The organism is Roseovarius sp. PS-C2 (assembly GCF_018862045.1).
Lineage (GTDB): Bacteria > Pseudomonadota > Alphaproteobacteria > Rhodobacterales > Rhodobacteraceae > Roseovarius.
Genome location: NZ_JAHKSQ010000016.1, coordinates 1 through 40621, shown reverse-complemented (window position 1 = coordinate 40621; position 40621 = coordinate 1). Strand labels below are relative to the sequence as shown.

Here is a 40621-nt window from a genome sequence, read left to right as displayed (position 1 = left end):
TGGTAGGCCCGGAGGGTCCGTTATGACAGTGCAATTTCAATGGGTTAAGTCAAAGTGGGGAGGGCCAAAACCTATCAAATCCCATAGAACATAACGGGAAACTTTCCCACCTTTCAGTCGAACTGTTCAGGCTGGCATATTCCAAGAGCGCGGCCAGATTCTTATGGATGAATGCGCTTCAGCGGCTGATGCATTTTGGGCGGCATTGTTGTTGGAAGGCAGCCGTAGCCCTTGTGAGGATAAAGGGCATGCTGAAGATACACAAAACATGCCCGCGTATAACGGAAATATTGCTCCTGTAATTCTAGAAGCTCCTCGGTAAGGAAGCGATGATTTGATGGCCCCTTGAACAATTTACGAGATTGTTCTTCCATGTTCCTGAAAGTTAATCCTTCTGGATGTGTTCCCCAATTGCAGTGCGCATATTGGTTTCTGACGCTCTTGCACCACCTAATAGCGCCAAGGGCTTCACCATACTGCGCCTCCAACTCGATTGCTTCAAATTCAGGTCGAAGGATAGCATCCGCCAAATCAATCCTGGTCCCTTCATTTTTCAGCCCATAGAACATTGTCATAATTGATTTGCGGGTCTTTTCGGACATTGCGACTCGCAGGCAATCGCACAGTTCCCATTCTATTTCGCCGTAACCGGCGAGCATCTGAGCTACCAGCATTGCTTGCCTCGGATATTCATCAAATGGTGCTACGATGCGGGGAGGAGATGGTTTTTTCATAGGTGTGCCGTGCTTTGATGACGAATGGCGAAATGTCCTAAAACTAAGACACGATAGCATTTTTTCGCGCAAGTGGATGATCGCCATGAAAGTCTCTTAGATCAACCGCGCCACACCTTGGCGATCTCGGCCTCGGCCGCGCGCAGGCCGCCGGTGGCGAGTTGCTTGCGCTTGGCGGTCTGGATGTAGACTCGAGCCTCGTCTGCGCTTTCATCGCCAAGAACGGACATGATCACATCCTCGGACGTGCCGAGCTCGGCCAGCAGGGTGGGAACGCATTTACGCAGGCCGTGCGCCGTGAGGCCGTCTGGCAGTTCCGGCACGTCGCGCACGAAAGCAGAGAAGCGCATCGATGCCGATTTCTCGGAGTATGGCGCTCCGCGCTCGGACTGCCACCAGATCATTTCCTTGTATCGGTCGCCCAGCTCGTCGCGCAGGATTCCGAGAATGGGGATCTCGACCAGGTTGCCGGTCTTGCGGTGGCGCACCGTCAGGTATCCGTCACGCACATCCTTGATGCCCATAGTGCGGATGTCGGAGATCCGCTGCACGGTGAACAGAAGCAGGGCGAGGGCGATCCGGGCGCGGTGCCCCTGCGGATAGTGGTCCTTGAACTTCAGGACGTGATCGAGCGTCCATGCCTTGTGACCCGGTGTCTTGCCGCTCGGCAGGCGCACGCTGGCCGCAGGGTTGGCGCGGGCCAATCCGACTGTCTCATCGCAGGCCCAAGAGAAAGCGCTGCGCATAGCCTTGACGAAGTTGCGGGCCGCGAACCTCCTGTCACCGAAGCCATCGCGCACTTGGGCGAGTGCAGCTGGTGTCAGGTCAGCAACCGGCGTCGGCCCGTAGACACGGCAGAATCGCCTGTAGAAGTTCGCGCGCTGTGTCCGGGTATTCTCTGCCAGCTGAGCGAATGTGGCGCTGGCCTGATACTGGCGCAGGAGCCATTCGACAGATCCGCTGTCGACGCGCTCGGCCCCTTTGTTCGGCTTGTCGTGTCCAGCGTCCCATTTGCTGAATAACTCGTCGTATTCCTTGCGGAATTCCGGGGTTCCCTCGGCTGTGCGCAGGCGTGTCTTGCTCCATCCCGGCGGGCTGAAATACCAGCGGCGATTGCCGTGGCGATCTGTGTCGGAATAGAGGTATTTGCGACGGGCGGTCATATGGGCGTGCTGAAATCCGGTGTCACGGTATCGCGGTCCAGCATTGCCTGTTCGAGGTCATCGCGCAACCAGAACCGGCCACCAGTGGCTTTCTGCCCCTTTGGGAGTTCACCTGCGTCGACCGCGCGAAGGAAGGAATTCAACGACATTCCACAGTAATAGGCGGCGATCTTCGCCTTCATCCTGAACGGAGGAAAGGGATATGTGCCGCCGTCTGGCATGTCAGGTTTCAGTTTCGCGCTTGGTCTGGCCGGGTTCGGCTGGCATCACGCGCCAAGCGCCATCACCACCAGCCCTGCGGATAAAGCATGTCGGGCACAGAACGCCGCCAGGATCGTCTGTCGCATCAGCCCCGCCCATGACGCTGTTCCACAGATCATTCGGCGCGAACCAGTTTACGTTCTCGCAACAACACTCCTGGCAGCGCGTATCACCCAGCTGCTCGGCACCCTGCTGTGGGCTTCCAGCCCGCTCTGCCATCCGCTGGCGCATCAGTCCCGGCTGGGCCGGAAACGCTTCCTGTGCGGCCTCCAGCTGCGCGGTCACCAGTGCGAGTTCGTTTTCGGCCTTCTCGGCCCGCTCAAGCGCGATGCGCAGGCGTTCGGCTTGGTATTTCTCGGCGCTGTCGTAGATGTCGGCGTCGACATACTTGTGAAATTCACGGTCACGTTCCTTGTCGCCTTCCCACCTTGGCACTGTCGCATGCTCCGAGAGAACCGCGTGAGCTTGTCCGTTGTGATGCTGATCGAGTGCAGCCAGCCAGATTTCGCGCGGCCATTCGATTTCGTCGGTCATTGGCTGTCTCCCTTATCGGGGAATCGACCAAGCCCGGCCTTGTCCAACGTGCCGTTCGCGACGTGCCGCGAGATGGTGCATCGAGTAACCCCCAGAGCGCGCGCAGCTGCCGCGTATGAGGGATAGTCCACATCACGGATGGTGACCGGTTTGGATTGCGTTTCGCTGAACCAGGTGCGCATCAGTTCTCTCCCCGTGTCTGTAGCGCCGCTCTAAGATCGGCCGCGAGCGTTACGTTCGTTGCATTCGACGCGAGCCGGGAACGGATCAGGCGATCCACTACGTCTGCCATTCGACGCAGCCCGCCAGCCTCCAATTCTTCTGCCACCTTGGCCGCATCCCTGACGATCTGGCGGGTCTTGCTGCTCTTGATGTTGTCGAAATTGTATTGGCGCTTGGGATTGGTCATGCCGCGGTCTCCTGTTCGAGGGCATATCCACCCCATTGTTCGGCTGCGGCCTGCATCATTCCGGGGAATGAGCGGTTGCGCAGGCGGGTCCGTTCCGGGCCGGGCGGCAGGCGGTGGACGCGGTTCCAGCGTTTCCATTCGTCGCTTCCGCGCTCGGGCTCAGGCAGGCGGTTGGTTTCTGTCAACTCGGGCAGGCCCTGCAGATACCAGCCGGTGTTCTTGTATTCCGGCTCTCCGAACCAGAACGGCTGAACCATCTGCGGAGTTGGCAGGCCGTCTGGCATCCTGTCGCGGGCGAGGTCGTTCATTTCAGGGTTCTCGATGGCCACGCGCTCAATCGGCGCTGTCCAGCAGGTGGTGAATACGCTCACGCCTTCCTCGAACTCGGCTTTCATGCTGTCCCATGTGCGTCCGTTGGGCAGTCGCTTGGGCGGGGTCCACTTGCCTGGGCCGCTCATCCAGCGCCGCCCGGAGCGACACAAGCGAGTGCAGGGCGGGTGCATCACTGCCAGCAAGTCCCATCCTTCTGTCAGGATGCCGTCGCGCACGTCGCACACGATATGCCGGTTGCTGCCATCCTCGGCCGGCAGAAGATCGCAGGACCACACGTCATGCCCGAGCGCCAGAAACGCCCGCCGGGCGATGCCGCTGGTCTCACAGGCTATCAGGACGCGCAGCGGGCGTGTCATGCCCGATCCTCCAGAAAACGAACCAGAGCGCCATGAAGCTGATCAATGTCGGCGTCGGAATCTTCGCGGAAGACGCTGTCCTGTCTCGCCTCGATCAGCAGGCGCAGGCTGTCCGCCATGATAGTGAGGGTGTCGCCCGATCCGATGTTTCCCATCGGGGAAATCTTACCGTCACGAACGTCCTCGATCATGTCCGTCGTGGCGGCGGATGCTTGGCTCGCAGCGGCCAGTAGCTTGTTCATTCGTTCACTCAAAGCTTGATCCTCCCTGCAATCACCTGGTCCAGCCACTCGGGCTGACCATCTGCCGGGGTTTCGACCTGCGAATTTGCGGCGTTGATCGCGGCAATGCAGGCCTTGGCGTAGGGGAGCATGGTTTCATCCATCGAGCGCGGCTGGGGTGGAGTGTGGTCATTCACCGGGCCGATGTCGGATCGGCAGCAGGTTTCCACCATGCAGCAAAGATCTGAGCGCATCACGGGCAGGGCCAGTTTCAGGGCTTCTTTGGTCTCGCGCGCTTTCTTTTCTTGGTGTCTGGACCGTATGTCGTGACAGCAGGCGGGCGAGTAGTCCGGCGCGTCATCCTCATGGATATATGTCATGCCATCTTGGTTTGGGCTGTCCATATTGGGAAAATGCACAGCAACCTCGGCCAAGGTATAACGCCCGGCTTCCTCTTTGATGCCAGTGTATCCGTGTGCATTTGGCCTGTAGTATAGGTTTCGCTTTACGATCAGATACTGGTCAGACCGTGCGTCCGAAGCACACGCCACGCACTGCCCGCCGTCGCAATCGTTATGCAATCTGGTGTCAGTCACGCGCTTTCCTTCCGTGTCAGGGCCTCGATCCATTTCCGGGCATCTGCGCGCGCCGCCTGGTCATCGCTCAGGGCGAGAACCACGCCAGCGGCTTCGAACAGTTCCAGATCAGTGTGGTCCGCCGGGCTGGCAAGACGGCTGCGCGCCTCGCTCAGTCCCGGCGGGCCGAGGTCCGGTCCGTGAGTGATGTTGGCCGGATTGTTCATGACGTGGTTCCTTTGTCGGTCATGCCACCACCTGCAAGATGAAGGCGCTCACAGCCAAAAGCGTTGTGATCAAGAGCCATGCGCCGAACCGGTCGCGCGCGTCTTTCTCGACCATCAGGCCAAAAACAGCGGCAGAGCACAGAGATAGAAACACCAAGACCGCGGCAGTCGCATGAATGATGATGGTGGAGGTCATCTGCCACTCCTTTCCATTTCGCGGATGATCCGCGCGCCGTTGTAGAGAATTTCGGGTGAGCACCCCCAGCCACGGGCGAGGGCATCGCCGCCCCTGATCAGATCGTTTGCGGCGGTGCGTGGGTCGGTCACGAGATCCAGAGCCTCGATCACGCGGTGCGTATCCGGGCAGGCCAGCTTGGCGATGAGAAGGCGCAATCTGTCGATCATGACGCAAGCTCCCCCTCGTATTTCTCAATTCCGGCGTCGGTGACGTAGAAATGCTTGCCACAAAGATCGATCGAAGCTGTGATCGAGCCTTCGTCCATCAGCTGATCGAGCGCTTTTTGTATCCGGGCTTGAGACCATCCGTAGGGATCAACCGAAGGGCGACCGCCCATCTGATAGAAGACGCTGTGGGTGCTCATCATACCGATGCCAGACGGCACCCAATTGCGGATGCGCCGAAACAGGACAGCGCCGTCGAACATGTCTGGGGTTCCGCTCATTTCACCAATCCCGCGATCAGCTTCACCCAGACCAGCAGGCCGGGCAGGGCGAACAGGACCAGCCAAAACGCCAGCGGGGTCTTGCGCCCGTTGGTCAGCCAGCTGTCGAACCAGCTCAGGAAGCGTTGGAAAATACCGGGGGCGTCGAGCAGATCGCCCCCGGTCAGTGCGCCGGGGTCAGGTTTCACAGTCCCGGCGTGTTCGGTGAGTGAGTGGCGGGTCATGTCTCAGCACCCCGTCGAAAAGCAGTGGCCGGGGTTGGCCGTTTCCAGCGCGACACGGTGGGCGACATGGGCGGTGAGCGTGGCGGTCATGGCCACGACACCGGCGACGATCACCGCCAGCAGGAGCCAATGCACCAGGGGCCGGGGCGGCGGGCGCATCTGCCGTTCGTATTGTTCTGCGAGGTATTCGTGCATCGGTGCCTCCATCGGGTGCGATGGGGGCGACAATCGTACATAATAAGTGTACCGTCAACAATAAATGTACATTAAATATTTACCGCCAAAGATTCGATCCCGCCTTCTGATCGGTGCCGGTTGGTACAATGTGTATCGCGAAAAGTGGTGCCTGATGTCATTCGTATGAGGATTTTCAGTATTGTTTGCCGGTCCTTCAAGGCCTTATCGGGATATCCCCAGATCGCATCGCTTATCAACATTGACGCGCTGCGTTCCCGGCGCTTACGCTTGGGGAACACACCCGGAACATTTGAGACCACCCCATGTCATCTAAGATTATGTTTGCTATCGGAGGATTGTTGCGTCGCGTAGGGATCGACCTCAATCTGGCATTTGATCCGATGTATTTTCTATCTCGGAAAGTTTCTCGAAAAGTCGATCCTGTATGTCTCCAGGAAGCTGAGCATAATCGCCACAAACCATGAAATTTAGATCAATCCGGTGCTGTCTGTAGAGGTAAATCATCAGGTTGCGGCTTGGGTATGACATTGCGCTTTCAGCATTATTGATGGCCGCTTTGGTGACCTTCACGGCCTTGCCGAGATCGGCCTGGCTGAGGCCAATAGATTTGCGCGCTGCGGTAAGCCGGATGCCTGCAGCCTCTTTGGACGTATCTCCCGTCCGCGCCAGCTTGGTTTTGTCCTCGTAAGTCATGTCTGAATTATCTGCATGGGTACAGAAAATGTGAACGGACATAGATTCTGAGTATTGCGGGTACATAATATATGTACTAACGTGCCGGCATGATGACCGTATCCGACATTTGCACGGCAATTGGCCGCAAGGAAATTGAGCGCGCTCTCGATGTTTCGAAAGCGGCGATCAGCAATGCCGTGGCGAACGGAAAGTTTCCGCCCGGCTGGTTCGACGTGATCGAGGCCGAATGCGCGAGGCGTGGCATTCCATGCGACCGGAACCTGTTTGCGTTCAAGAGGGCATCCGAAGCCTCGGAGGATGCCGCCTGATGTCGAGTGCTGTCCCATATCGTTACGCTGCCAGCACGCGCGCATATCCGCAAAGCAATGGAGTTGCCCACCATGGCTGATCTGACCGCAGACAAGGTATTGCAGGCCCTGAGCAGGCTCGGCCAGAAGGTCGCGAAGGCGGCCAAGGTTCAAGAGCGCCATCGGGCCGATACCAGCCCTGACATTCCCGGAGTGATCATCGCGGGAACCGTGCACATGACCGAACCGGATGAGGCCGAGCGCATCGCAGAGGCGAGGATCAAGGAACTGACGGAAGGTGTGCCCGCGTCGATAGGCCGGGTGATCGGCTTTGAAGATGTGATCACTGCACAGGATGCCCGCGCCCTTCAATTTCGTCAGCCCCATCAAGCAGCATTTTTGCGAGGCGGCGTGCCGCGCTCGGGGTCATTCGGAATTGGTGCTGCTCTTCAGGCGGGATTTCGGCGCCTATCGTCGTGGCTTCGCCGCCTGCTTCGTAAAGGCGAAGAACAATGAGATCGGCGTCGGGAAAACTCATAAGGCAGGCCTTGGCGCTGTTGATCAGCGTGCTCACGGGTTGGTTCGGCTGTCGATACAGAAACCCGTCAGGCCCTACAGTTGCGGATTTTTCGGTCATGCGCGGTTTCCTTTCCGTGGGTCGCGTGTGGATGGTGGCGGGCGATCTGTTAGCGTCCGCCACCGACATGATCTGTGCGGCTTCCCCGCGCGTCAAGCAAGGGGGCCTGCTGAATGGCTGATCCGCGTGCGAACATCCATGCGCTGATGCGCGGTCTGGTGGCCCGGTATTTCCCGTCCCAGCAAAGCGCGGCCAAGGAAATGGCCGATTTCTGGCACCCGACAGGCAATGCCGGTGACGATTACGACACCGCCGATCTGTCGCGCAAGATGAACGGATCCCGCCAGTGGACAGTGAATGACGTGATCGCGTTGCAGTCGATCGCCGGAAGCACCCGCGTGACGGATGCCATGGCCGAGGGGCGTAAGGCAGGTAAGCCTCAGCGTGACCCGCTGACCGCGCTCCAGCACGCCCGTGCCCTGGTGCACGAAAACGGCGAGGGGGTCGAGGCACTGATGGCCCTGCATGATGGCGGATCGCGTGCCGATGCCCGCGCCGAGCTGGTCGACATCGTGGAAACCGCAAAGCGGGCCATCGACGATCTGGACCATTGCGACATGCTGGCGCTGCGCGCCTCCGATCAGAAGGGGCTGAACTGATGCTGCAACGTGTCTCGCCCACCGTGCGCCGCGCCAAGCTGCGCGTCCTGCCAGAGGATTGGACCGCAGCGGATGACAACAAGCTGCGCGACACCAAGGGCAAATACGCCAAGATCGCGGCCCTGTCGGACAAGATGCAGATCGCCGAGTCCGCACTGATCACCCGCTGGCACCGGCTGCGCTCGGAATCCGTGAAGTCCAAAGCGCCGAAGAAGCAGTCGGTCGACAAGGCGGATATGAAGCCGGTGCCGGGTTATGACACCGGCCTAGATGCCGCCAAGGCTGTCTTGAAGCGTCCGCAGCATGTCCAGCTGGCCGATGCGATCCTGTCCCGTCCGGGGTGTTCCCCGTCTGATCTGGGCGCGCTGCTCGGTGTCAAAGAACAATATGCAGCGCGCTATGTCAGCGAAATGCGCGAACGCCTAATGCGTGTGGGCTGGACGATCAGCACCTACAGCAAGGGCCAGGGCTACAAGTTCGAGCGCAAGGCATGACGGTGTTCGGCGCTCATATCCCGGCGCGGCCCTCGGCTGCATCCAACCTGATCCGCTTGGCGCGTGGCGGTTATCGCGCGCCTGTTCGTAGGACGGTCACTGCCGACCGATCCGCCTCAACACCTTGTCCCGGCGGTGCCATCGCGGCCCGCCGGGCCTTTTTGCCGTTTTGCTCAGGCGGGCTGCCTTTGGATCGCCTGTCCCCTCCCCAAGGCTGGTTACGCAACCCAGGCCAAGGTGTGGCCCGTCTGAGTCAAGCGGCGATTGGAGGCCACCAATGACCCCCACCAGACAAGACGATATTCGCCTTTTGAACATCCTGCACATGAAGGACGTGGAAGGCATGACATGCGCCGCCATCGGTGAGTGCATGGGAGGCTCGAAGTCCAGCATCATCGGGGCCGTGAACCGCGTCAACAAGGACGCCGACAAGCACGGCTGCAAGTGCCGCAAGAAGGCCAACCGGGACGGTGGCATGAAGCCGAAATGGTGGGCATCATGAGCGCGCATTCCGTCAAGACCCGCCGCCGCCACCCGAATCCCACGACCTACACCCGCGAGGCTTTCGAGGTGGCCCACGTCACGTTCGAGGTCGCGAACCATCCTGAGAACGGCGTGACCTTCGCGCTTATTGCTGGCGAGGCCGAGACCGCCAAGGATCGCCGCCCGCTGTTCACCGGTTTCGTGACGCCGGACATGGCCGCGCAACTGCGCGCTCTGGCGGATCGGATCGATGAGGTGGCGCCATGCTGAACCGCCTCGAAATCCTTGAACGCGCGGCCCAGATGACCACCGGTGATCGTGACACGGTCCACGGCTCGGCGGAAAAGAATTTCGAGCGGGTGGCGGCGCTGTGGTCTGCCTATCTCGACATCGAGCTGAGCGCGCATGACGTGGCTGTTCTGCAGGCGCTGTTCAAGATCGCGCGCATCAAGGGCAACCCGCAACACGGTGACAACTGGATCGATATGAGTGGCTATGGCGCGCTCGGCGGTGAGATCGCGGGGGCCAAGCCATGAGCCGATGCCCGCTGACCGCATTCTCGACCGAGACCTATCTTGCGACCCGCAACGCCCGGCTTGGCCGCCTGACCATGAGCATGAAGCTTAAGCTCGCCTGTGTCGCCGTGGCCTTGCCCGAGGGGCATATGCCGGCACGCGAGGCGGTGGCGCAGTTCATCGACGGGGTCGACGCGGATCCGGCGTTTCATGCCGATCAGCTGGATCGGTTCATGGGCTGCTGGTCGATGGAGACGTTCATGTCAGACGATCCGGGCTTCGATATGACGACGGTTGAGCCCGAGTTCGACTGGCAAGGCCGGAGGGATTGCGGTCATGGATAAACGGACCCGCCTTGCCAGCCAGGCGCTGGTCGCGATCAGTGCGCATGTGGCGATGGCCATGCCTTCCGGCCGTGATCTGCAGATGTGGCGGCAGGAATTGCGCGATCTGCTTCCTGACTGTGAGGGCTGCCCGGAGCGCATGGTGCCGGTCAAGGCCTCGGCCGAGTGGCTTGTCGCTGCCAGCGGTGCCACCGAAATCGCCAACGCCCTCGCGCGGTTGCAGCGCGAAGTTAAGGTTTACTACGCCCTGACGGCAGGGCATCGCATCGAAATCTGGCGCGAGTGCAAGCGGGAGGTCGCGGCATGACGCAGGATGAATGGGGGCCTTGGATTGAGCATGTCGGGCGTGGGTGTCCGGTCCCTGTCGGGGAATATGTCTGCATCGAATGCTGCGTGGGATACAAGTTTCCATCAGGCACGAGGCGCTACGAATTCCGCGTGAATGAAAAGGCCCTTTCATGGCGGCATTGGGGGAAAATTCTCCGCTACCGCATCCGCAAACCTCGCGGCCTGACTATCCTCCAACGTATCGCAGAGCAGCCCGAAAGGGAGCGGATAGAGGCATGACCGTGCGCGAGGATCCCCGACTGGCAGAGGCCAAGCTGATCCCGGCTCAGGAAATGGTCGACAGGCTCGGCATTGTCGGGCTGCGTCGTGCCGGGCAGGAGCTGTCCGGGCCGTGCCCGCATTGCGGTGGCCGGGATCGATTCAACATCAACACGCGCACGGGGGCCTTCCTGTGCCGCCAGTGCGATATGCGCGGGGGTGACGTTGTTAAGTTGGTTCAGGAAGTTCTGGGCCTCGGCTTCCTCGATGCCCTGTCATGGATCTGCGGTGAGCGCCCGGCCCAGATGGACGCGAAGCAGATGGAAGAGCGCCGCCGCCGCGCTGCAAAAGCCGAAGAAAAGCGCCAGCGTGAAGCCGCGCGGTATCGTGAACAGGCGATCCGTGACGCGCGCCGGATCTGGGCCGCTGCACAGCCTGCCGAGGGAACGCTTGTGCGCGACTACCTGGCGGCGCGGGGGATCACGCCAGAGCTGATGCCGGTCATGCCGCTGGCGCTGCGGTTCATTCCGAGCCACGGATACCTGAAAAAGATGGATGGCGAGACGGCTGTGCGCCATCGAGGCCCGGCCATGATCGCCGGTGTTCTGTCGCCTCGGGGCGAGATTGCTGCCGTTCACCAGACGTGGATCGATCCGAACCCGCCCCATGGCAAGGCCAAGATCGTGGTCGGGGAGGAAACGCTGCCCGCAAAGATGGTGCGCGGATCCAAGAAGGGCGGCGCGATCCGCCTGTCTGGCGATCTGGGCCAGTTTCACACGCTGGTGGTGGCCGAGGGGATCGAGACCACGCTTTCTGCTGAAGTCGCGACGGGCGCAGATGGCGTGGCGTTCTGGGCCGGTGTTGATCTGGGCAACATGGCCGGGCGCATGGAGCGGGTTCAGGGCACGCGGCATTCCGGCAGGCCGGACATGAGCGATTCCGATGCCTTCGTTCCGCCGCCGGGTTTGAAGCGCATGATCTTCGTTCAGGACGGCGACAGCGATCCGAAAGCGACCCGCGCCAAGATGCTGAGCGGCTTGCGCCGGGCGATGGCGCATTTTCCCGAGCTGCGGGCGCAGATCGTCCACGCGGGCGCGGGCCAGGACCTGAACGATGTGTTGATGGGGAAGGGGGCAGAAGATGAGCTATCGCAGGATTGATGTGAGCGGTGAAGAGCGGCGAAACAAGGTGTTCTTCAACTCTGAACGCCCTGAGCTTTCGTGGGTGCCGATTGAGGCCCTGATCATCAACGAGGCCTATCAGCGCCCGATCGAGAAACGTGGCTGGCAGTCGATCCGCAAGATCGCCGACAATTTCGACTGGGGGCGGTTCTCACCGCTGCTGGTTTCGGCCACGGGTGCGGAAACCTTCGCCATCATCGACGGTCAGCACCGTGCCCATGCCGCCGCCCTGTGCGGCCTGTCCGAAGTGCCTGCCCTGGTGGTCGACCTGACCGAACAGGAACAGGCGGCTGCGTTCTCGTGGGTCAATGGCACGATCACGGCCCTGACGGCCCTGCAGATTTACCGCGCGGCACTGACCGCGCTGGAACCTTGGGCGGTGCAGTGCGAGGCGGCTGTTACGCGCGCGGGCTGCAAGATGATGACCTACAACAAGACGCACAAGGCCAAACGGCCCGGTGAGGTCTATTGCATCGGCCTGGTTCGAAGCGTGATCGAGGCGGGCCATGGCGCGCATCTGATCGCGGCACTTGAGGGGCTGCGCGGATCCGCGAATGGGGCAGAAGCGCATTTCTATGCCGTTAGCACGTTGCACCCATTGATCGGGGCGGTGACCGAGCTTGGCATCACCCGAGCCGAGATCGTGACCAGATTTCTGGACGATAACGACCTGTGGGGCATTCAGGAGCGCGTTCACAAGCTGCGCCAGTTGCCGGAGTTTCGCGAGTCGCCATTCACCAAGTTGCTTGCGGACTCGATCCGCGCACTCCTGAAACAGTGGCAGAAGGAACGCGCCGCCGCATGAACCACGTATCCCTGCCAGAGGCCTGCCCGCGGGATCGCGAGGTGCAGCATGTCGTGCTTCAGCTGGTCGAGGCCTATGCCTTCAGTGAGGCCGCGGCCGTGTTGAACACGCGCCTGCGCGAGATTGCCGACACCCGCCAGAGCCATATCGAGCGCGTGTTTCTTGATTGGTGCGGCCTGCCAGAGAATGACCGCCCGGAATTCCTGACCTATGCCCATCGCCGCCGCCGGCCGGAACTGGAGGGCGGATCGTGACGGATCACACGGACGATATTCGAGAACGCTTCGCGCAGGCCGAAGACGTGGCGCCGGATCCCGATCTGAGCGTGCCCGAGGCCACCCCGCACCCCGATCAGGGCATGGGCGGCATGGACGATGGCCCGCCACCACATGGCGATGACGATGGGCCGGATTACAGCTCCGGGGCCGCATTGCCGCTGAACGATACCGGAAACGGGCGGCGGTTTGCGCTCTACTTCGGTGATCAGGCGCATTTCTTTCCGAGAATCGGTTGGCACTGTTGGGATGAACGACGCTGGGGCGCTGACGATGATGAACTGCGCGTGCGCGCTCTGGCGCAGAAGCTGCAGGACATGATCGAGGCCGAGATCCCGTTTCTTCGCCTGACGGAGTCGGAACAGCGGAACCAGGACCGCCACGATCACCTGCGCGCCGAACTGCGCCGGATGAAAGATTGCCCTGACGGTATGAGCCCGGAAGAGCATATCGAGAAGCAAAGGGAGATGCGCGCCGAGCTGGATGGGCTGGTGGGCAAGCTCTGGGGGCGCGGATCGACCCGTGCGCGCCATATCTCGTGGGCCAAGTCGAGCGGCAACAGCGGCGCGATCAAGAACATGCTGGTCGAGGCAACCGTGCAGCTCGGCCGGGATGTCGATGATATGGACGCCGATCCGCTAACGGTGAACACTGAATCCGGCCTGATGCGCTTCTCCGTCGAGGGCGGTGGCGATGCCGGGTTTTCGAAGCAGGCCGAAATGGAGCTGGTGCCACATGCGCGCGAGGTCACCATTCCGGGCCGCAACGCGCCGCAATACATCACCAAGATGATGCCGGTCGAGTATGACCCGAACGCCGAGGCCCCCTTGTTCGAGGCCTTCCTGCGCCGGGTGCAGCCTGACCCGGCCATGAGGGCCTTCCTGCAGCGCTGGTTCGGCCTGTCGATGACGGCCATGCCGGTGCAGAAATTCGCATTCTTCTACGGATCCGGGGCGAATGGTAAATCCGTCCTGGTCGACCTGATGGCCCGGATCATGGGAGACTATTCCCACGCGGCCAAGATCGAGTCCTTCACCGGGCGCAACCGCAGGGGCGGTGGCGATGCCACGCCTGACATCTTCCCGCTGATCGGGGCGCGCATGGTGCGCAGCTCGGAGCCGGATGAGGGTGAGCGCCTGCAGGAAGGCCTGATCAAGGAGCTGACCGGCGGTGAGCCGCTTCTGGTGCGCAAGCTGCATGGCGACTTCATCGAGGCGCACCCATTCTTCAAGCTGACGATCAGCGGCAACCACAAGCCCGATATCAGGGGCACGGATGATGGTATCTGGCGCCGCATCCTGCTGGTGCCCTTCGATCAGCAGATCCCCGAGAATGAGCGCGACGAACACCTGATCGACAAGCTCTTCGCGGAACGCTCCGGCATCCTGAACTGGATGGTGCAGGGCCTGACGGAATACCTGGAAGGCGGTCTGCAGGAACCTGAAGCGGTTCTGGCGGCCACAAAGGACTATCGCACCGACAGCGACCCTATCGGCAGTTACCTGCGCGAGTGTTGCATCGTCAGCGGCGATCCGGCCGACTTCATGACCGCCCGAGACCTGATGGACGGGTTCAACCTCTGGCTCGACCTCAAGGGCGAGGGCATGTGGGGCGCACGCACCGTGTCGCTCAAGCTCAAGGCCCAGGCGGGCCGATACAAGGATCCGGCGACCGGGCTGGCCTACACGGCCGCCAAGCAGAAGGTCACCGGCTATCGCGGGATCAGGTTCCAGGACCTGTTCAAGACGGAGTTCGATGAGGCTCCACGCAACAAGCAGGGCCACCCGATGGCCTATTCCGAAAGCCGCCGAACCGGCGGCGATGAGGATATAATCACGTGACCCGGCGGGCGGCATATCCCGCGCCAGCCGCCCGCACCCCGCACCCCCTCAGCTTCCTTCGGACTTTCAGGCCGCTTGAGCGGCTCGAAAAACGCTGTGTCGGCCCGAGTGCCCGAATACGGGGTCGGGGGGAATATGTGCGAAATCAAAGGCTTGTGAGGCGATTTCGGCTTGATCGGCCCGAGCGGCTTGAAATGCCAAGTAATACGTGCGCGCGCGTAACTCCGGGGTCTGGGGTTAAATGTTACTCTTACGCGTTAGTTGGCATCTCGGGCCGCTCAGGCCGTTCGGGCCGTGATCCGCCCCATTCTGCGTTTCTTTACAATGGGTTGTCTCTTGACGCTTTTCGAGCGTTTCAAGCCGACATTCTCACTCTCGGGCCGTTCAAGCCGACATCCCATTCCTTCGAAATCAACAGTTTGTGTTTCTTCCTATCGGGTAAACAAAATACAGAGGTGACAGCATGAAACAGGGTCAGATCATCGAGAAAGATGGTGTCAGGTTTGGTGATCTTCGGATCGGGGATGTGGTGCAGGGTAGCAAAAGGGCGATGTTTGCCGAGCCTCTGGATCGTCCGGTGTGGAACATCCTGCGCTGTGCACCTCAGAAGGAACTGGCCGCAATCGCATGGCTGAGGGTCAAAGGCGTAGAGGGTGCCTTCTGTCCGACAGAGGAATGCTGGCGGCGGTTGCCGAGCGGGCCGCGCCGCAAGGTCAAGTATGATCGCCCCGTCGCGCCCGGCTATGTGTTCGCCCTGTTCGAGCGCAGGCCGGTCTGGCATCACCTGTTCGAAGCATCCCGAGGGAAGCTGACCAAGGTGATCACGCTCGGCGGGGAACCTCTGGACGTTCCGGAATCCAAGATCATGGATATGAAGCGCGTTCCGGGCCGGATCGAGGCGCTGCGCCGGAAGGCCAAAGAGCGGGCGATCATCCGAAAGGGCGATAGGGTCGAGGTCACGGACGGGCCATTGGCAGGCTGGTCTGTCGACGTATCGCGCATCGATGCAGGGCTCGCCTGGTTCGTGGTGCCGCTGCTGGGTGAGCGAGAGGTGAGCGTTCCTGTCGATCGTGTTCGGAAGCTGGGCTCTTGACGGATAGCGGGCAGCTGTGGCACGTTGCGTCGCAATTCGGTTAGTAATTCGGAAATGCACCGGACAGAACGCCTGAACCAGCCTTGCGGCTTTCCAATAGGACCACCGCAAGTGCAACTGCGTAAGCTATGAGATGACATGGCCCGGCACACCGCTGGGCCTTTGTCGTATCTGGGCTGATCATTCGGAGATCATCATGGGTAAGCTGGCAGGCCGTGGCCTTCCGTCCAGGCTGGGCGCTGCGAAGTCACGCCTGCCTCGATCGCAACCGGCACAACGGGATGCGGTGCGGGACCGGGATGAGCCGTGGCGCAAGAACTACAAGACGGCGCGCTGGCAACGGACAGTGAAGGCGATCCGCAAGCGCGATCAGATGACGTGCCAGCAGACCGGAGAGCTGTTGGTCGGGAAGTATCCCGCACCCAACAGCCCGGTGGTCGACCACATCATACCGGCCCGTGACCTCTGGGTGCGCGGCGAGATCGACAGGTTCTTCGATCACTCGAACCTGCAGCTGGTCAGCAAGGCATGGCACGACCGGCACAAGCAAAGCATCGAAAAGGGCGGCACCCACTGAAGGGGGGGGGCGGGTCAAAAGTCTGGAAAGCCCAAACGCCTAGACCCGCCCCCCCATCATTCGGAGATTTTTTCTTGGCTGACGATGAATTCGACCTGTTCGGCGATCCCGTTCGGCTGCCCAATGGAAAGAGGGGTCGGCCTGCGCATCAGCCGACGCAGAAATTACGCAATAAAGTCATGACGTTACTGGCTCTTGGTTGGAACAATGAGCGGATCGCCAACGCGATACACTGTTCGGTTCCGACGCTGAAAAGGTATTATTTTTCAGAGCTTAAGCGTCGAGCCATCCAGCGCGACCGGCTGGACGCTTGGCGGATCGAGCAAACCATCGAGCAGGCGAAAGAGGGGAACGTGGGCGCGCAACGTCTGCTCGATCAGCTGATCGAGAAGAACGACAAGAAGGTTCAGGCGGCGCGCTTGCGCGACATCCAGTCGGAACCCCGTCCGGAAAAGCTCGGCAAGAAAGAGATCGAGCGCCGGCAGGCGGAAAAGATCGCGAGCGGGGATTCGAGCGATGACTGGGACGATCTGTTGAAGCCGGGATATTCGCACTGATGGACGGCGCAATCGAGTTCCAGCGGGATCCAGCATGGAATACCGCGCTGCCGGATTGGCAGGATCGGCTGCTGAACGGCCGGTCGATGGTTCCGGACCTGCCGCTCTATGACGCCGTGGCCGAAAAGGCGTTGCGGATTTTCAAGCGGCTGAAGGTTCCGGACCTGATCGGCACGCCGACATATGGCGAGGTGTGCGAGGAATGGGTGTTCGACCTGGTCCGCGCGATCTTCGGAAGCTACGACCCGGAGACCAAGCGCCGCGCGATCCGCGAGTTCTTCCTGCTGATCCCGAAGAAAAACGGGAAGTCGGCAATCGCGGCGGCGATCATCGTGACGGCGGCGATCCTGAATGAGCGACCGCAGGCCGAGCTATTGCTGATCGCCCCGACGCAGGAAATCGCCAAGATCGCGTTCAAACAGGCGCGTGGCATCATCGCGCTGGATCAGCAGCTCAGCGGGTTGTTCCGGGTGCAGACGCACCTGAAGACGATCACGCACCAGACAACGGAAGCCGAGATCAAGATCCTGTCGGCAGACGGTGACGTGATCACCGGGTCGAAGGCGACTTACATCCTGATCGATGAAACCCACGTCCTGGGCCACAAGCACAAGGCCCCTGACATCTTCCTTGAGCTGCGCGGCGGGCTGTCATCGAGGCCGGAAGGCTTCATGCTGCAGATTACGACGCAATCGAAGGAACGTCCGAGTGGCCAGTTTGCCAAGGAATTGACCAGGGCGCGGGATGTGCGCGACGGGAAGCTCGACCGCCCGGTGCTGGCGGTGCTCTACGAACTGCCCGAGGCGATGCTGAAAGAGGAAGAGTGGCGCGACGAGTCGACATGGGGTCTGGTCAATCCGAACCTCGATCGCTCGGTCAGCCTCGAATACCTGCGCGACGAGTATATCTCGGCGGAGCGGGACGGCCCTGAAGCGCTGGCGCTCTTTGCCTCGCAGCACCTGAATGTCGAGATCGGGATCGGTCTCAATTCCGGTCGTTGGGTTGGCGCCGACTATTGGTTGAAGGCGGCACGACCGGAAATGGACCTCGATCTCATCCTCGCTGTGTCCGAGGTGGTGGTTGCCGGTGTTGACGGTGGCGGCCTCGATGACCTTCTGGGGTTTGGGGTGATGGGGCGCCATGCCGAGACCAAGCAATGGCTGCAATGGGCAAAGGCTTGGGCGGATCGGGACGTTCTGGAACTGCGCAAGGCCATCGCGCCAGAGTTGCTGGACCTCGAAAAGGCCGGTGAGCTGGTGCTGGTCGACAACATCGAGGAAGAGGCCAACCCGGAGATCGTGGAGCTGTGCTGCCGGATCCGCGATGCCGGTCTGTTTCCGGAGCAAAACGGGATCGGCATGGACCCGGAAGGGGTCGGTTCGATCATCGACGCGCTGGTGGATGCCGGGTTCTCGATCGAGGATATCGCCTCGATCAGCCAGGGCTACAAGCTGAACGCGGCGATCAAGACCGCGCCGGTGAAGCTGAAGAATGGATCGATGCTCCATTGTGGCCAACCGCTGATGACCTGGTGCGTCGGGAACGCGAAGACCGAGAGCCGAGGTAACGCCGTGATCGTAACCAAGGCGCAGAGCGGATCGGCCAAGATCGATCCGCTGATGGCGCTGTTCAACACGGTGATGCTGATGAGCTGGAATCCGGTGGCGACAGGTCCGTCAGTTTACCGTGAACGCGGCGCTTTGGTGATGTGAAGGATATCGCATGGGATTTCTGAACTGGCTGCGCAGTCCTCGGGCCGCGTTTCAGCCGAACGATGGCGGCCGTCAGGTCACCACGCCAGATGAACTTGCTGATGTGATCCGTTCACAGGCAATGTCGAGCGCCGCCGGCATGCCGGTGAACGCCAATACGGCGATGCGTGTCGCCGCAGTCTATGCGTGCGTTCGGCTGATTTCCGGACCTGCCGCGAACCTTCCGATCGATGTGAAGGAGCGTGTCAGCGATGACGTCCGCCAGAACCGTCCCGATCTGCCGCTTTGGAATGTTCTCCGGCGCAAACCAAATTCGTGGCAGACGCCGTCTCAGTTCAAGCGCATGTTGCAGGCCCATCTCCTGCTGCGCGGCAATGCCTATGCCCAGATCGTGTGGTCTCGTGGCCGGGTGATCGGCCTGTTGCCGCTGCACCCCGACCGCATGAAGGTCGACCAGCTGGACGATCTGTCGCTGCGTTACACCTATCGGCGTCGTGACGGTGGCGAGGTTCGGCTCGATCAGAAGGACGTTTTCCATCTCGTTGGCCTGACACTTGACGGTGTTCTCGGCGTTTCGGCGATCACCTACGCTCGCGAAACCATCGGTCTCAGCATGGCCCAGGAGCGGCATGGCTCGACCACCTTCAAGAATGCGGCGCGGCCGAGCATGGTGCTGAAGCATCCCGAAAAGCTCGGCAAGGAAGGGCAGGAATTCCTGCGCGCCAGCCTCGACGCTTATCGCCAGGGCGGTGAGAGCGAAGGCAAGGCACTGATCCTCGAAGAGGGAATGTCGACCGAGGCGCTTTCCATGACATCCGAGGATGCCCAGTGGATCGAAAGCCGAAAATTCTCGCGCTCCGATATCGCCATGTTCTTCGGGGTTCCGCCGCACATGATTGGCGACACCGAAAAGACCACGAGTTGGGGCAGCGGGATCGAACAGCAATCGATCGGCTTCGTCACCTACACGCTCGAAGATTACCTCACGACCTGGGAAGAAACGATCAACAAGGATCTGATCACGGATCCGAGCATCTACGCCAAGTTCAACCGCCGCGCCCTGGTTCGCGGCGACATCAAGACCAGAACCGACCACTACGTGAAGATGCTGCAGTGGGGTGTCTACAGCCCGAACGAGGTTCGCGCCCGAGAGGACGAAAACCCGCGCGATGACGGCGATGTCTACTACGACCCGCCGAATACAGCTGGTCAAATCGAAGACAACAACGGAGACGGCAATGACCCTAAAGAGCCTTCCTGAGATCAAGGCCGGGCGCATGCCCGAAACATTCGCATTCGAGGCCGATCCGCAGGCCCTGGACCGCTGGAGTTCCGGCATCAAGTCCGCCCAGGCACCGGAGAACACGATCACCATTCTCGACGTGATCGGCGAGGATATCTGGGGCGAGGGCGTGACATCGAAGCGTGTCGCGGCGGCGTTGCGCCGGATTGGCGATCAGGAAGTGTTCGTCGACATCAATTCGCCGGGCGGCGACTTCTTCGAAGGTGTCGCGATCTACAACCTGCTGCGCCAGCACAGCCAGAAGGTAAACGTGCGTATCCTCGGCCTTGCGGCATCGGCGGCTTCGGTTATCGCGATGGCCGGGGATGACATCCAGATCGGCCGTGCCGGGTTCCTGATGATCCACAATGCGTGGGTGATCGCGATCGGGAACCGCCATGACATGCGCGATGCCGCCGATGTGCTTGAACCCTTCGACGATGCGATGGCGGCTGTCTATGCCGCGCAATCCGGCGTCGAGAAATCAAAGGTCGCGGAATGGATGGACCAGGAGAAATGGTTCAACGGTGAGCAGGCCGTCGAGGCCGGGCTTGCCGATGGTCTCCTGCCAGCCGATGCCGTCGCCGAAGGCGAGGAAAAGAACCGCGCACAGAATTCCACCAAGAAGGTGGACACCTTGCTGGCCAAGGCCGGCATGCCTCGCTCAGAACGCCGTGCGCTTCTGGGCGATATCAAGGGGGGCACGCAGAACGCTGCCCCTCCCGTCACGCACGACGCTGACGATTGGACGGCTGCCGCCGCGCAGCTCATCACCGCAATGAGGTCATAAAGGAGCACCCAGATGACCAAACACTTTCTCAACCCGGCGCGTAAAGCGCGCGGGATCGTAGCGGTTCGTGCGGACGCATCGAACCCTGCGGAAATTCTGGCTCAGATGCAGGCCGCGTTCGAAGAGTTCAAGGCCGAGCGCAACGCCGAAATCGAAGATCTGAAGAAGGGCCAGCAGGACGTTGTTCGCTCCGAGAAGATCGATCGGATCAACTCGGAAATCAGCTCGCTGCAGACATCGCTCGATGAGGTGAATGCGACCATGGCGGCGCTGCGCACCGGCGGCAACGGTGGCGGACAGATCGATCCTGCCGTGGCTGAACACCAGACCGCGTTCAATTCGTGGTTCCGTCGCGGTGATCGCGCGATCGATGCCGATCTGCACGAACTCGAGGTCAAGGCCTCCCTGTCCACGGACAGCGATCCGGATGGCGGCTATCTTGTTCCCGAGGAAATGGCCTCGGAAATCGACCGCGTGGTCGGCACCGTTTCTGCGATGCGCGAACTCGCGACCGTGATGCCCATCGGCACGGATACCTACAAGAAGCTGGTGAGCATGGGGGGTGCCGGTTCTGGCTGGGTTGGCGAGAAGGAAGCGCGTCCGGAAACGGCCACGCCCAACCTTCGTGAGCTGATCTTCAACACCCAGGAGCTTTATGCCAACCCCGCCGCGACCCAGAAGTCGCTGGACGATGCCCGGCTGGATATTGCGCAATGGCTTGCCAACGAAGTGTCCACCGAGTTTGCCGAACAGGAAGGCCTGGCCTTCATCTCCGGCGATGGTGTGAACAAGCCGCGCGGTGTGATGGCCTACGATACCGTGGCCAATTCCAATTACGCCTGGGGAAAGATCGGGTTCATCGCATCCGGCAAGGCCGATGGTTTCGTGGCCCCGACCACGTCTGTCAGCCCGGCCGATTGCCTGATCGATCTCTACTATGCCCTGAAGCAGCAGTATCGCAACGGCGCGACCTGGCTGATGTCGGATGCAACCATGGGCAAGGTGCGGAAGTTCAAGGACACTGACGGCAACTTCATCTGGGCGCCGCCCGCTGGCACCGCCGAGGTTCCGACGATCCTCGGCAAGCCTGTCCGCACCGATGACAACATGGACTCCGTTGCCGCTGGCAAGCTGCCGATTTCCTTCGGCAACTTCAAGCGCGGTTACCTGATCATCGATCGCTTCGGCATCCGTGTTCTGCGCGACCCGTTTACCAACAAGCCCTACGTGCACTTCTACACCACGAAGCGTGTCGGCGGCGGGGTGCAGAACTTCGAAGCGATCAAGCACCTGAAAATCTCGACCTGATCGGGCGAGTGAAGGTTTGACCTGATCGGCCGGGGCGGTGATAGGCCGCCCCGGCCTCCATCAACTCTCAGAAAGGGTTAGTTCCATGAAAGACCTCCATTCTGGCACGAAGGCTCTGGTTGCGATTGCCGCGGCCACCCTCGACGCCGACAACACCCCGCCCGCGATCGACCTTCAGGGGTATGACGCGGCGGAATTCGTCCTGGCCATTGGCGCCGGTGGCATCACCTTCTCCGGCACGAACAAGATCGAGTTCAAGCTGACGCATTCCGATGACGACTCGACCTATGAGGCTGTCACCGTGAATGACGTGCTTGGGATCGATTCTGTCGCAGATGGTGGCATCGTGAAGGCTCTGACCGCTGCGCATGCGACGGCTGGCGTCTATCGCTTTGGCTATGTCGGTGGCAAACGCTACCTGAAACTGCTGGCTGCCTTCTCCGGCACGCATGGCACCGGCACACCGATCGCGGCGACGGCCATGCTCGGCTACGGCCACGACAACCCGCAGGCCGATCAGGCCTGATATGGTCCCGCCGGTTCGCATAACTGGTCCAGCGCAGAGTCCTGTCTCGCTGGACCAGATCAAGAAGCATGCTCGTGCCGTCGACTTCTCCGACGATGACGAACATATGGAAGCCCTGGTCAATGCGGCTGTGGCTTACTGCGACGGATATGCCGGCATTCTGGGCCGTTGCCTGGTCGAACAGGTTTGGCGACAGGACCATGAGATGTGGAAGGCCAGCCTGAGCCTGCCGTTTCCGGATGTCTCGGCTGCGATGGTCAAATACTTCGGTGCGGATGGGGCTGAGCAAACCCTCGATGCCGGTCTTTATGAGATCGTGAATGCTGAGCGAGGATCCAAGATCGTGTTCAAGGATGCGTTCAGCCGCCCGAGCCTCGACAGCGATCGCGAACTGCCGGTTTCGGTGACGTTCACCGCTGGATACGGAGCCCCGGAATCGGTGCCCTGGTCCTTGCGTGTCGCTATCATGCAGCTTGCGACCCATTGGTATGAACAAAGGGGCATTACGGGAGATGCTGAAACACTGCCGTTCGCATTCAATGCGCTGATCGCGCCATACCGAAGGGTTGCACCGTGAGGGCTGGCGATCTCCATAATGCGATCACCTTCGACGCGCCGTCCTATGACGCACAGGGCGTGCAGGACGGCTGGACAGAAGGGGCCTACAGCTGCCGGGCGCACTTCCGCTACCTGCGCGGCTCGGAGGTTGTCATGGCCGCCCGCCTGGACGGGAAGCAACCAATCGTTGCCACCATCCGGCGCGGATCGAAGGCGGACACGATCACCACGGACTGGGTGCTGAAGGATGCCCGCAACGGGACGGTCTACAACATCCGAACCATCGTGCCGACCGATGATCGGGCGTGGTTGGAGATCACTGCCGAAAGCGGGGTTGCGGTATGAGCGCGACGAAAGAGGTCCGCCAGCTCGTAGAGGCCACGCTGAAGGCCGATGCTGGCGTTTCGGCCCTCGTGAGCGATCGTGTGTATCCAAAGCCCCCGCCTGCGGCCAGCCGGACCTATCCGGATATCACCTTCGGGCCGGTGGATATTACGCCTGACGATGCCGAGTGCATCACGGGGCGCAGCCATACGCTCCAGCTCGATTGCTGGTCGCGTGAGCATGGCAAGCAAGATCAATGCTCTGATCTTGTCGATGCGGTTAAATCCGCTTTGCACGAGGCGGACCTGACGCTGGCGGTGAATGCGCTGGTGCAGATCCGTGTCGTGCTGGTTCGGGTGTTCGACGATCCGGACGGTCTGACAACACATGGCGTCGTGCAGGTCACGGCGGATATCGAGGAAGCCTGATGGTTCAGGGCGTTGCCAAGTTTCGTCGGAAGTTTCGCGAAGCGCCCAAGATCATCCACGAGAGGCTCGCAAGGGGTCTTGAACGGATAGGCGATGAGGTGGTTGCGGAAATTGATCTTCTGAATCCGCTGCCGGAAACGATCAAGATTGGGTGGACATGGGGCGATGCGCCGCGCGGATCAGTGACCCTCGGATCGGTCGGGAAGCAGGGATACGAGACCCTGAAAATCACGATCTTCGCGACGGCGGCCACCAGTGAATATCCGGCGGGGTTCCCTGCGGTGGCTGCATGGTTCGAATTTGGGACAAACTTGAGGGTGCAAAAAACAACGGGTCGAGAGGTCGGGCGGATCACGGCACAGCCATATTTCTGGCCTACCATCCGCGCCAACAAGAAAAGCATTCGCAGCCGCCTTCAAGGCATCCTGCGGCGGGCGATAAAGAAGGCAAACCAGCTATAGGGTTTTTACCTGTCACCGAAGCATGTAGCGCGCGGGAAGTCGCGTTTCGCCTTGTCTGCGGTCAAGTGGCACAAGAACAGCTTGCCGTCATATATGACGAACAGTTCGTGCACGCGTAGACCGGTTGGTGAGGCGGAGCCATGTTTCGGAACTTCGAAATCGGTCAGTGAAGTCGAGCTGATGATCTTTCCACTGGAAATGATTTCGGCGTTGCTTTGCGCGATAGCGCTGTATGGCAGTGCAGCCAGAACAAGCGGTGCAATGAGTTTTGCGGACATATCGTTCCTTTCGAAGTCTGTCATCTGAACAAAGAGGATTAGCATGCCAAAGGCAATTTTCCATCGAGACGCTGAAATTCGCTCGAAGACCCGGAATGTCGCTTGGTCGATCAAGGCTTCGCCGGATCCACAGAGCTTTCCGCGCGAGTGCATCGAACTGGCAGTGGCCTCTGGTGCGGCTGAGATCGTCGCACCGACGCGAAAGAAGGAATCGGTGGAAACGCCGGACAAAACGGACGGCTGAGCCGTTCATGCCCATATCTTGGCCCTTGGGCAAGGCCGAGACCGGAACGCCGTGATGGCGTCCCTCATCCCACAGAAGGAGCCTACCCATGGCGAAGGCAACTACCCAAAAGTTCTCTGAATTGGTGCTGGAGGTCAGTGATGACGGCGGCACCACCTGGGCGAAGCTGTGCGGGCTGGTCGATGTCGAGATCACCCGCACGTCAAATATCGACACCGCAGAGGTGCCGGATTGCGCCGATGAAACCCTGCCGCTGAGCCTCGAAAAGCAGGTCCGCAGCATTGAAGTCTCAGTTTCGGCAAGCGGTGTCTGGGCGCAGGAAAGCCATGGCACGATGATGGACTGGTTCTATTCCAGCGCGGCCAAGGATGCCAGGCTCGGCAATCTGAACGCCGCGAGTGGCGAAACCGAGTATGAGACGGGAATGGCGCTCCTGGCGAGCCTGAACAACGCCCGCACCAAAGGGCAAAAGGTCAGCGCATCGATCGAGCTGCAGTTCGATGGCACGCCGACCAGGACGGCCAAGGCCTGATGGACACAGTCCGTTTGAGCTGGGTGGGGGGCGAACATCCGTTCGCCCTTCCGCTCGGCAGGCTGCGTGCCTTGCAGGAAAATTGCAATGCCGGGCCGGAGGAAGTGTTCAACCGCCTTCGCCTGGGGCGTTGGCATGTTGATGATGTGCTGGAGCCGATCCGTCTTGGTCTGATCGGTGGCGGCATGCCTGATGGCGATGCTGGCCCGCTGGTGACACGGATCGCCGATCAGGGCGACCTGATTGGACTGAAGCTTACGGCCATCGCTGTTTTGGCCAGTGCACTTTTCGCACCGGAGGATGATCCGGTGGGGGAGGGCGAGGGGGTGACAACGTCAGCCCCGGAAAATGGCGGTTCTCCCACATCTACCGAAACGGCGCAGTGATGGGGTTCACACCTCAACAGGTGAACGAAATGAGCGCGTGGGAATTCTCGGCATGCGCCGAAGGGTTCCGCAGCGATACGGACAAGGACAGTGGTGAGCCTTCGGATATCGAGGATCACCGCTTGCGCGAAATGGGCATCAAGGGTTTCTGATGGCACAAGAGCAAGACGGCCTTCTGGCCGAAATTGGCGTCACCGAACAGCGTTACCTTAAGCAGCTCGCAAAGTTGGAGGCTGAGACTCTTCGATCGGCCAAGCGCACGGAAAATAACTGGCGCAAATCCAACACGCGGGTCTCGCAGTCATTTCGGAATGTGGACCAGTCCGCCAATCGATTTGCGCGCGGCGGCATGCGAAACGTCAGCCTTCAGCTCAGCCAGGTCGCACAGCAGGCAAGTGCAACAGGCGATCCGTTGCGGGCGTTGGCAATTCAGTTGCCGGACTTGACGCTCGGCTTCGGGACGCTTGGGATCGCGGCAGGTGCTGTCGCGGGCGCGCTGCTGCCGTTGGCCGTGGAGTTTCTTACAGCCGGTAAAAACGCCGAAGAACTGGAAAAAACGGTCGAAGAGCTTGGCAAATCGGTCAAACGCTATGAAGCAGCCGCCAAGAATGCCTCACGCCCGACCAGCGACCTGCGGAAAGAATACGGAGACCTCGCCGATGAGGCCCGTCGCCTATTCAACGCTCAGCGTGATCTGGAAAAGCTGGATACGATGGGTGCCCTGCGAGATGCGCGCATCGGCATCGCAGATCAATTCGGCACGCTCGGTGGTGTCACTGAACAATACGCACGATCCTACAGTTCAGCCCAAGCCAGATTGGCAGAGCTGAACAGAACGCCGACGAACGCGCAGGGTATTTCGACGCTCAGCGACTCGGAGCTGCGCGCACGGATCATTGAGGCCGAGCAGTTACAAGAGATCATCGATCGGGTTCAGCCTGCGATCCGCCGAGTGAAAGAAGAGCTGCAACTGTCAGATGAGGCTGCTGGTGAATTTCTGGCTGCGCTGGTGCGTCTGCGAGACGCTGACACGAACGAAGAGCAAGTGCAGGCCCTGACCAAGGTTCGAGAGCTCTACTTCGAGGCCGTCAATGCGACTGGAGAGCTGACCGAAGCGCAAGAGGAAACCCTGCGCCAGATCCTTGAATCCGAGCAGGGCATGCTGTCGTATCTCGCCGTCACGGAAAACGCCGGTTCGGCGACGGCTACGGCGGCGGCTGAAGCATCCAACCTTGCCAACGAGGTGAGCCGCGCCGCCCAGGCGGCGCTGGACTTCGTGAGCAACCTCGGTTCTGCCAATCTGGCAGGTCTGCGGGCAGAGGTCGCGGCACTTGAAGGCGGAGGCAGCAAGGCCGACGCAGCGGCGGCGCGACGTGAAGCTGAGATCAGATCGAGTGCTGAGTTTCAGGCCGCCATGCAGGGCCCCGCCGGGTTGCGTCAGCAGGCTCTGGCTGGGTTGCAGGCCGAGGTGAGTCAAGCCCGTGACAAGGTGCTTCTTAGCAGCCGTCGCAGCGAAGCTGTGCGCGCGCTAAATCCGAGTTCCTCGCGCGGCGGGGGCGGTGGTCGCAGCAAGAAGGGCGAGCCTGGCTTCTTCGATGCCACGGATGAGCAGATCGAACGCCTGAAGCAACAGCGCGAACTTCTGGGCGAAACTCAGGGCCGTGTGGCCGAGCTGCAGGCAAAGTGGGAACTGCTGGCCGAGGCCAAGCGCCGCAACCTCGATCTGGACGCCCAACAGGCAGAAACAGGCCTGACGCTGCGCGAAGAGATCAACCAGCAGGCCGCTGCAATTGGCCGGCTGACGCAGGAACAGGAACGCGCGGCTGAACAAACCCAATTCCTGAACGACATGCAGAGCCAGTTGAAAGACGGGTTTCTCGACGCGATCATCGAGGGCGAAAGCCTGTCCGGTGTTCTTGAGGATTTGGCCAAGGCCCTGGCGAAGGCCGCTTTGCAGGCGGCGCTCTTTGGAGATGGCCCGCTTGCTGGCGTGTTCGGCACGTCCGGCGGCGGTGGGATCCTCGGCAGCATCTTTGGTGGCATCTTCGGGCGCGCGACAGGTGGGCCGGTGAGGGCAGGGCAAGCCTACCAGGTCGGTGAGCATGGCCGCGAGCTGTTTGTGCCGCGCACGGACGGGCAGATCGTCAATGCCTCTGATGTTCGTCAACTGTCCGGTGCTAGATCCGGAGGTGGAAAGCAGCAGTTAACCGTGAACATACACGAAAATGCCAGTGATGGCGAAACCAGAGTCCAGCAGTCGCATGGTCGGGTCGATGTTTTCCTGCGCAAGGCACAGGCCGACAATTTGCGTTCGGGAGGTCTTGATGCAGCCATGCGTGATCGTTTTGGTCTTCGTCCTCGACCACGGGGGGTATGATGGCAACTTGGCCTTCCACAGTTCCATTCTTCGTCGCACACGGAAACCTTTCCCGTAGTGGTCCGGTTGACGCAGTCATCCGAACTCAAATGAGCTCCGGGCCGCAAAAGGTCAGGCGTCGTTTCACTGCTGCGACAAAGAACTTTACCGGGGTCACGCCGTTTCTATCAAAAGCACAGCTTGTAACGTTCGAAACGTTTTTCGATACGACACTAGCAATGGGTTCACTAAGTTTTTCCGCAGTCGATCCACTTGACTGCACAAGCAAGACATTTCGTTTTGTCGGAAGCTATTTAGTCAGTCCATCTGGCCGATCCTATCGCATCTCGGCCGAGTTGGAGATCCTGCCATGAGGGTTTTCAGCCCGGTATTCCTGAACGCGATCCACGCGCAGGAAAGCGGCGAGGTTCTGTTGCCGCTCATGCGCCTGTCGCACACCGACTGGGCGACGGATCTGCGGTTCGTGCCGGATTGGCAGGAGATCACGCATGGCGGCGAGGTCTACAGCCCTTACGCCTTCGAGGTTTCGCTCCCCGACGACGAGGATCAGGGGATCCCGGTCCTGCGCTGGACCGCCGACAACGTGAGCCAGGAGCTGATCGTGCAACTCCGGCAGGTGCGTGGACCGATCTCGGCCTATGTGGTCTGGGTGCTGGCCAGCCAGCCCGACACGATCGAGGTCGGTCCGCTCGATCTGGAAATCCAGGCGGCGGAATACGACGCGCAGACGATCAGCGGAACGATGGGGATCGAGCCGATCCTCGAGGAGCAGTTCGGCTACCTCGAAATGACACCATCGACGGCGCCGGGCCTGTTCTGAGAAATGTGGTCGGATGCGTGGATCGGCCTGCCCTATGCCGAGCTGGGGCGGGGGCCTGCCTATGACTGCCTCGGGCTGTTCCTGGCGCTGCAAGAGGCCCGGCAGGGGCGCGTTCTGCCCGATCCGGCCTGCACCGCCACGCAAGCGCATCGCAGCGGCGTCGTGGACGCGCACAAGCCCGGCTGGGCGCGGGTCGACACCGCGCAAGAGGGTGACGCGCTGCTGATCCGAATGATGGGCCGCGTGTTGCACGTCGCCTACGCCATCAACGCCCGCGAAATGCTGCACACGGATGCGGACGCGGGATCATCGACAATCGAGAACTTCCGATCGACGCGCTGGCGCGGTCGGGTCGAGGGCATCTACCGATATGCAGGCTGAACTGACCACTGTCGCGCAGCGCCATCCGCTCGAGACGCGCGCCAGCTATCGCAAGGCCTATGTCGGCATGACGGTGGCCGAGATCGTTGCACAGCACGATCTGCCGGAACGGATGGGCCTGCCGGTGGCCGTGGTGATCCGCAACGGGCATCACTGGGTTGTTCCGTCCGATATGTGGGGCAGGGTGCGCCCCAAGGAAGGCACCCGCGTCGAGATCGGCTATCCGCTGCAAGGCCCGGCCATCGGTGCAATCGCGGCGGCCGTGGTGAGCGCGGCGGCCCCGGCCATCGCCACATCGGTATTCGGCCTCGCGGCTGGATCGTTCGCCTTCTCGCTGGCCGTGGCCGGGATCTCCATCGTGGGCGCGCTTCTGGTGCAGGCCCTGATCCCGCCGCCGAGCCAGAAGCAGACACCGCAGTTCGAGACGCCGCAGAACTATTCGGTGACCGGCGTTCGCAACACCGAGAACCGCTACGGCATCTATCCAAAGGTTCTCGGCCGCTATCGCCTGTTCCCGCCGAAATCGGCGCGCGGTTACACCGAGACGGTCGGCCAGGACATCTATTATCGCGGTCGCGTGGCCGTGGGGTGGGGGCCGGTGGCGCTGTCCGACATTCGCATCGGCACGACACCGATCACCGAGTTCGAAGGTATCGAGATCGAGTTCCTGAATGTCGACCAGACGGAAACGCTGTCGCTGATGCCGGATCTGTCGGGGATCACGGTGGCATGGCGCACCGGGACCGAAGCGCTGACCCTGATGCCCGACAACATCTTCGAGGATCCCTACAACGTCAAACTGAACAAGGACGAGCCGATCATTCGCACCACGCGGGAGGCAACGCGATCCGCCGCGGTGGATATCACCTTCCCACAAGGCCTGGCGTTCCTGCGCGACAACAACACCCTGCCCGGCGCGATCGGGTTCAGCTTCGAATATCGCAAGGTCGGCGACACCACATGGATCGACGCTGGCGGCGAGGTGTTTCGCGGGGCGTCGACTTCGCTCCTGCGGTTCACCAAGCAGATCGCGCTGCCGTCCGAAGGCGAATGGGAAATCCGCGTCAACCGCAACAGCGTGCAGCTCGGCCAGACCAACATCCTCGACGATTCCTACCTGTCCGGTATTCGCTCGATCCGCTCCGGGGGGCTGCCCAGCCATGACGGCATTGCCGAGATCGCGTTTCGCCTCAAGGCCAGCGACGAGCTGAACGGGCAGGTCGATACGCTCAACATGATCGCGCACCAGATGGCGCCGGTCTGGGATGGATCGTCGTGGTCCGCACCGCAGAGGGTGCGCCATCCGGCGTGGATCTTCGCCGACGCGATCAAGGGGCCGCATCTGCGCCGCCCGGTGCCCGACAGCCGGATTGATCTCGACGCGCTGAAAGCCTGGGCGGACGAGGAAACGCACTGGACCTGCGACACGGTGGTGGACACCGGAACGCAGCTTGCCGAGGTGCTGGACCTGATCTGCGCCACGGGCCGCGCCAAGAAAACGCTGGCCGACCTGAAATATTCGGTGATCCTCGACGGAGCGCAGGGGCCGATCCGGCAGGTGTTTAGCCCGCGCAACTCGTGGGGCTTCAAGGGGGCGGTGACCTTCCCGCGCGAGATCCACGCCTTTCGCTGCAAGGTCGTGTCCGAGCGGCTGGAATGGCAGGAGGATGAAATCACGGTCTATGCCGACGGTTACAACGCCCTGACCGCGACCGAGATCGAGACGCTGCCCCTGCCGGGCGTGGTGGTGACCGAGAGCGAGAATGACGAAGGCAACGCCTGGCGCCTGGCCCGGTATCACCTCGCGCAAGCGATCCTGCGTCCCGAGCAGTTCGAGTGGAACTCCGACTGGGAGGCGATGCGCGTCACGCGCGGCGACAAGGTGCAGCTGGTCCATGACGTGCCGAGCATCGGTGTTGGGGCCGGGCGGCTCAAGTCCTTCACCAGCAGCGGCGGTGTTGTCGACACGATGACGCTCGACGAGAGCTTCGAACTCGGGACCGAGTATTACAGGCTGACGGTTCGGCAGGACGATGGGACGCGCCACGAGGTCTTTGCCCAGCTATCCGCCGGGGTCTGGACGGTGTTTTCCGGCACCATCAACGATACCGACATTGCCAATGGCGATCTCGTGGTCGTGGAGGAAGCCACACAGGAAACGATGGAGGTGCTGGTCACCGGCGTCTACCCGAACCCGGACGGATCGGCCCGCCTGACCGGCGTTCCGGCCGCCCCTGCGGTTCTGGATGCGGATAGTGGGACAATCCCACCATATCTGCCGATCGTGACCGTGGCGCGCAGCAATCCGAATTTCGGTCCGCCGCGCCCGGTTGTGCGCACCATCGTCAGCGATCAGAACACGGCCCAGATCGAGCGAGGCGGGTCGCTGCAAGCCCGCGCGGCCCTGTTTCTCGATCCGTTTGCCTCGCAAGACAGCGTCGGGGCGAGCCTGCAGCTGCGCTGGCGGCGTGAAGATGGCTCGGAATGGGCCTATGGCGACATGCAGATCCCCGGCTCGCCAGCGATCTATACCGGGCCTCTGGAAACCGGGCAGGATTACCGGCTCGAGGTCCGCGCCGTTGGCGATCTCGGCAAGTTCCGGGGCTGGGTCGATGGCGGGGTGATTACCGCAGCGATCAGCGACGTTCCGCCAAGCACGGTGACCGGCTGGCAGGTCGTGCCGGCGGAGGGGTTCGTCCAGATGCAATGGGACGATCCGACCGCGCTGGACATGAGCCATGTCGAGATCCGCTACACCAGCGCCGCCTCGGGCAGCTGGAACGCCTCGACGCTGATCGGCAAGGTGCCGTATCCGAAGCTGACCGAAAGCGCCTTTGCCCGCGCCGGGACTTATATGATCAAGTGGGTCGACCGTGGCGGGCAGAAAAGCACCACGGCGGCATCGGTCACGATCAGCAGCCAGCAGCTGAAAGCCGCCAACGCAGCCGCGACCCAGACAGTCAGCCCGACCTTCTCGGGCACGTTCAGCGACACCGAGGTAGTATCCGGCGAGCTTCGCCTCCTGCCAGACGGGAGCGGGAACTATCCGGCATCCGGCACATGGACATCGGACACGCCCGTAGATCTCGGGGCCAAGTATCCGGTGCGCATCACGCCCAATATCGAGGCGAGCGCGTTCTCACCGAATGACGTGATCGCGAACTGGCCGGTGCTGGTCAACCTGGCATCGCTGGCACCGTCGAACCCGGACTCGTGGGGGCTGACCGTCGAAGTGGCGTTCTCGGACAGCGATCCGACCGGTGGCACGGATTGGAAGCCGCTGACCGGCGGCGACTATCTCGGGCGGTATTTCAATTTCCGGGTGTCGATGACCTCGGATCGCACCGACACCACGCCGCGCGTCTCGCTGTTGGAGTTCGTGCTCGACATGCCGGATCGCGTGGAAGGCACCGATGGCGTGTCCAGCGGGACCGGGGGTCTGAGCGTGACCTACACCCCGGCATTCCGGGAAACCCCCGCGGTGGTGATCTCCCCGATCAACCTGCCGAGCGGCGGTTACGCGCAAGTCACGAATGAAAGCCGCACCGGCTTCGACGTGGAGTTTTTCAACGCCAGCGACACCAGCATTGACGTGGTGTTCAACTGGGTGGCCCGAGGCTACGGAAGGGAACAGGCATGACGCAAAACTGGATCGGGCAGGTCAATGTCAACACGGAGGATGGCTCTGACCTTGTTGGTCGCCTGAACAATTTCGACACCGCCCACAAGACCAACCAGGCGGGGGCAACACGGCCGACCGGTATTTCAGCTGGTGGCTTGTGGTCGAAGGACAATGGCGGCGGATCGTTCACGCTGATGCTGTTCGACGGTTCGACCGACATTCCGCTGACGTCGCTTCCGGGCGGTCTGGCGGCAGGGGACATGTTCTACTGGAACGGCACGGCTCTGGTGCGCATTCCGGCCGGGACCAATGGCCAGGCCCTGATTTATGACGCATCCCTGACCAAGCCGAAATGGGGATCTGCCGGGGGCGGCATGACCGCCATCGGAACACAGGCCACGACCAGCGGGGGATCAGTATCGCTCAGCGGCATGACGCTCACCGATTACAAGTTTCTGCGTGTCACCTTCAACAGGATCAGGGTCGGCACCGTTGCGAGTTCCGATCCGTCCGAGATCGTTTTCAACGGCCTGACAATCCTGCCGTCTCTAGCCAACAACACCCGATTCAGCGGCATTGCCGAGATCGACCTCACGAACGGCATCCAAACCTGCACCATCCGTTCGCAGAGCGATGGCTCCTATGTCAGTTCCGAGGATTCCGGCATCACGACGGTATCGACCGCGGTGACACTTGAGCGAAACGGGTTGGGAGCCTTCAACGGGAATTTCAGCGCAGGTGAGTTCGTCGTTTACGGGGTGAAGTAACCTGCCAGTGCGAGAGCGCAACCGCGTGAGCCTGGCCAGTCCCGGCACAGCCGGGGGCAACTGAAACTGCCAAATCGGGAAAGAAGACATGCAGCAATCGACGGAAGTGGTCGGGCCGGTGGCGCTCGGCACATTTGGCGTGGCCGGATCGTTCTTGACCAGCCACGGCACCAGCTGGCTGGCCATCGTGGTCGCGATCATCGGGGCAATTCTGGCCGCGACCGAACTGGACCCGTGGCGCTGGCGCGATGCCATTGGCGTGGCGGTGTTCAACTGCATCATCGGCATTATCGGGGGCGCGATCCTCGCTGCCACCTTGGCCAATGCGGGCTGGATCACTCATCCGCTCGGTTTGGCCGGCACGTCATTTGCCGTCGCGTATTTCGGCCATGACGCGGTGCAGAAGATCAGGCCTGCCCTCGTGTCCGTTTTGGTGCGGGTCATGACGGGAGGCCAGAAATGACACGCAAGATCGTCCGTTCGACTGGATACAAGCGCGCTCGGCTGGTGGCGTCTGCCATCGTCTGGGCGCTCATCGTCATCGCTATCATCATGGAGGCAACATCGTGAGACTTGTTGATAACTGGAAGTCGATCCTTTGGCGATCGCATTCGATGTGGGCGGTCTATCTGGGCCTTGCTCTTCTCGGCATCCCCGAGATTTTTTACTTCTTTTGGGAAATGCAGATCATGTCGCCCTATATCAGCGGCTGGGGTGGCCTTTTGCTGCTGGCCTATGGTGGTCTTGGCCGGATCAAGGATCAGGGCATCGACCGGAACCGGCTGCGAAGTCCGTGGATCGTGGCGCTGGTGGCGCTCCTGATCGCCGCCTGGGCCGTCTATGACGATCTAAGCCTTCCGGAGCCGCAAATCCACTCCGAGGCTCCTGCGGCAGCTGACAGCGCCGCTGAAACGCTACAGATCGCCGTGCCCCTCATCGCGAAATGGGAAGGGCTGCGAACCAAGGCTTATCTCGATGTGGTGGGCGTCTGGACGGTCTGCTTTGGCGAAACCAAGGGCGTGAAGCCCGGCGACAGCTATACCGAGGCCGAGTGCCGCGCGATGCTGGCCGACCAGGTGGCGGTCTATAGGGCAGGGCTGCATGAGTATTTCAGCGCCGAAACCATAGCCAATCGCCTGCCGCCGACGCGGGACGCGGCCTATACCTCTCTGGCCTATAACGTGGGAATCGCCGGGGCCGGGAAAAGCACCGCCACGCGCCGCCTGAACGCCGGGAACATCGCTGGCGGGTGCGAGGCGCTGACATGGTGGAACAAGGGGGGTGGCCGCGTTCTGCGCGGTCTGGTGCGGCGTCGATCCGAGGAACGCGCCCTGTGCCTTGAGGGGCTGGCATGATCGTCGGAATCGGCGACAGCAACCTTGAGTTCGGCAATCACGGCTGGGCGGAAGGTTTCGGTCGGCTGACTGCCTTCCGGTCGCTGGTGTCATTTCCCGGCGGATCGTCGCGGGATGTGCTGCGCGCTCTGCGCGGCATGCCGCCTGACGTGATCGCGGACCTGGCGCCAAGCTCGGTCCCGATCCTCGTGACACTCGGTATCAACGACATGCTGCAAGGCATCGGGCCTATCGAGTTCGCCCGCAATCACCGGGACATCATGCGGCTGGTCGAGGCCGCGGGCGGGCCGCGCTCGTGGATCTGGATGCCGAGCCATGTCACCGGCCATTGGAAGCTGGAAGTCCTGCGCACGGTCTTGTGCCTTTACGCGATCTGGCGCCGGGCCCAGTTCGTGAACCTGCGCGCTTACCGGGATCTGACGATCTACCGCTTTCCCGACGATCCGTTCCACCTGCAACGGTCGAGCTACGTGCAGATTGCGCGTCGGGTCATGCAGGACATGCAGGGGCAGGACTGATGTGGATCACGGCGGCTTTCAAATTCTTCACCGGCCCGATCGGGCGGTGGATCGGCGCTGCGCTGATCGTTGCGGCCTTTGTCGGCTGGCTCCGGTGGGACGCCGGGCAGGACGTGCGCCGCAACATCGACGCCGACAGCAATGCGGCCCGGCTCGAATACCGCGAAACCTCTGAACAGGAGAAAGACGATGTGGAAAGCATCTCTGCTGATGATGTTCTGCGCGAACTTCTTGGCAGGCTGTCCGGGCCCGACAGCGACTGACGCGCTGTTCAAGGACGTATCCCGCCCGCCGCCGAATACCCCGGCCGAGGTGGTGAAAACCATCGCAACCGATGCGCCCGATCTTGGGCGCTGGATCATCTACCAGGACCGAGCCTGTGAATTGCACGGCTGCCTGTCGAGCTTCTGAATGAGGAACCCTTCATGACCAAGGTAAACGAGAAATATCAGCGCATCGGCTATGGGCTGGTGCGGGACAAGGCCACCGGTAAGCCCAAGGTCGACGATGTGTCGGCCCTTCACCCGATGCACTTCATGATGATGTCGCATGCCGAGCGTGTCGAGCTGGGCGGGCACCCCGATTGCTGGGCCCGCGATGCGCAGGGCTACAAGCGCGTCGAGAAGATCGGCGTCGGTCGCTACCGCGCGCTTGAGGCTCTGGTGGCGGTATCGGAGGTGTTCGACGTTCACACGGGCGACGTGTGGCGGCTGGCACAGCGCGGCGATGGGGCAGCTGGCTCCGAAATCCACGTTGAAAACGCAGATCGGTAACAGGAGAAACACATGACCACCACGATCTCGGCCGCAGCACGTAACGCTGCATGTGATGCCATTGTCGATCTGATCGACCTTGGCTCGACCGATGCCAATGGCGATCTGGTGATCCAGACCAGCGGCGATGTAGAGGTCGCAATTTTGGCGCTGTCCGATCCTGCCTTTGGAAATGCCGCCGCCGGTGTGGCCACGGCCAACTCCATCAGCGATGACACGAACGCCACGGGCGGCACGGCTGCCAACTTCATCCTGCGGGACAAGGACAACACCGAGGTGATGCGCGGCCTGTGCGGCACCTCGGGCGCTGAACTGAACCTGTCGAGCCTGTCGATTGGCTCGGGCGACACCGTGAGCGTGTCCAGCCTGACCACGACCATGCCCGCCACAGACGCGTAAGGGGCTTTCCCAATGGACTACAAACTCGTTTACGAAACGAACGGGCAACCGGCGGGGGATGGGCTGCGCCCGACGCGCATCTCAAATGAAGGGCAGTCGCTCTCCGTTCTGGTGGACATCAAGGAAGAGAAGTTCACGCCTCTCATCTTCGTGCCCATTGAGGAAGCGCCCGATCCGGTTGAACCTCAGCCCGATCCCGAGCCGACGCCTGATCCGATTCCCGATCCGGTGCCGCAGCCCGTTCCGACCCCGGCCAACGTGCAGAACGCCGGCGAACTGGCGCAGGCGCTATCGTCGGCCATCGGTGGCGAGACGTTCGTGCTTGCCACCGGCAACTATGGTGACTGCCCGAGCATCCCCTCGGGCGTGACGCTGCAATCTGCCGACCCGGCCCAGATGCCGAAATTCTCGCGCCTGAACGTGGTGAACCGCTCGGATGTCTCCCTGCTCGATCTGCATATGAAATACACCTACGCTGCTGGCGATGGCGATGCGACGAACCGTTTCCTGTGCCAGGACAGCACGAATGTCCGGTATATCGGGTGTCTGATCGAGGGCGACTATTCCGAAACCGGCGAAGGCAAGGGCCGTGGCCTTCGCTTCTGGGGCAACAACCGGAACTGTCTGATCGAAGCCTGTGAGATCGCGCACTGGTGGAAGGGTTTGGGCCTGAACGGCACCGATATCGTATGTCGCGGCAATGATATCCACGATATCCGCTCGGACGGCATCAATACCGGCGATGGCTCGAATTACCTGATCGAGCTGAACTACATCCATGACTTCGCCATGATCGGCGGTCAGTTCGATCACCGCGACATGATCCAGATCATCGGCTCGGCCAACGGTATCACGATCCGCGATAACCTGCTGGATCAGGGGGCGGGGCGCTATGCTCAGGGCATCTGGTCCGACGCCAACAGCAAGGATTTCGGCGTGGTGATCCAGAACAACGTGCTGATCATGTCGCACACCAACTGCATCGCCTGGATCAACTTCGATGGCGGCGATTGGAGCGGCAACCGTGTGGCGCAATGGCTGGACGATCAAGGCAATCCACGCCTCGACAACAACCCCGGCATCGCAATTCCGAAGATCAATGCGGGCGGCGACAACTTCCTCTTCATGGACAACGTGGCTCCTGGGATCATCAACCCCAAGACCTACGATCCGAGCAATCAGATCAAGGTGCTGGACGACAAGGCGCTTCGGGCCGAGGCGCAGGCCGATCCGCGCTGGTCGCACTTCTTCAAGTAAGGATCGCCTGAATGGTTTCTGCAACCGTTTCCGGCTTCACCGGCACTGGTGCCACAAAGACCAGTTCCGGCGGCAAGGATATCTATGAGTTCCCCAACGGCGGCACGATCACGTTCGATGGTGCCGGGGATATCGGGTATCTCGTCGTTGCTGGTGGCGGCGGCGGTGGCCGCGAGGATGGCAAGGGCGGTGGTGGCGGCGGTGCCGGGGGGTATCTCGAAGGCACAACGGCTGTCACCGCAGTTGCGCATGATGTCACGGTCGGCGCTGGCGGTGCGGGTGCGACGGGGGCCGCAGAAAACGGTGCCAACGGCGGCGACAGCTTCATCCAGATCAACGGCGGCGCTGATGTCGTTCGATCAGACGGCGGCGGCGGGGGTGGCGGCACATTCCCCGGCGGTTCTAACGGCGGCTCGGGCGGTGGCGGACATGTAACCGGCGATGGCGTCGGAGGCACGGCAACCGCAGGTCAAGGCAACGATGGCGGCGGTGGGGGCCAGACGGGCGGCAACACCACGCGATGCGGCGGCGGTGGCGGCGGTGCCGGTCAAGCCGGTTTCGATCACAACGATGCGTCTTTCCCGGCGCATGGCGGCGATGGCACCGCATCCAGCATTACCGGCACGTCAGTCACCTATGCTGGTGGCGGCGGCGGCGGCAACCGGGATACAGCCGATGGAACACCGCTCGGCGGCGCTGGCGGTGGTGGTGACGGCGGCTCAGGCGGGGGCGTAGCTGGCTCAGACGGCACAGATGGCCTCGGTGGTGGCGGCGGCGGCGGTGCCGGGAATGCCAACGGCGGGGCAGGCGGATCCGGTTATGTGGTCATCACGGTCGATACGCCGGGCGGATCATCTGTTACCGGCTCCGGCGCTCTGACCCCCGGCGGCGCCACGATTGCCTCGACGTGCGAACGCAGCGTGGTAGGCGCAGGCGCTCTCGCTCTTGGCGGCGTTCGGCTCGATGCCTCTGGCAACCGGGAAGTGATCGGCGCAGGCGCGCTCTCTATGCGCGGCCCGCAGCTTGATGCATCTGGCGAACGTGAAATCCCGGCCTCTGGCGCGCTTGCCGTGGGCGGCGCGGCGCTGGATGGGGCAGGGGGTGTTGGCGGCAATATCTCAGGCGCAGGCGCGCTTGCTGCTGGCCCTGCAAAGCTCGATGCATCTGGTGAGCGCCAGATAGCCGGCGCGGCGGCCCTGTCGCCCGGCGGGGCGCAACTGGATGCTTCAGGTGAGCGCGAAGTGACCGGCACGGCCGCCTTGGCGATGGGGCCGGCCGCTCTGGCATCTGCCGGGTCCGTTGGGGGCGTGATAGGCGGCTCTGGTGCGCTGTCCGTAGGCGCTGTGAAGCTCGACGCCTCGGGCGAGCGCAGTATCCTTGGCGCGGCGGCTCTGACGCTCGGCGGCGCAATGCTGGACGGGGCAGGCGGCCTGTCTGGCAACATCAGTGGCAGCGGTGCGCTAACCATGGGTGGGGTGCGGATCGCATCCACAGGCGAACGCACAATTTCAGGCATCGGTTCGCTGACTGTAGGGGCGGCACTCCTATCCGGCACGGCAATCGGTGGGATTGTCCCGGTCCCACCCGGCACTCTGGCCATCATCGGCACGCCAGCTGCGCGTGCTGCCATCATCGGCACGCCCGCTGCGCGCGCCGCCATCATCGGCACACCTGCCGCCCGTCCTCAGATTATTGGTGACCCATGACACAAACGCTTGATATCGACGAATTCAAACACGGCGAAACCATTGAATTCACGGTGGCTGCAAAGAACCGCGACGGATCCGTGATCATCACGCCCGGAAGTCAAACTCTGACATTCTGGATCGGCACCAGCCCCGGCGGGGATTTCTCGGTGAAGTTCAATGCGCCGCCAGAGGTTGTTCTGTCAGACGCTGGCAACGCTATCTGGCTTGTGAGCATCCCGATTTCGGCCTATGGGCCTTACCTGGTCGAGGGGCGCAGCTATTACTACGATATCACCACGCAGCTCGGGTCGGACGATCCGATCCTGCAGAAGAAGGGGCGGCTCCGCCTCGGGCCAGCCATAAATTGGACATAGAGATCGGCTACGGCTGATGCGCGCCAGGCGCTTCCTGGCATATCCCGTTGAGCGCCGTAAGGGGTTCTATTGGGGTTACCTCCCTGTTGGACTGGCCCCTGTCGAGAGATCGATGGGGGCCTTTTTTGTTTCGGGGAACATCCTATGTTCGCGTCATGCCAAATGTTCTGCATATCTGGTGCCGCTGCGGGCACTACGGCCGGGTCGAGGTGGACATGAAGGATGACCACAATCAGACCATGCGCCGGGTGCGCTGCAGCGCCTGCGGCAAGACTGGGGCCGCAGCGGAATTTCGGCTCGGTTGGGTCGACGATATGAACTGGCGGCAGGACCTGGGCGATCAGCGATAAGGCTTTTCAATGTCGCGCTGGACAATCACAGCGCGATATGGAAAACCATCGCACACGCCGCGTATGTTCTTCCGTTCCACATTACTGCCATTTTGCGGCGCACCTCCAAAGGTCTTGCCCCGCCCATCGTGGCGGGGTTTTTTGTTGCCGATTCCCGACTGATTTTTCCCACTCGATTTTTCCCACCTGATATCGGTGGGTAAAAAGTTGCGAAAAACGGTTTAAAAACAATGGCATAAAATTGCATTGGTAGGCCCGGAGGG

63 protein-coding genes are annotated in these 40621 nt (G+C 61.5%); 45 read left to right on the top strand and 18 right to left on the bottom strand.

The features are described from left to right. Positions 1–161: 161 nt before the first annotated feature. The 16 genes from KPG71_RS18950 to KPG71_RS18875 all read right to left on the bottom strand — a co-directional run bounded on the left by KPG71_RS18950 (position 162) and on the right by KPG71_RS18875 (position 6611). Entirely contained in the window at positions 162–821 is a 660-nt protein-coding gene (locus tag KPG71_RS18950) for a hypothetical protein (protein ID WP_216340215.1), read from the bottom strand. Between the two features lie 14 nt (positions 822–835). Then, on the bottom strand, positions 836–1897 hold the full coding sequence (locus KPG71_RS18945) for a tyrosine-type recombinase/integrase (protein WP_216340213.1): 1062 nt from the start codon (positions 1895–1897) through the stop codon (positions 836–838). Then, positions 1894–2079 carry a hypothetical protein gene (locus KPG71_RS18940; protein WP_216340211.1) on the bottom strand — a complete coding sequence of 62 codons (186 nt, stop codon included), beginning with the start codon at positions 2077–2079 and terminating at the stop codon, positions 1894–1896. The genes KPG71_RS18945 and KPG71_RS18940 overlap by 4 nt, the downstream gene beginning before the upstream one ends. A 40-nt stretch (positions 2080–2119) precedes the next feature. Beyond that, positions 2120–2692, bottom strand: coding sequence for a hypothetical protein (locus KPG71_RS18935; protein WP_216340209.1), 573 nt, complete (start codon positions 2690–2692; stop codon positions 2120–2122). Continuing rightward, positions 2689–2874 carry a hypothetical protein gene (locus tag KPG71_RS18930; protein ID WP_216340207.1) on the bottom strand — a complete coding sequence of 62 codons (186 nt, stop codon included), beginning with the start codon at positions 2872–2874 and terminating at the stop codon, positions 2689–2691. The genes KPG71_RS18935 and KPG71_RS18930 overlap by 4 nt, the downstream gene beginning before the upstream one ends. Continuing rightward, positions 2874–3101 (bottom strand): hypothetical protein, encoded by a 228-nt coding sequence (locus KPG71_RS18925; protein ID WP_216340205.1) that lies wholly within the window; start codon positions 3099–3101, stop codon positions 2874–2876. Before KPG71_RS18925 ends, KPG71_RS18930 begins: the two co-directional genes overlap by 1 nt. Beyond that, the gene (locus KPG71_RS18920) at positions 3098–3790 is read right to left on the bottom strand and encodes a hypothetical protein (RefSeq protein ID WP_216340203.1); all 693 of its coding nucleotides are present in this window, start codon (positions 3788–3790) and stop codon (positions 3098–3100) included. The genes KPG71_RS18925 and KPG71_RS18920 overlap by 4 nt, the downstream gene beginning before the upstream one ends. Continuing rightward, on the bottom strand, positions 3787–4044 hold the full coding sequence (locus KPG71_RS18915; protein WP_216340202.1) for a hypothetical protein: 258 nt from the start codon (positions 4042–4044) through the stop codon (positions 3787–3789). The genes KPG71_RS18920 and KPG71_RS18915 overlap by 4 nt, the downstream gene beginning before the upstream one ends. Further along, positions 4041–4607: a hypothetical protein gene (locus KPG71_RS18910; RefSeq protein WP_216340200.1), complete on the bottom strand. Its 567-nt coding sequence runs from the start codon at positions 4605–4607 to the stop codon at positions 4041–4043. Before KPG71_RS18910 ends, KPG71_RS18915 begins: the two co-directional genes overlap by 4 nt. Next, positions 4604–4813 carry a hypothetical protein gene (locus KPG71_RS18905; RefSeq protein ID WP_216340198.1) on the bottom strand — a complete coding sequence of 70 codons (210 nt, stop codon included), beginning with the start codon at positions 4811–4813 and terminating at the stop codon, positions 4604–4606. The genes KPG71_RS18910 and KPG71_RS18905 overlap by 4 nt, the downstream gene beginning before the upstream one ends. A 19-nt stretch (positions 4814–4832) precedes the next feature. Then, entirely contained in the window at positions 4833–5009 is a 177-nt protein-coding gene (locus KPG71_RS18900) for a hypothetical protein (protein WP_216340195.1), read from the bottom strand. Further along, positions 5006–5218 (bottom strand): hypothetical protein, encoded by a 213-nt coding sequence (locus KPG71_RS18895; protein ID WP_216340193.1) that lies wholly within the window; start codon positions 5216–5218, stop codon positions 5006–5008. Before KPG71_RS18895 ends, KPG71_RS18900 begins: the two co-directional genes overlap by 4 nt. Next, positions 5215–5496, bottom strand: a complete 282-nt coding sequence (locus tag KPG71_RS18890; protein WP_216340191.1) for a hypothetical protein — start codon at positions 5494–5496, stop codon at positions 5215–5217. Before KPG71_RS18890 ends, KPG71_RS18895 begins: the two co-directional genes overlap by 4 nt. Then, positions 5493–5720 (bottom strand): hypothetical protein, encoded by a 228-nt coding sequence (locus KPG71_RS18885; RefSeq protein ID WP_216340189.1) that lies wholly within the window; start codon positions 5718–5720, stop codon positions 5493–5495. Before KPG71_RS18885 ends, KPG71_RS18890 begins: the two co-directional genes overlap by 4 nt. Positions 5721–5723: 3 nt before the next feature. Further along, a complete protein-coding gene (locus tag KPG71_RS18880; protein ID WP_216340187.1) occupies positions 5724–5915 on the bottom strand; it encodes a hypothetical protein in 192 nt (63 codons plus the stop codon). A 363-nt stretch (positions 5916–6278) separates the two neighbouring features. Then, positions 6279–6611, bottom strand: a complete 333-nt coding sequence (locus KPG71_RS18875; protein ID WP_216340185.1) for a helix-turn-helix transcriptional regulator — start codon at positions 6609–6611, stop codon at positions 6279–6281. An 89-nt stretch (positions 6612–6700) separates the two neighbouring features. Here KPG71_RS18875 and KPG71_RS18870 point away from each other — a divergent pair, with 89 nt between their 5' ends. The 26 genes from KPG71_RS18870 to KPG71_RS18745 all read left to right on the top strand — a co-directional run bounded on the left by KPG71_RS18870 (position 6701) and on the right by KPG71_RS18745 (position 24237). Further along, a complete protein-coding gene (locus tag KPG71_RS18870; protein ID WP_216340183.1) occupies positions 6701–6922 on the top strand; it encodes a hypothetical protein in 222 nt (73 codons plus the stop codon). A 72-nt stretch (positions 6923–6994) separates the two neighbouring features. After that, on the top strand, positions 6995–7417 hold the full coding sequence (locus KPG71_RS18865) for a hypothetical protein (protein WP_216340181.1): 423 nt from the start codon (positions 6995–6997) through the stop codon (positions 7415–7417). Positions 7418–7449: 32 nt separating this feature from the next. Next, complete coding sequence (locus KPG71_RS18860; RefSeq protein WP_216340179.1) at positions 7450–7659, top strand: hypothetical protein; 210 nt, start codon at positions 7450–7452, stop codon at positions 7657–7659. Next, positions 7652–8137, top strand: coding sequence for a hypothetical protein (locus KPG71_RS18855; RefSeq protein ID WP_216340177.1), 486 nt, complete (start codon positions 7652–7654; stop codon positions 8135–8137). The genes KPG71_RS18860 and KPG71_RS18855 overlap by 8 nt, the downstream gene beginning before the upstream one ends. Next, complete coding sequence (locus KPG71_RS18850) at positions 8137–8631, top strand: hypothetical protein (protein WP_216340175.1); 495 nt, start codon at positions 8137–8139, stop codon at positions 8629–8631. The genes KPG71_RS18855 and KPG71_RS18850 overlap by 1 nt, the downstream gene beginning before the upstream one ends. Positions 8632–8908: 277 nt before the next feature. Beyond that, on the top strand, positions 8909–9133 hold the full coding sequence (locus KPG71_RS18845) for a hypothetical protein (RefSeq protein ID WP_216340173.1): 225 nt from the start codon (positions 8909–8911) through the stop codon (positions 9131–9133). Continuing rightward, entirely contained in the window at positions 9130–9384 is a 255-nt protein-coding gene (locus KPG71_RS18840; protein WP_216340171.1) for a hypothetical protein, read from the top strand. The genes KPG71_RS18845 and KPG71_RS18840 overlap by 4 nt, the downstream gene beginning before the upstream one ends. Next, complete coding sequence (locus tag KPG71_RS18835) at positions 9378–9650, top strand: DUF6378 domain-containing protein (protein WP_216340169.1); 273 nt, start codon at positions 9378–9380, stop codon at positions 9648–9650. The genes KPG71_RS18840 and KPG71_RS18835 overlap by 7 nt, the downstream gene beginning before the upstream one ends. Beyond that, complete coding sequence (locus tag KPG71_RS18830) at positions 9647–9973, top strand: hypothetical protein (RefSeq protein ID WP_216340167.1); 327 nt, start codon at positions 9647–9649, stop codon at positions 9971–9973. The genes KPG71_RS18835 and KPG71_RS18830 overlap by 4 nt, the downstream gene beginning before the upstream one ends. Continuing rightward, positions 9966–10280, top strand: coding sequence for a hypothetical protein (locus KPG71_RS18825; RefSeq protein ID WP_216340165.1), 315 nt, complete (start codon positions 9966–9968; stop codon positions 10278–10280). Before KPG71_RS18830 ends, KPG71_RS18825 begins: the two co-directional genes overlap by 8 nt. Before the next feature lie 256 nt (positions 10281–10536). Next, positions 10537–11679 (top strand): primase-helicase zinc-binding domain-containing protein, encoded by a 1143-nt coding sequence (locus KPG71_RS18820; protein WP_216340163.1) that lies wholly within the window; start codon positions 10537–10539, stop codon positions 11677–11679. Next, positions 11660–12505, top strand: coding sequence for a ParB/RepB/Spo0J family partition protein (locus tag KPG71_RS18815; RefSeq protein ID WP_216340160.1), 846 nt, complete (start codon positions 11660–11662; stop codon positions 12503–12505). Before KPG71_RS18820 ends, KPG71_RS18815 begins: the two co-directional genes overlap by 20 nt. Then, positions 12502–12759: a hypothetical protein gene (locus KPG71_RS18810; RefSeq protein ID WP_216340158.1), complete on the top strand. Its 258-nt coding sequence runs from the start codon at positions 12502–12504 to the stop codon at positions 12757–12759. The genes KPG71_RS18815 and KPG71_RS18810 overlap by 4 nt, the downstream gene beginning before the upstream one ends. Further along, entirely contained in the window at positions 12756–14621 is a 1866-nt protein-coding gene (locus KPG71_RS18805) for a DNA primase family protein (RefSeq protein ID WP_216340156.1), read from the top strand. The genes KPG71_RS18810 and KPG71_RS18805 overlap by 4 nt, the downstream gene beginning before the upstream one ends. A gap of 463 nt (positions 14622–15084) precedes the next feature. After that, a complete protein-coding gene (locus tag KPG71_RS18800; RefSeq protein WP_216340154.1) occupies positions 15085–15714 on the top strand; it encodes a transcription termination/antitermination protein NusG in 630 nt (209 codons plus the stop codon). Positions 15715–15910: 196 nt separating this feature from the next. Next, entirely contained in the window at positions 15911–16291 is a 381-nt protein-coding gene (locus tag KPG71_RS18795; protein ID WP_216340151.1) for an HNH endonuclease, read from the top strand. Between the two features lie 74 nt (positions 16292–16365). Continuing rightward, positions 16366–16848, top strand: a complete 483-nt coding sequence (locus KPG71_RS18790; protein WP_216340147.1) for a resolvase — start codon at positions 16366–16368, stop codon at positions 16846–16848. Then, a complete protein-coding gene (locus KPG71_RS18785) occupies positions 16848–18560 on the top strand; it encodes a terminase large subunit (RefSeq protein WP_216340145.1) in 1713 nt (570 codons plus the stop codon). The genes KPG71_RS18790 and KPG71_RS18785 overlap by 1 nt, the downstream gene beginning before the upstream one ends. Positions 18561–18570: 10 nt before the next feature. Next, positions 18571–19821, top strand: coding sequence for a phage portal protein (locus KPG71_RS18780; RefSeq protein ID WP_253196382.1), 1251 nt, complete (start codon positions 18571–18573; stop codon positions 19819–19821). Continuing rightward, positions 19799–20632, top strand: coding sequence for a head maturation protease, ClpP-related (locus tag KPG71_RS18775; protein WP_216340143.1), 834 nt, complete (start codon positions 19799–19801; stop codon positions 20630–20632). The genes KPG71_RS18780 and KPG71_RS18775 overlap by 23 nt, the downstream gene beginning before the upstream one ends. A 12-nt stretch (positions 20633–20644) precedes the next feature. Beyond that, on the top strand, positions 20645–21940 hold the full coding sequence (locus tag KPG71_RS18770) for a phage major capsid protein (protein WP_216340140.1): 1296 nt from the start codon (positions 20645–20647) through the stop codon (positions 21938–21940). Between the two features lie 85 nt (positions 21941–22025). Further along, the gene (locus tag KPG71_RS18765; RefSeq protein WP_216340138.1) at positions 22026–22466 is read left to right on the top strand and encodes a hypothetical protein; all 441 of its coding nucleotides are present in this window, start codon (positions 22026–22028) and stop codon (positions 22464–22466) included. After that, a complete protein-coding gene (locus KPG71_RS18760) occupies positions 22390–23043 on the top strand; it encodes a head-tail connector protein (RefSeq protein ID WP_367397396.1) in 654 nt (217 codons plus the stop codon). The genes KPG71_RS18765 and KPG71_RS18760 overlap by 77 nt, the downstream gene beginning before the upstream one ends. Next, the gene (locus tag KPG71_RS18755; RefSeq protein ID WP_216340135.1) at positions 23040–23369 is read left to right on the top strand and encodes a head-tail adaptor protein; all 330 of its coding nucleotides are present in this window, start codon (positions 23040–23042) and stop codon (positions 23367–23369) included. Before KPG71_RS18760 ends, KPG71_RS18755 begins: the two co-directional genes overlap by 4 nt. Further along, positions 23366–23776: a DUF3168 domain-containing protein gene (locus tag KPG71_RS18750; protein WP_216340133.1), complete on the top strand. Its 411-nt coding sequence runs from the start codon at positions 23366–23368 to the stop codon at positions 23774–23776. Before KPG71_RS18755 ends, KPG71_RS18750 begins: the two co-directional genes overlap by 4 nt. Next, on the top strand, positions 23776–24237 hold the full coding sequence (locus KPG71_RS18745; RefSeq protein WP_216340131.1) for a hypothetical protein: 462 nt from the start codon (positions 23776–23778) through the stop codon (positions 24235–24237). The genes KPG71_RS18750 and KPG71_RS18745 overlap by 1 nt, the downstream gene beginning before the upstream one ends. Before the next feature lie 5 nt (positions 24238–24242). Here the strand turns inward: KPG71_RS18745 and KPG71_RS18740 are convergent, their stop codons facing one another. Then, complete coding sequence (locus KPG71_RS18740) at positions 24243–24539, bottom strand: hypothetical protein (RefSeq protein ID WP_216340129.1); 297 nt, start codon at positions 24537–24539, stop codon at positions 24243–24245. Positions 24540–24558: 19 nt separating this feature from the next. On the opposite strand from KPG71_RS18740, the gene KPG71_RS18735 reads away from it, so the two are divergent. The 19 genes from KPG71_RS18735 to KPG71_RS18645 all read left to right on the top strand — a co-directional run bounded on the left by KPG71_RS18735 (position 24559) and on the right by KPG71_RS18645 (position 40358). After that, positions 24559–24759: a hypothetical protein gene (locus tag KPG71_RS18735; protein ID WP_216340127.1), complete on the top strand. Its 201-nt coding sequence runs from the start codon at positions 24559–24561 to the stop codon at positions 24757–24759. Between the two features lie 88 nt (positions 24760–24847). Further along, positions 24848–25291, top strand: coding sequence for a phage tail tube protein (locus KPG71_RS18730; RefSeq protein ID WP_216340124.1), 444 nt, complete (start codon positions 24848–24850; stop codon positions 25289–25291). After that, positions 25291–25677: a gene transfer agent family protein gene (locus tag KPG71_RS18725; protein WP_216340122.1), complete on the top strand. Its 387-nt coding sequence runs from the start codon at positions 25291–25293 to the stop codon at positions 25675–25677. Before KPG71_RS18730 ends, KPG71_RS18725 begins: the two co-directional genes overlap by 1 nt. Beyond that, complete coding sequence (locus KPG71_RS18720) at positions 25677–25829, top strand: hypothetical protein (protein ID WP_216340120.1); 153 nt, start codon at positions 25677–25679, stop codon at positions 25827–25829. The genes KPG71_RS18725 and KPG71_RS18720 overlap by 1 nt, the downstream gene beginning before the upstream one ends. After that, complete coding sequence (locus KPG71_RS18715; protein ID WP_216340118.1) at positions 25829–28054, top strand: hypothetical protein; 2226 nt, start codon at positions 25829–25831, stop codon at positions 28052–28054. Before KPG71_RS18720 ends, KPG71_RS18715 begins: the two co-directional genes overlap by 1 nt. 349 nt (positions 28055–28403) lie before the next feature. Then, the gene (locus KPG71_RS18710; protein ID WP_216340116.1) at positions 28404–28874 is read left to right on the top strand and encodes a DUF1833 family protein; all 471 of its coding nucleotides are present in this window, start codon (positions 28404–28406) and stop codon (positions 28872–28874) included. Positions 28875–28877: 3 nt separating this feature from the next. Next, a complete protein-coding gene (locus KPG71_RS18705; RefSeq protein WP_216340114.1) occupies positions 28878–29255 on the top strand; it encodes a peptidoglycan endopeptidase in 378 nt (125 codons plus the stop codon). Next, complete coding sequence (locus tag KPG71_RS18700) at positions 29245–32895, top strand: host specificity factor TipJ family phage tail protein (protein WP_216340112.1); 3651 nt, start codon at positions 29245–29247, stop codon at positions 32893–32895. Before KPG71_RS18705 ends, KPG71_RS18700 begins: the two co-directional genes overlap by 11 nt. Continuing rightward, positions 32892–33644 carry a hypothetical protein gene (locus KPG71_RS18695; RefSeq protein WP_216340111.1) on the top strand — a complete coding sequence of 251 codons (753 nt, stop codon included), beginning with the start codon at positions 32892–32894 and terminating at the stop codon, positions 33642–33644. Before KPG71_RS18700 ends, KPG71_RS18695 begins: the two co-directional genes overlap by 4 nt. An 88-nt stretch (positions 33645–33732) precedes the next feature. Next, positions 33733–34107: a hypothetical protein gene (locus KPG71_RS18690; RefSeq protein ID WP_216340109.1), complete on the top strand. Its 375-nt coding sequence runs from the start codon at positions 33733–33735 to the stop codon at positions 34105–34107. 103 nt (positions 34108–34210) lie between these two features. Next, entirely contained in the window at positions 34211–34999 is a 789-nt protein-coding gene (locus KPG71_RS18685) for a lysozyme (RefSeq protein WP_367397395.1), read from the top strand. Then, entirely contained in the window at positions 34996–35517 is a 522-nt protein-coding gene (locus tag KPG71_RS18680) for a hypothetical protein (RefSeq protein WP_216340107.1), read from the top strand. The genes KPG71_RS18685 and KPG71_RS18680 overlap by 4 nt, the downstream gene beginning before the upstream one ends. After that, a complete protein-coding gene (locus KPG71_RS18675) occupies positions 35517–35780 on the top strand; it encodes a hypothetical protein (RefSeq protein WP_216340106.1) in 264 nt (87 codons plus the stop codon). The genes KPG71_RS18680 and KPG71_RS18675 overlap by 1 nt, the downstream gene beginning before the upstream one ends. A gap of 162 nt (positions 35781–35942) precedes the next feature. Next, the gene (locus tag KPG71_RS18670; protein ID WP_216340104.1) at positions 35943–36290 is read left to right on the top strand and encodes a hypothetical protein; all 348 of its coding nucleotides are present in this window, start codon (positions 35943–35945) and stop codon (positions 36288–36290) included. A 12-nt stretch (positions 36291–36302) separates the two neighbouring features. After that, positions 36303–36689 (top strand): hypothetical protein, encoded by a 387-nt coding sequence (locus tag KPG71_RS18665; protein ID WP_216340102.1) that lies wholly within the window; start codon positions 36303–36305, stop codon positions 36687–36689. 12 nt (positions 36690–36701) lie between these two features. Then, complete coding sequence (locus KPG71_RS18660; protein WP_216340100.1) at positions 36702–37946, top strand: right-handed parallel beta-helix repeat-containing protein; 1245 nt, start codon at positions 36702–36704, stop codon at positions 37944–37946. Between the two features lie 11 nt (positions 37947–37957). Next, entirely contained in the window at positions 37958–39652 is a 1695-nt protein-coding gene (locus KPG71_RS19795; protein ID WP_216340097.1) for a glycine-rich domain-containing protein, read from the top strand. Next, positions 39649–40008 (top strand): hypothetical protein, encoded by a 360-nt coding sequence (locus tag KPG71_RS18650; protein WP_216340094.1) that lies wholly within the window; start codon positions 39649–39651, stop codon positions 40006–40008. Before KPG71_RS19795 ends, KPG71_RS18650 begins: the two co-directional genes overlap by 4 nt. Positions 40009–40163: 155 nt before the next feature. Further along, complete coding sequence (locus KPG71_RS18645; RefSeq protein WP_216340092.1) at positions 40164–40358, top strand: hypothetical protein; 195 nt, start codon at positions 40164–40166, stop codon at positions 40356–40358. Positions 40359–40383: 25 nt separating this feature from the next. On the opposite strand, the gene KPG71_RS18640 is transcribed toward KPG71_RS18645, so the two are convergent. After that, positions 40384–40621 (bottom strand): hypothetical protein (locus KPG71_RS18640; protein ID WP_216340090.1); only part of this gene is annotated, 238 nt, incomplete at its 5' end.

Bases quoted from the DNA above. Each gene is read 5' to 3' on its own strand.
- KPG71_RS19795 (WP_216340097.1), top strand. From the start codon at position 37,958: ATGGTTTCTGCAACCGTTTCCGGCTTCACCGGCACTGGTGCCACAAAG.
- KPG71_RS18930 (WP_216340207.1), bottom strand. From the start codon at position 2,874: ATGCGCACCTGGTTCAGCGAAACGCAATCCAAACCGGTCACCATCCGT.
- KPG71_RS18745 (WP_216340131.1), top strand. From the start codon at position 23,776: ATGGTTCAGGGCGTTGCCAAGTTTCGTCGGAAGTTTCGCGAAGCGCCC.
- KPG71_RS18800 (WP_216340154.1), top strand. From the start codon at position 15,085: ATGAAACAGGGTCAGATCATCGAGAAAGATGGTGTCAGGTTTGGTGAT.
- KPG71_RS18820 (WP_216340163.1), top strand. From the start codon at position 10,537: ATGACCGTGCGCGAGGATCCCCGACTGGCAGAGGCCAAGCTGATCCCG.
- KPG71_RS18920 (WP_216340203.1), bottom strand. From the start codon at position 3,790: ATGACACGCCCGCTGCGCGTCCTGATAGCCTGTGAGACCAGCGGCATC.
- KPG71_RS18830 (WP_216340167.1), top strand. From the start codon at position 9,647: ATGAGCCGATGCCCGCTGACCGCATTCTCGACCGAGACCTATCTTGCG.
- KPG71_RS18865 (WP_216340181.1), top strand. From the start codon at position 6,995: ATGGCTGATCTGACCGCAGACAAGGTATTGCAGGCCCTGAGCAGGCTC.
- KPG71_RS18705 (WP_216340114.1), top strand. From the start codon at position 28,878: ATGTGGTCGGATGCGTGGATCGGCCTGCCCTATGCCGAGCTGGGGCGG.
- KPG71_RS18875 (WP_216340185.1), bottom strand. From the start codon at position 6,611: ATGACTTACGAGGACAAAACCAAGCTGGCGCGGACGGGAGATACGTCC.
- KPG71_RS18690 (WP_216340109.1), top strand. From the start codon at position 33,733: ATGCAGCAATCGACGGAAGTGGTCGGGCCGGTGGCGCTCGGCACATTT.
- KPG71_RS18680 (WP_216340107.1), top strand. From the start codon at position 34,996: ATGATCGTCGGAATCGGCGACAGCAACCTTGAGTTCGGCAATCACGGC.
- KPG71_RS18650 (WP_216340094.1), top strand. From the start codon at position 39,649: ATGACACAAACGCTTGATATCGACGAATTCAAACACGGCGAAACCATT.
- KPG71_RS18715 (WP_216340118.1), top strand. From the start codon at position 25,829: ATGGCACAAGAGCAAGACGGCCTTCTGGCCGAAATTGGCGTCACCGAA.
- KPG71_RS18720 (WP_216340120.1), top strand. From the start codon at position 25,677: ATGGGGTTCACACCTCAACAGGTGAACGAAATGAGCGCGTGGGAATTC.
- KPG71_RS18660 (WP_216340100.1), top strand. From the start codon at position 36,702: ATGGACTACAAACTCGTTTACGAAACGAACGGGCAACCGGCGGGGGAT.
- KPG71_RS18750 (WP_216340133.1), top strand. From the start codon at position 23,366: ATGAGCGCGACGAAAGAGGTCCGCCAGCTCGTAGAGGCCACGCTGAAG.
- KPG71_RS18710 (WP_216340116.1), top strand. From the start codon at position 28,404: ATGAGGGTTTTCAGCCCGGTATTCCTGAACGCGATCCACGCGCAGGAA.
- KPG71_RS18815 (WP_216340160.1), top strand. From the start codon at position 11,660: ATGAGCTATCGCAGGATTGATGTGAGCGGTGAAGAGCGGCGAAACAAG.
- KPG71_RS18935 (WP_216340209.1), bottom strand. From the start codon at position 2,692: ATGACCGACGAAATCGAATGGCCGCGCGAAATCTGGCTGGCTGCACTC.
- KPG71_RS18950 (WP_216340215.1), bottom strand. From the start codon at position 821: ATGGCGATCATCCACTTGCGCGAAAAAATGCTATCGTGTCTTAGTTTT.
- KPG71_RS18945 (WP_216340213.1), bottom strand. From the start codon at position 1,897: ATGACCGCCCGTCGCAAATACCTCTATTCCGACACAGATCGCCACGGC.
- KPG71_RS18665 (WP_216340102.1), top strand. From the start codon at position 36,303: ATGACCACCACGATCTCGGCCGCAGCACGTAACGCTGCATGTGATGCC.
- KPG71_RS18855 (WP_216340177.1), top strand. From the start codon at position 7,652: ATGGCTGATCCGCGTGCGAACATCCATGCGCTGATGCGCGGTCTGGTG.
- KPG71_RS18780 (WP_253196382.1), top strand. From the start codon at position 18,571: ATGGGATTTCTGAACTGGCTGCGCAGTCCTCGGGCCGCGTTTCAGCCG.
- KPG71_RS18735 (WP_216340127.1), top strand. From the start codon at position 24,559: ATGCCAAAGGCAATTTTCCATCGAGACGCTGAAATTCGCTCGAAGACC.
- KPG71_RS18775 (WP_216340143.1), top strand. From the start codon at position 19,799: ATGACCCTAAAGAGCCTTCCTGAGATCAAGGCCGGGCGCATGCCCGAA.
- KPG71_RS18695 (WP_216340111.1), top strand. From the start codon at position 32,892: ATGACGCAAAACTGGATCGGGCAGGTCAATGTCAACACGGAGGATGGC.
- KPG71_RS18740 (WP_216340129.1), bottom strand. From the start codon at position 24,539: ATGACAGACTTCGAAAGGAACGATATGTCCGCAAAACTCATTGCACCG.
- KPG71_RS18905 (WP_216340198.1), bottom strand. From the start codon at position 4,813: ATGAACAATCCGGCCAACATCACTCACGGACCGGACCTCGGCCCGCCG.
- KPG71_RS18890 (WP_216340191.1), bottom strand. From the start codon at position 5,496: ATGAGCGGAACCCCAGACATGTTCGACGGCGCTGTCCTGTTTCGGCGC.
- KPG71_RS18900 (WP_216340195.1), bottom strand. From the start codon at position 5,009: ATGACCTCCACCATCATCATTCATGCGACTGCCGCGGTCTTGGTGTTT.
- KPG71_RS18840 (WP_216340171.1), top strand. From the start codon at position 9,130: ATGAGCGCGCATTCCGTCAAGACCCGCCGCCGCCACCCGAATCCCACG.
- KPG71_RS18675 (WP_216340106.1), top strand. From the start codon at position 35,517: ATGTGGATCACGGCGGCTTTCAAATTCTTCACCGGCCCGATCGGGCGG.
- KPG71_RS18850 (WP_216340175.1), top strand. From the start codon at position 8,137: ATGCTGCAACGTGTCTCGCCCACCGTGCGCCGCGCCAAGCTGCGCGTC.
- KPG71_RS18810 (WP_216340158.1), top strand. From the start codon at position 12,502: ATGAACCACGTATCCCTGCCAGAGGCCTGCCCGCGGGATCGCGAGGTG.
- KPG71_RS18895 (WP_216340193.1), bottom strand. From the start codon at position 5,218: ATGATCGACAGATTGCGCCTTCTCATCGCCAAGCTGGCCTGCCCGGAT.
- KPG71_RS18770 (WP_216340140.1), top strand. From the start codon at position 20,645: ATGACCAAACACTTTCTCAACCCGGCGCGTAAAGCGCGCGGGATCGTA.
- KPG71_RS18700 (WP_216340112.1), top strand. From the start codon at position 29,245: ATGCAGGCTGAACTGACCACTGTCGCGCAGCGCCATCCGCTCGAGACG.
- KPG71_RS18870 (WP_216340183.1), top strand. From the start codon at position 6,701: ATGATGACCGTATCCGACATTTGCACGGCAATTGGCCGCAAGGAAATT.
- KPG71_RS18725 (WP_216340122.1), top strand. From the start codon at position 25,291: ATGGACACAGTCCGTTTGAGCTGGGTGGGGGGCGAACATCCGTTCGCC.
- KPG71_RS18825 (WP_216340165.1), top strand. From the start codon at position 9,966: ATGGATAAACGGACCCGCCTTGCCAGCCAGGCGCTGGTCGCGATCAGT.
- KPG71_RS18845 (WP_216340173.1), top strand. From the start codon at position 8,909: ATGACCCCCACCAGACAAGACGATATTCGCCTTTTGAACATCCTGCAC.
- KPG71_RS18885 (WP_216340189.1), bottom strand. From the start codon at position 5,720: ATGACCCGCCACTCACTCACCGAACACGCCGGGACTGTGAAACCTGAC.
- KPG71_RS18925 (WP_216340205.1), bottom strand. From the start codon at position 3,101: ATGACCAATCCCAAGCGCCAATACAATTTCGACAACATCAAGAGCAGC.
- KPG71_RS18765 (WP_216340138.1), top strand. From the start codon at position 22,026: ATGAAAGACCTCCATTCTGGCACGAAGGCTCTGGTTGCGATTGCCGCG.
- KPG71_RS18795 (WP_216340151.1), top strand. From the start codon at position 15,911: ATGGGTAAGCTGGCAGGCCGTGGCCTTCCGTCCAGGCTGGGCGCTGCG.
- KPG71_RS18645 (WP_216340092.1), top strand. From the start codon at position 40,164: ATGCCAAATGTTCTGCATATCTGGTGCCGCTGCGGGCACTACGGCCGG.
- KPG71_RS18835 (WP_216340169.1), top strand. From the start codon at position 9,378: ATGCTGAACCGCCTCGAAATCCTTGAACGCGCGGCCCAGATGACCACC.
- KPG71_RS18785 (WP_216340145.1), top strand. From the start codon at position 16,848: ATGGACGGCGCAATCGAGTTCCAGCGGGATCCAGCATGGAATACCGCG.
- KPG71_RS18670 (WP_216340104.1), top strand. From the start codon at position 35,943: ATGACCAAGGTAAACGAGAAATATCAGCGCATCGGCTATGGGCTGGTG.
- KPG71_RS18880 (WP_216340187.1), bottom strand. From the start codon at position 5,915: ATGCACGAATACCTCGCAGAACAATACGAACGGCAGATGCGCCCGCCG.
- KPG71_RS18940 (WP_216340211.1), bottom strand. From the start codon at position 2,079: ATGAAGGCGAAGATCGCCGCCTATTACTGTGGAATGTCGTTGAATTCC.
- KPG71_RS18760 (WP_367397396.1), top strand. From the start codon at position 22,390: ATGGCACCGGCACACCGATCGCGGCGACGGCCATGCTCGGCTACGGCC.
- KPG71_RS18730 (WP_216340124.1), top strand. From the start codon at position 24,848: ATGGCGAAGGCAACTACCCAAAAGTTCTCTGAATTGGTGCTGGAGGTC.